Raw genomic sequence first — 57671 nt, 5'->3', positions numbered from 1 at the left:
GCGGTAAAGCCCTTCCAGCTCCAAGGCCGTTTCCAGCAGCGTCTTCACCGCCGGTTCGGCGTCGCGCGCCTCCTTAAGCCGAGGCTCCAGGTCGATGGCCTGGGCCAGGGTGACGGGATTGGCCGGATTGTTCGGCACCATCTTGCAGAGCCGGTCCACCTGGCCCAACGGCATCTGCAGCACCCGTCCGACGTCGCGCAGCACCGCCCGCGCCTGCAGGGTGCCGAAGGTGATGATCTGCGCCACCCGATCCTTGCCGTAACGGGCCTGGACATAGTCGATCACCTCTTCGCGCCGCTCCTGGCAGAAGTCGATGTCGAAGTCGGGCATGGAGACCCGCTCGGGGTTCAGGAACCGTTCGAACAGCAGACCGAACCGCAACGGGTCCAGATCGGTGATGGTGAGGGACCAGGCGACCAGCGAGCCGGCGCCGGACCCCCGCCCCGGCCCGACCGGTATGCCGTGCGTCTTGGCCCATTTGATGAAGTCCGACACGATCAGGAAGTACCCTGGGAAACCCATCTGCTGGATGATCCCGACCTCCCACTCCAGGCGGGTCCAGTATTCCTCTTCGGACACGGCCGGCGTGACCTGGGTCAACCGGACCTTCAGCCCCTCGCGCGCCTGGTGGGCCAGTTCGTCGGCCTCGGAGCGTCCGGCTCCGGTATCGAAGCGCGGCAGGATCGGCGCATGGGTCTGAACCAGGAAGGCGCAGCGCCGCGCGATGTCGATGGTGTTGTCGCAGGCCTCGGGCAGGTCGGCGAACAGTTCGCGCATCGCCCCGGCCGACTTGAACCAGTGTTCGCCGGTGATGCGGCGACGATCCTCCTGGCCGGTGAAGGCGCCGTCGGCGATGCACAGCAGGGCGTCATGCGACTTCGCCTGGGCCGCCTTGGCGTAATAGACGTCGTTGGTGGCGACCAGGGGAACGTCGTGGTCGTAGGCCCAGCGAACCAGACCCGGCTCAGCGCGCTTCTCATCGTCCAGCCCATGACGTTGCAGCTCCACATAGAAGCGGTCGCCGAAGGCGGCGTGCATGGCCTGGAGCGCCTGGGCGGCCTCCGCCGTCTTGCCCTGGGCGAACAGGGGATCGACCGGCCCGTCCGGTCCGCCGGACAGCAGGATCAACCCTTCGGAGCGCGCGACGACCTGATCCCAGGCCACGCCGGGCTCGGCCATCTCCCCGGCGTCCAGATAGGCCGAGGACGACAGGGCGCACAGGTTCAGCCAACCCGTCGCATTCTGGGCCAACAGCGCCACGGTAGGCGTCTTGGCCCATCGGGTGTTGATCTGGCCGCCGATGCCGATGACTGGAAGAGCGCAGGCGACAATGGGTTGAACGCCCGCATCCCTGGAGGTCTGGCTGAACTCCAGCGCGCCGAACAGATTGGCCCGGTCCGCGACGGCGACGGCGGGCATGCCGGCGTCCGCCGCCAGCTTGCCGACCTTACTGGCCTTTATCGCGCCTTCCAGCAGCGAATAGGCCGAGCGCACGCGCAAATGGACGAAACCCTGGCTGTTCATCGACTGGTTCACTGGATCTCCGCTTGCTGGACGCAAGGCCCGCGCCCCATCCTGCACCGACCGAACGTCGCGGGCCATATGCGAGGCGCGTTCGTCCCCAGCCGGGGACGATATCCAGAAGGAATCCAGAAGGAGCGCCTTCAGCTGAGAGGTCGCCCCGCCGTCAGGCGGAGGCGACGCTGAAGGCCAGGCTCCACACCATCCAGACGAAGCCGCCGCAGCAAGCCAGCGACAACATATCCCTCACCAAACGCGGCATGGCTTTTCCGACCTCGCAACTGTTCTCCGTCTGTTCTATGTTCTCTATGCGTTCTCGTCAAGCGTCGGTGGCGACGAAGCCCAGCCGCGTCAGGGCCGAGGCCAGGGCGGCGGAGTTGGGGGACTGGGTTTTGCGCAAAAGGCTGGCGCGAAAGAACTCCACCGTGCGGGGACTGAGCGCCAGGGCCTGGGCGATCTGTTTCGTGGTGCGACCGGCCACGATGAACTCCGCCACCTGACGCTCCCGACGGGTGAAGGTCATTTGATCCTGTCGCGGCGCGCGCGACAGCGCGTCCAACGCATGCGCCGCGGCCGTCAAGAGACGCTCGGGCGGGGCGGGCTTGGTTAGAACGTTGTCGACTCCAAGCCGCATGGCGTCCACGGTCGTCAGCACATCGACGTAGGCGCTGACCAAGATCACCGCATGACGGCCGAAGGCGCAGAAGGCGCTGACCAGGTCCAGTCCCTCGATCCCCGGCAGCTTCAGATCGACAACGATCAGCGTCGGATCGGCGTCGGACGCCCACATCAGGGCGTCCAGCGGATCGCTGAATCCCACAGCCGAATACCCGGCCTCGCGGAAAGTCAGCAGCGTCACCTCAAGGATCAGCGCGTCGTCGTCGATCACGACGATTTCGAAACGGGAGTCACCCTGGCTGTTTGGAGCGAAGGCCGGGTCGGCGTCCGTTTCGGGGCGCTTGTCTTTTGGCGCCATGGAATCCGTCATGGCGTTCGTCGTCGTTCGCATATCGCCAGAATACAGCGCCAATGCCGTCGAGGAACCTCGTAGTCACACGCAGTTGAACAGATTTTAGGCTCGGTTAAGCGATGACGGATGACGTCGCGATCCCACTGCCCCGCCTCTCCGGCCGCGAGCCAGGAAGCGGCCGTGATCGTGTTGCAGCATGACGCCGAAGCTCCGGCGTGGCCGGATATCCGCCGTTTCGTTTCCGCCAAGGCGCGCCGGGGCGGTCTATCCGGCGCCTTGATCTTCAGCGGCGGCGGCGGCCTTTGCGGCGTCGAAGGCGCGCCCGCCGCCGTCGCGCGGTTCCAGGACGTCATCACGGAGGCGCCGCACGTCCTGACCTCCCTTCTATGGAGGAAAGCATCGACCGAGCGCCGGCTGTTCTCGACGCCGGGGCTGGTTTCGCCTTTGCTCCGGCCCGCAGAAACGGCGTGGCTGGAGACGGCGATGCAACGCCAGCCATGCGATGGCGCGCGGCTGCTGGCCTTTTTGTCCTGGACCGCATTGCGCCAAGCCGAGGCCGACGCCGGCGTCATCGGTTCAGTTGCGGCCTTGGCCGAGACCTGGTCGCCGTTCGAAGAAAAGGCTGGAGGCGACGCAGACCCGACGCCTGAAATCGATCTGCTGTCGCCGACCTATTCCTGAGCCAGGACAGGACGCCACGCTGGGGACGACCGCTATCCGCAGATCAATAGGCGTGGCTTTGGGCCGCCCGCTCTTCCAGATGCCCGTCCTTCAGGGCGAAGACCCGGTCCATATGGCCGGCCAGTTCCATATTGTGGGTGGCGATCAGGGCCGCGACGCCCGTGGTCTTGGCCAGGTCGCGCAGGGATTCGAACACCGATTGGCTGGTGGCGGGGTCCAGGTTCCCGGTCGGTTCGTCGGCCAGCAGCAGGCGCGGGCCGTTGGCCAGGGCGCGGGCGATGGCCACGCGCTGCTGCTCGCCGCCCGACAGTTGCGCCGGCTGATGCGTCAGCCTCTCGCCCAGACCCAGGGCGGTCAGGGTGATGGCGGCGCGCTTGCGCGCCTCCTCCTGCCCTACCCCGGCGATCCGCATCGGCAGGGCGACATTGTCGCGGGCGTCGAACTCGGGCAGCAGATGGTGGAATTGGTAGACGAAGCCGATGCGGCCCAGACGCAGCCGGGTGCGCGCGCGTTCGTCCAGATCGCCGACCTGCTCGCCGTCGATGGCGACGGCGCCGCTGGTCGGCTTTTCCAACAGGCCGGCGGCGTGCAGCAGCGACGACTTGCCCGAACCTGACGGCCCGATCAGCCCGACCAATTCGCCCGGATAGACGTCCAGATCGACGCCTTTCAACACGGTCAGGCCGCCTTGAGCCGTCGGATAGGTGCGAGTCAGGCCGCGCACCGACAAAATAGGAGCCTTACTCATACCGGAGCGCCTCAACGGGATCGATCCGCGACGCGGTCCATGACGGCGGCAGACTGGCGATACAACTCATCAGCAGCGACCAGAAAGCCACCCAGGTCACGTCCATCGGGTCCACCAGCGCGGGAATGGCGTCCAGCATATAGACGTCGGAATCGAACAGCTTGGTCTGCAACGCCCATTCCAGGAAATGCTGGATCGAGCCGATGTTCCAGCAGAACAGCAGACCCAGCAGCAGGCCCGCCAGGGTGCCCGCGACCCCGATCATGGCGCCGGCCATGAAGAAGACGCGCAGGATGGCCGACGGGCTGGCGCCGATGGTCCGCAGGATGGCGATATCCCGCCCCTTGTTCTTCACAAGCATGACGATGCCGGAAATGATGTTCATGGCGGCGATGGCGACGACCAGACCCAGAATGATGCTCATGGCCACCCGCTCGACCTTCAGCGCGCCGTAGAAGGCGGCCAGGCGCTCGCGCCAGTCGCTGACGACCGAGCCGGGGCCGGCCGCGTCGCGGATGGCGGGGGTCAGGGCGCCGACCTGATCGGGATCGTCGACCTTGATCTCGATGGCGTCCCAGACGCCTTCCTTGCCGAAGAAGAGCTGCTGCTGCTCCAAGGGCATGAACATGAAGGCACGGTCGTAATCGGCCGCTCCCGAACGGAACAATCCGCCCACGAAATAGGTCTTTTCCAATCCGCCGAGGTTGCCGAAGGCGCTGTCGGCGCCGGTGGGCGAATAGACGGTGATGGCGTCGCCAACACGCAGCCCCAATGAGTTCGCCAAAGCGGCGCCGATCAACACCCGGTCGCCGCCATACGCACCCTGACCGAAGCTAGCGCGCTCCTGGGGCGACAGGCTGTCAAAAACGTACTGCGTTTTGGCCAGATCCTGTGGGCGGATACCCTTGACCATCACACCCGTCGTGAAGTTGCCTACGCGGATCAGGCTTTGAGCTTCGTTCAGGGGGTTGACGCTGTAGACGCCCGGTATCGCCTCGATCTTCTTCAGGACCGCGTCTCGGTCCGGCGATGTCAAAACCGGACCCTGCACATACATATGACCGTTGAAGGCCAGCATCCGGCTGAGCAGTTCCGAACGAAAACCGGACATGATGCTCATCACGCTGATCAGCACGGCGACGGCCAGCATGATGCCGATGAAGCTGATGACGGCGATGGTGGCGACGCCGCCCTCCTTGCGCTTGGCGCGCAGATAGCGAAGGGCCAGGCCGATCTCCCAGGCGGAGAAGGCGCCGGACGGACGGGACGGCAGGCTCAAGCGGTCAGCCTTTCGATAGCTTCTGCGAGCGGCACGGAAACCTTCTCGCCGGTAGCGCGACGCTTCAGCTCGACCACGCCGTCCGCCAGTCCCTTGGGACCGATGGTCAGTTGCCACGGCACGCCGATCAGATCGGCGGTGGCGAACTTGCCGCCCGGACGCTCGTCTGTGTCGTCGTACAGCACGTCCTTGCCGAGCTTCTCCAGCTGGGCGACGGCGTCCTCGCATGCGGCAGAGACGGCTTCGTCATTGGCGCGCAGATTGATCACGACCACGTCGAACGGAGCTACGGCGTCCGGCCAGATGATGCCGCCGTCGTCATGGCTGGCCTCGATGATGGCGCCCAGCAGGCGCGAGACGCCCACGCCATAGCTGCCCATATGGACCTCGGCGTCCTGGCCATCCGGCCCTGCGACCTTGGCCTTCATCGGGGCGGAGTATTTCGTGCCGAAATAGAAGATGTGCCCGACCTCGATGCCGCGCGCCGACAGGCGGTCGCCCTCCGCTGTCTCGGCCTCGAACCGGGCCGGGTCGTGCATCTCTTCGGTGGCGGCGTAGAGGGCGGTGCGTTCGTCGAAGACGGCCTGCACGGCTTCCGGGCTGAAATCGTCGCCGGGCGCGGGCATCTCGACGAGTTTGCGGTCGCAGAAGACCTCGCTCTCGCCGGTTTCGGCCAGGACGATGAACTCGTGGCTCAGGTCGCCGCCGATGGGGCCGGTGTCGGCGCGCATCGGCACGGCCTTCAAGCCGATGCGGGCGAAGGTGTTCAGATAGGCCGTAAACATCCGATTGTAGGCGACACGGGCCGAAGCCTCATCCAGGTCGAAGGAATAGGCGTCCTTCATCAGGAATTCGCGGCCGCGCATGACGCCGAAACGCGGGCGGCGCTCGTCGCGGAACTTCCACTGGATATGAAACAGGTTCAGCGGCAGGGATTTGTATGACTTCACATAGGCCCGGAAGATGTCGGTGATCATCTCCTCGTTGGTGGGGCCGTACAGCAGTTCGCGCTCGTGCCGGTCGGTAATGCGCAGCATTTCGGGGCCATAGGCGTCGTACCGTCCCGACTCCCGCCACAGATCGGCCAGTTGAAGGGTCGGCATCAGCAGTTCGACGGCGCCGGCCCGCATCTGCTCTTCACGTACGATCTGCTCGATCTTGCGCAGCACCTTCAGACCCAGCGGCAGCCAGGCGTAGATGCCGGCGGCCTCCTGCTTGATCATCCCGGCGCGCAGCATCAGCTGGTGCGACACGATCTGGGCGTCCGACGGGGCTTCCTTCAGCGTGGGCAGAAAATAGCGCGACAAGCGCATGGTCTTGAATCCTAGGCGTAGAGACGAACCAAGGCTTTAGCCGCTGGACCGGGGCGAAAGCTAGGCCGGTTGCGCGGTTTAGACCGCCGGGGCGCTGGAGAAGTCGGGCAGCGGCAGCCAGCCGGTGAAGATCAGCACCATGACGAAGGCCCAGACGATGGCGGCGACCCAGGTGGTGGTCAGGAACTTCTTTTTCAAATTGGGCGTCGCGGGCGCTCCCCATTGGGCGCCGTCGGTCGGCGGCTCGTGCGTTTCGTGCGCCGTGCCGAGCGGCAAAACCGCGAACAGCACCGTCCACCAGACGATGATGTAGATGCCGATCATGGTCAGGGGGCCGATAGGCATGACGGACCTCGCAAGATTGCCGACAGAAGACCGACAAGCCCTGGCCGTCGCGCCAGTCGGACGCAGCAGGCGGGTATGCAGCCACAGCCCCGCCTATAGCCGAACCGGCGACCTTGTCGCGACCGCTAATCGCATCGGGCGCCGAAGCCCGGCGCGCGCAGGGCCAGCAGGATGGACGACCGCGCCTGCTCGGTGATGGCGCCCGATCCCTGGAGCACGCAACCGACCGCCGTATTGGAGTTGGGCGCCAGCAGGCCATAGGTCAGGCCTTCCTTCTCCAGCCGCGCCTGCGCTCCTTTCAGCGCCCCGACCGCGCCGGCGACCCGCGCGGGATCGTCGGTGATGCGCGTCATTTCGTGCAGCGCCTCGCCCGAACTGGGAAAGTCGTAGGCTTCCGGCGTGAAGGGCGCGACTTCGGCGGACAGGCGGTCGGGATGGATGTCGATGCCGAACTTGGCGTTCTGGCTGGCCGAAAAGGCGATGGCCGGCCCCTGCTCGGGCACGACCAGAATATAGGCGTGGCGCGGAAACAGAAGATAGTGCGCTAGGAACTTCGTCACCGGCACGAAAGGCAGACCGTCGGGCCCCAGGGCGTGGGCGCCGACATAGACGCCGACCGGCAGGCTGCGGGCGTCGACCCGGCCGTTCAGCTTCAGGACCCGATCGACCATCACATGGTCCAGCAGGAAGACGCCGTCCTCGGCCTCGCGCTCCAGAAAGGCATGGATGGCGGCGGTGTCGGGCGCCGGCCCCAGATCGCGGCCATAGACGGTCGGAAAGGCGCCCGGCGGCATCGGCTGGCCGGGCGGCGGGCTGAACCACAGCACGCGCAATTCGTGCACCGTGCGGGTGAACGGGTCTTCGCCGCGAAAGGTCGACAGGCTGAGCGTCAGATTGACCAGGGCGAACAGCACGACGAATCCCGCCAGGCCCTGCCCCGCGATCACCGCCCAGCGCCGCCAGCCATGCAGCGGATGGCGGGCATGGCGAACCCGATCCAACACACGGTCCGCGCGGTTCGGCTTGTTCCACATCGGGCGCCCCAAGGGTTCGAGCGCAGACAATGCGCCCGAACGGTCAAGGTTGCATCAGACGCGCAGGACGACCGTCTCGACGATGGGGCGGCGATCCCAGACCTGCTGGCTGGCCTTTTTCAGCACGCGCGCAATGGCCTGTTCGATGACCATCTCGTCTTCCAGCGCTTCGCCCTTCAGGCCCTTGACCACCTGCTCGACCCGCTCGGCCAGGTCGTCCAGAACGTCGCCCAGCGGCTTTTGCAGGTCGCCGGGCAGGCCGACGCTGCGGATGTCGATGTCGCTGACGATGCGCCCGCGCTTGTCCAAAGCGAAGCTGACGATCAGCACGCCGTTGGTGGAGGCGTGGCGACGCTCCTTCAGCGCCTCGCCCTGCTCCGTGACCAGCATCCCGCCATCGACATAGAGGCGACCGTTGGGAACCTCGTCCACGATCTGGGCCGGTCCCGGCGCCAGGCGAACCATGTCGCCGTTGCGCGGCGTGACGGTCTCCTGGACCCCGACCTCCTTGGCCAGGTTGGCGTGTTCCAGCAGGAAGCGACGCACCCCGTGGGTCGGCACCGCGATCTGCGGCCGCGCCCATTCGTACATCTGCTTCAGTTCGTCCCGGCAGGGGTGGCCCGAAACGTGGATGCCGGGATGGTCCTTCTCGGTGTAAAGGCGCACGCCCCTGTCCGCGAGGCGGTCCTGCAGATTGCCGATGGCCAGTTCGTTGCCCGGAATCTGGCGCGACGAGAAGATGCAGTGATCGCCCAGGCCCAGCTTGACCGTCGGGTGCGTCCCGTCGGCGACGCGCGACAGCGCGGCCCTCGCCTCGCCCTGGCTGCCCGTGCACAGATACAGGATCTGGTCGGCGGGCCAGACGCGGGCCTCCTCATCGGACAGGAAGGGTTTGACGTCCTGCAACATGCCGACGTGCTTGGCTGCGGCCGTGATCCGGTGCATCGACCGCCCGGCCAGGGCCACGCGACGGCCGCAGGCCTCGGCCGCGCGGATGACGCTGTCCATGCGCGCGACGTTCGACGCGAAACAGCCAACGGCGACGCGGCCCTTCAGGGTCGAGATCAGCTTGGACAGGGCCACGGCGACATCGCCCTCGGACCCGGCGACGCCCGGCACGAAGACATTGGTGGAATCGCAGACCATGGCCAGCACGCCCTCGTCGCCCAGGGCGCGGATGGCGGGGGCGTCGGTCTGCCGGCCGATGACGGGCTGGTCGTCGATCTTCCAGTCGCCGGTGTGGAACACGAGGCCCAGCGGCGTGTCGATGGCCAGGCCGCTGGGCTCGGCGATCGAGTGGGTCATGTTGACGAAGGTGACGCCGAACGGTCCGATATCGACCGTGCCGCCCAGCGGAACCTCGATCAGTTCGACCTCGTCCAGGATGCCGCGCTCGCGCAGCTTGTCGCGGATCAGATAGGCGGTGAAAGGCGTCGCATAGACCGGGGCCTTTATGCGCGGCCACAGCCAGCCCAGCGCGCCGATGTGATCTTCATGCGCGTGGGTCAGGACGATGCCCTTGATCGTCTCGCCCTGCAGATAGGTGGGATCGGGCACGATGACGTCCACGCCCGGCGTCGACAGGTCGCCGAAGGTGACGCCGACATCGACGACCACCCACTCACGGTTCGCCTCCGGGCCAAAGCCATAGGCGTTCAGGTTCATACCGACCTCGTCCGAGCCGCCCAGCGGCAGGAAAACGAGTTCGTCTTGGTTTTGCTTTTTCATTCAGTCAGTCAGATGGGCGTTGCGACGCCAGATTGCGAGGAGGCCGCGGATAGTCAGGTCGGAATCGAAGTGGTCGATGCTGTCGGTCGCGCCTTCGAACAGGCTGGCGACGCCGCCGGTGCCGATGACCGTCATGGGCCTGCCCCATTCGGCCTTGATGCGCCCGACCAGGCCTTCGATCAGCGAAACATAGCCCCAGAAGACGCCGGATTCCATGGCCTCGACCGTGCCGCGTCCGATCACATGCTCGGGCCGCTGAATGGCGATGCGCGGCAGTTTGGCCGCCGCCTCGTGCAGGGCCTGGAGCGACAGATTGATGCCGGGCGCGATCAACCCGCCCTCGAAGGCGCCGTCGTCGGCGACGATGTCGAAGGTGGTCGCCGTGCCGCTGTCGATCACGATCAGGTCGCCGGGATAGACCAGCTTGGCGCCGATGGCGTTGACCAGCCGGTCGGCCCCCGCCTCGCTGGGCTTGGCGATGCGCACGTCGATGCCCAGCTCGACGTTCTCACCGATCACCAGGGGCTCGATGTTCAGATAGCGACGCGCGAGGTTGCGCAGGTTGAAGATCGACTGCGGCACCACGCTGGAGATGATGCATCCGGTCAGGTCCGCGACCCGCAAGCCCTTCATCACCATCAGCTGGTTCAGCCAGACGGCGTATTCATCGGCCGTGCGGCTGGCCTCCGTCGCGGCGCGCCATTGGGCGATCCAGTCGCGCCCGTCGTGAACGGCGAACAGCGTATTGGTATTGCCCTGCTCGATGGCCAGAAGCATCAGACGGTCTTCCCGAAGAAGACGTCGCCGGCGGAAATCAGCCGCACTGAACCGTCGGCCAGACGCAGACGCAGGGCGCCGTCCGGCTCCACCCCTTCGGCCAGGCCCTCGATCGTCTCATTGTCCAGGCGCGCCGTGCAGGGGCCGTTCAGACCGACCAGACGGCTGGTCCAGGCGTCCAGCACCGGCTCGAAGCCCAAGGTCTGCCAGCGGCCCCACCAGACGGCGAAGGTCTCGGCCAGGATCTCGGCGGCGGCCTCGATGGGGGGAACATAGGTCAGATCGGCGCGCAGGCGGTCGGCGACCGAGGTCGCGCCCCGTTCGGTGCCTTCCGGCGCATGGGCCAGGTTCACGCCGATTCCGATGGCCAGCCACAGGTCGCCGTTCCCATGCCGCCCGGACTCAACCAGTATGCCCGACGCCTTGACTCCGTCCAGCAGGACGTCGTTGGGCCATTTGATCGTCACCAGGGCGGGCGAGACGAAAACGTCCAGCAGATCGGCGACGGCCAGGGCCGCGACGAAGGTGGCCTGGGCGGCCTCCGCCGCCGAACGCGGCGTCGTGACCAGCAGGGTGGCGGCCAGGTTGCCCTGCTCCGTCTCCCATTTGCGGCCACGCCGCCCGCGACCGGCGGTCTGGCGGCGGGCCACGATCCAGCGCGGCCCGGCTTCCCCGGCCTCGGCCAGGCGGCGCGCCTCGGCGTTGGTCGAGTCGATCTCCTCGAGGATGACCAGGGGAGCGGGCGTCAACGCCCTACCCGTTTCCGAAGCCGGCGCTCGCGGCCTTGGTCAGGGGCTCCAGCCAGGTCAGACCGACGATCACCAACGGGAAGGCGAAGGCGGCGCAGGCCCAGCCGACCCACCGGGCCTCGGCCGGGGCCTTGTCGGTGGCGATGTCGTCGACCGGCGCATCGAACCACATCAGCTTGATGATCCGCAGATAGTAGAAGGCCGCGACGACCGAGGCGACAAGACCGGCGGCGGCGACCGGCCACAGGCCCGCATCGGCGGCGGCGCCGAACACATAGTATTTGCCCCAGAAGCCCGAGAATGGCGGCATTCCCAGCACCGACAGCGATAGCGCCGTCAGGGCGACAGCCGTCAGCGGACGGTCCTTCTTCAGACCGGCCAGATCGGCGATGCGCCGGATCGGCCGGCCCGATTTGGACAGGCTGAGCAGAATGGCGAAGAAGCCGAGCTGGTCGATGACGTAGAGCGTCATGAACATCAGCATGGCCTGCAGCCCCTCGGCCGTTCCCGCCGCAATGCCCAGCAGGGCATAACCGATGTTGGCGATCGACGAATAGGCCAGCAGACGCTGGATGTCCTTCTGCGCCAGGCCGCCGAAGGCGCCGACGACGAAGCTGATCACCGAAATGGCGATCAGGACCTGCGACCATTGGGCGTGGGCGTCGCCGAAACCGGCTTCCAGCGCGCGGGCGATCAGCACCATGGCCGCCACCTTGGGCGCCGTGGCGAACAGGGCCACGACCGGCGTCGGCGCGCCTTCGTAGACATCGGGCGTCCACATGTGGAACGGCGCGGCGGAAACCTTGAACGCCAGGCCGCAGATCAGGAAGACCAGGCCGAAGACCAGGCCCGGGCCGGGATTGTCGGCGGCGACGGCGGCGATGTCCTCGAACCGCATCGAACCGGCGAAGCCGTAGATCAGGCTGGCGCCGTACAGCAGCAGGCCCGACGACAGGGCGCCCAGGACGAAATACTTCAGACCCGCTTCGGACGCTTTGACGTCGTTGCGGTGGAAGGCGGCCAGGACATAGAGGGCCAACGAATGCAGCTCGATCCCGACATACATGGAGATCAGGTCGCCCGAGGACGCCATCATGCCCATGCCGGCCGAGGCCAGCACGATCAGGACCGGATATTCGAACTTGGCGATGCGCGTGCGCGCCATCCAACCGTCGCCCAGCACGACCGCGACGGCGGCCGACAGATAGATCAGGCTCTTGGCGTAGATGGCCAGCGGATCGGCGACATAGGCGCCGTTGAAGGCCACGCCCCACGGGCCGACGATGGCGACAACGGCGGCGGCGATCAGCAGCAGGACCGATAGGATGGACACCAGGCGAGCGCTCTTGTCGCCGACGAAGGCGCCGACCATCAGCAGGACCAGGGCGCCGACCGCGAGGGTGACTTCCGAGGCGGCGAGATGCAGGGCGGAGGACAGATCAGGCATCTTTAAGTCTCACCCGCCGATCGCGGCGCGATAGGCGCTGGTCAGGGCCTCGACGGCAGGCCCGGTGTAATCGAGGACGGAGGCCGGATGGACCCCCAGCCAGAGGGTCCCGACGATCAGCGGCACGAACAGCAGCAGTTCGCGCTTGTCGATGTCGGCTATGGTTTCCAGCTTCGGATTGGTGATCTCGCCGAACATGACCGCCCGATAGAGGGTCAGCGCATAGACCGCCGAGAAGATCACGCCCGACGCCGCCACCAGCGCCGCCCAGGTCGAGGCGTGATAGGCGCCGGTCATGGTCAGCACTTCGCCGATGAAGCCCGAGGTGCCCGGCAGACCGACGTTGGCCATGGTGAACATCAGGAAGATGGCGGCGTACCACGGCATCCTGGACGTCAGGCCGCCGTAGAAGGCGATCTCGCGGGTGTGCATCCGGTCGTAGACGACGCCGACGCACAGGAACAGCGCGCCCGAAATCAGGCCGTGACTGATCATCTGGAAGATGGCGCCCTGCATGCCGATGTCGTTGCCCGAGAAGATGCCCAGGGTGACGAAGCCCATGTGGGCCACGGACGAATAGGCGATCAGCTTCTTGATGTCCGTCTGACGCCAGGCGACCAGCGACGTATAGACGATGGCGATCACCGACAGGGTGAAGACCAGCGGGCGGAACATCTCCGACGCCTGCGGGAACATCGGCACGTTGAACAGGATGAAGCCGTAGCCGCCCAGTTTCAGCAGAATGCCGGCCAGGATGACGGAACCGGCCGTCGGCGCCTGGACGTGGGCATCGGGCAGCCAGGTGTGAACCGGCCACATCGGCATCTTGACCGCAAACGAGGCGAAGAAGGCCAGCCAGAGGATCGGCTGGACGGCCGGGTCGAAGGCGAAGCGCTTCAGTTCGGGAATGCTGGTGGTGCCGGCTTCGTGCGCCATCCACAGCATGGCCAGCAGCATCAGCACCGACCCCAGCAGGGTGTAGAGGAAGAATTTGTAGGCCGCGTAGATCCGGTTCTGACCGCCCCAGATGCCGATGATCAGGAACATCGGGACCAGGGTGCCTTCGAAGAAGATGTAGAACAGGAACAGGTCCAGCGCGGTGAACACCCCGATGACCAGCGTCTCCAGCACCAGGAAGGCGATCATATATTCGACGACGCGCGTCTCGACCGACTTCCAGCTGGCCAGGATGCAGATCGGCATCAGGAAGGCGGTCAGCAGCACGAACAGGACCGAAATCCCGTCGACGCCCAGGTGATAGCTGGCGCCCGCGAACCAGGGGACCAGTTCCACGAACTGATAGCCGGTGTTCGCCGGATCGAAGCCGGCGACCAGCACGACCGAGACCGCCAGCACGACCAGAGTGGTGATCAGCGCGATCCAGCGCGCGGCCGGCGCGGCGGCGTCCGCAGTCTTGGACGTCAGCCGGGCGAAGAAGATCGCCAGGGCCCCGACCAGGGGCAGGAATGTAACGAGGCTCAGAATGTAGGGCACGAGATCAGGCTCCCCACGCGAGGATGGCGAAGGTGAGCAGACCGGCGACCCCCAGCAGCATCACGAAGGCGTAGTGATAGACATAGCCGGACTGGATCTTGGCCAGTCGAGCGGCGGATTTCAGCGAGACCCAGGCGGCGCCGTTCGGCCCCAGCCCGTCGATGATCTTCACGTCGCAGATCTTCCAGAAGAAGTTCCCTATGGCGCGCAAGCCGCGCACGAACACGAAGTCGTACAACTCGTCGAAATACCACTTGTTGTAGAGGAAGCGGTAGATGACGCCGTCGCGCGCCGCCATCCGTGCGCCCATGCCTTCACGGGCGACATAGATCCAGTAGGCGAAGGCCGTGCCGATCAGCGTCAGGATCAGCGGCGACCACTTCACCCAGGTCGGGACCGAGTGGCTTTCGTGCAGGACGTGGTTGTGCTCGCCGGTGAAGATGGCCCCGCGCCAGAACTCGTGTTCGTGGTGGCCGATGAAGTGCGGCGCGAAGACGAAGCCTGCGGCGACCGCCCCGACCGACAGCAGGATCAGCGGGATCAGCATGACCGGCGGGCTTTCGTGCGGATGCAGCGGGCCATGATGGCCGTGATCGTCGTGGGCGTGATCGTCATGCGCGGCATGGGCGACCGCATGGCCGTGATCGTCGGCGTCGGGCAGCGGCTCGGAGTGGGTTTCCAACTGCGCGTCCGTGGCGTGATCGTCGGCGTGATGCGCCCCCTCTTCCTTCCACACCGGCTTGTTGTGGAAGGTCATGAAGACCAGACGCCACGAATAGTAGGCGGTCAGGCCGGCGGCGATGATGCCGACGAAGAAGGCGAACAGGCCCACTGCGCTGTGGCCGCCGGCGGCCGAGGCGTAGGCGCTCTCGATGATCGAATCCTTCGAATAGAAGCCGGCGAAGCCGCCGACGCCGGGGATGCCCAGACCGGTGATGGCGATGGTGCCGATGGTCATCACCGCATAGGTGACGGGCAGCAGCTTCCACAGGCCGCCCATCTTGCGCATGTCCTGCTCGTGATGCATCCCGTGAATCACCGAACCGGCGCCTAGGAACAACAGGGCCTTGAAGAAGGCGTGGGTGAACAGGTGGAACATGGCGGCCTGATAGGCGCCGACGCCCGCCGCAAAGAACATATAGCCCAGCTGCGAACAGGTCGAATAGGCGATCACCCGCTTGATGTCGTTCTGCGTCAGGCCGACCGTGGCGGCGAACAGGGCCGTGATCGCGCCGATGATGGCGATGATCTGCGAGGCGCCCGGCGCATACTCATAGATCGGCGACAACAGGCAGACCATATAGACGCCGGCCGTGACCATGGTCGCCGCGTGGATCAGCGCCGACACCGGCGTCGGACCTTCCATCGCGTCCGGCAGCCAGGTGTGCAGGAAGAACTGGGCCGACTTGCCCATTGCGCCGATGAACAGCAGGAATCCGGCCAAATCCAGCGCGGACCACTGGACGCCCAGGAACTCCCACGTTGTACCGGCCTTGGTCGCGATCAGCGGGAACAGCTCGGCGAAGTTGATGGTGCCGTACATCCAGAAGATCGTCATGATCCCCAGGATGAAGCCGAAGTCGCCTACACGGTTGACGACGAAGGCCTTGATGGCGGCGGCGCTGGCCGTCGGCTTCTTGAACCAGAAACCGATCAGCAGATAGGACGCCAGCCCCACCCCTTCCCAGCCGAAGAAGATCTGCATGAAGTCGGCGGCCGTCACCAGCGCCAGCATCATGAAGGTGAACAAGGACAGATAGGCGAAGAAGCGCGGCCGGCTGTCGTCCTCGGCCATGTAGCCCCAGGAATACAGGTGAACCAGCGACGACACGCTCGTCACCACGATCAGCATGGTCGCCGACAGGGCGTCGATGCGGATCGACCAGGCCGACTGGAAGTCGCCCACATTGATGAAGGGCGCCAGGCGGATGGTGAAGGGCTCCAGATGGCCCCAAGTCCATTGGCCGAACACCGTCCAGGCCACGGCGCACGAGAAGAACAGCAGGCCGGTGGTAATGGCCTGCGACGGGATATTGCCGATCCGGCGTCCGAAGAAGCCGGCGATGGCCGCGCCCAGCAGCGGGGCGAATATCCCCAGGATGATAAGGGTGTGGAAGTTCACGCTCAGCCCTTCATCACGGAGGCGTCGTCGACGGCGATGTCGCCGCGGTTGCGGAAGAAGGTCACCAGGATCGCCAGGCCGACGGCGGCCTCGGCGGCGGCGACGGTCAGGACGAACATCGCCATGATCTGTCCGCTGATCTCGTTCAGATAGGTCGAGAAGGCGACGAAGTTGATGTTCACGGCCAAGAGGATCAGCTCGATCGACATCAGGATGATGATGACGTTCTTGCGGTTCACGAAAATGCCGAACACCCCGATGGTGAACAGGATCGCGGCGACCGTCAGATAATGGGTCAGACCGATCATCACAGAAGCTCCTCGGCGCTGACGCCTTCGCCCGTGGCGGCGGGCTTGATCTCGACCGACTTGAGACGGTCGCGGTTCACCTGATCGCCCGGGTTCTGGCGCTTGATATGCGGCTTGTGGCGAAGCGTCAGGGTGATGGCGCCGATCATGGCGATCAGCAGCACGATCCCGGCCGCCTGGAAGAAATAGACGTAGTCGGTGTAGAGCACGCGACCGATGGCCTCGACATTGGTGACGCTGGCGTCCGGCGCGCCCGGCGCCGGCAGGCCCGCCGCCGCCCCGCCCTGCACCACGGCGACCGACACGATGATCATCTCGGCCAGCAGCACGGCGGCGATCACGGCCCCCAGCGGCAGATAGCGCGCATAGCCTTCGCGCAGCTTCACGAAGTCCACGTCCAGCATCATGACGACGAACAGGAACAGCACCGCGACCGCGCCCACATAGACGACGACCAGCAGCATCGCCAGGAACTCGGCCCCCAGCAGCACGAACAGGCCGGCCGAGGAGAAGAAGGCCAGGATCAGCCAGAGCACGCTGTGCACGGGGTTGCGCGCGGTCACGACCAGAAGGCCGGAAACCGTGGCGACCGCAGCCAGCAGATAGAAGGCTATGCCTTGCAGCATGTCGGGACGAAGCCCCTTTCGTCTCGGCCGCGACCCCTTTCGGAATCGGCGACCTGTTTTGCGAGATGCGCCTTAGCGGTAAGGCGCGTCGAGTTCCAGATTCTTGGCGATCTGCCGTTCCCAGCGGTCGCCGTTGTCGAGCAGGCGTTGCTTGTCGTAGAGCAGCTCCTCGCGCGTCTCGACGGCGAATTCGGAGTTCGGCCCCTCCACGATGGCGTCCACCGGGCAGGCCTCCTGGCACAGGCCGCAGTAGATGCATTTGACCATGTCGATGTCGTAGCGGGTCGTGCGGCGGCTGCCGTCGGCGCGCGGTTCGGCCTCGATGGTGATGGCCTGGGCCGGGCAGATGGCTTCGCACAGCTTGCAGGCGATGCAGCGTTCCTCGCCGTTCGCATAGCGGCGCAGCGCGTGCTCGCCCCGGAAGCGCGGCGACTGCGGATTGCGCTCGAACGGATAGTTCACGGTCATCTTGGGCCGCGCCATATATTTCAGCGACAGGCCGATGGCGCCGATGACGTCCAGCATCATCGCGCCCTTGGTCGCCTGGACGATACGGGTGAACATCAGCACTTATCCTTGAGAGCAGGCGTCTTCGGCGCGACCATCACGACCCCACCACGAACACGCGCCAGGCCGAGACGATGACGACCGCGACCAGCGACGTCGGCAGGAAGATCTTCCACCCCAGACGCATCAGCTGGTCATAGCGATAGCGCGGCACGAAGGCCTTCACCATCGAGATCATGACGAACCAGAAGACCGTCTTGGCCATGAAGGTCAGCAGATAGACCGTATAGGCGATCCAGGCCGGCAGCCCATCCATCCAGGCCTGCGGCACGCCGGGATTCCAGCCCCCGAAGAACAGCAGGCTGATCATCGCCGACATGAAGACGATGTTGACGTATTCGCCCATCATGAACAGCAGATACGGCGTCGAGCTGTATTCGACCTGATAGCCGGCGACCAGTTCGGACTCGGCCTCGGGCAGGTCGAACGGCGGGCGGTTGGTCTCGGCCAGGGCCGAGATGAAGAAGATGATCGACATCGGGAACAGGATCACGACCAGCGGCCAGGTGTCGGCGCCGCCGCCGAACCCGTACCAGTTCCAGAACATCCCCTTCTGACTGTCGACGATGGCCGACAGGTTCATGGTGCCGGCCAGCAGGATCACATTGATGATGATCAGGCCCAGCGAGACTTCATACGACACCATCTGCGCCGCCGAACGCAGCGATCCCAGGAACGGATACTTCGAGTTCGAAGCCCAGCCGCCCATGATGATGCCGTAAACGCCGAGCGACGACACCGCGAAGATATACAGGATGCCGACGTTCAGGTCCGACACCACCCAGCCGGGGGCGAACGGAATGACCGCCCACGCCATGAAGGCCAGGATGACGGTGATGATCGGGGCGATGATGAAGACCGCCTTGTCCGCACCGGCCGGGATCACGACCTCCTTCAGCACGAACTTGATCATGTCCGCAAAGGACTGAAGCAGGCCGAAGGGACCGACAACGTTCGGCCCCTTGCGCATCTGCACGCCGGCCCAGACCTTGCGGTCGGCCAGCAGCAGGAAGGCGACGGCGATCAGCACGCCGACCGTGATCAGCAGGACCTGACCGACCGTGATCAGCGTCCAGCCCAGCGGCGTGGCCCAGAAGGAAACGGGGTCCATGGCTTACTCCGCCGCCATTGCGACCGGCTGGGTCCGCAGGGCGGACAGCTCGGCCATCGTCGCGCTGGCGCGCGCGATCGGGTTGGAAAGATAGGGGTCGGCCACGACCGAGACGAAGGCGCGGTCGCCCAGGTCGCCCTCGACGCCCAGCGACGCCACATCGAACATCGTCGGCGCCGGCAGATAGTCGATCCGGCCGAACGTCGGATGGTCGCCCATCAGCTTGGCGCGCAGCTGCTCCAGGGTGTCGTAAGGCAGCGTCCGATCGACCCGGGCCGACAGGGCCCGGATGACGGCCCAGTCTTCCTTGGCCTCGCCCTTGGGGAAGACGACCCGTTCGGCCATCTGCACACGGCCTTCGGTGTTGACGTAAAGCCCCGACTTCTCGGTGTAGGCCGCGCCCGGCAGGATGACGTCGGCGCCGTGCGCGCCGCGGTCGCCATGGCTGCCCAGATAGACGCGGAAGGCGTTCGAACCGGTCGGATCGACTTCGTCCGCGCCCAGCAGGAACAGAACGTCCAGCGCATCGGGCTTCAGCATCTCAGAGACCGTGAGGCCGCCGTCCGCCGGCACGAAGCCCATGTCCAGACCGCCCACGCGAGCCGCGGCGTGATGCAGGACGTTGAAGCCGTTCCAGCCGTCGGTCACGACGCCGACCTTCCTGGCCAGGGCGCCCAGGGCGTTCAGGACGGCCGAGCCGCCCTCACCGCCCAGCGCGCCGGCGCCGACGACGATCGCCGGACGCTCGGCCTTGGTCAGGAAGTCCAACGCCGACTTGGGCAGCTTGGCCAGGGTCTGCGAACCGGCGCCCAGATAGACGTAGTCGAACGTCAGATCGGCCTGTTCGCCGATGACGCCGATTTCCATCCCGCCCTTCAGCCAGGCCTTGCGCAGACGGGCGTTCAGCAATGGCGCCTCGGTGCGCGGATTGGCGCCGACGATCAGGACGGCGTCAGCCTTCTCAATGCCTTCGAGGCCGGAGTTGAACAGCCAGCCCTCGCGCGGGCCGTAACCCAAGGCGGCGCCGTCCTGGCGGCAATCGGTGTTGTTCGAGCCCAGGGCGCGGAACAGGTCCAGCGCCGCCTTCATCGACTCGGCGTCCTGCAGGTCGCCCGCGATCGCGCCGATACGGTCGGCCGGCGCAGCCTTGATCTTGGCGGCGACGGCGTCCAGCGCCTCGTTCCAGGTTGCGGCGCGCAGGCGGCCGTTCTCGCGGATCCACGGCCGGTCCAGGCGGCGCGCGGTCAGGCCGTCGACGACATAGCGGCTCTTGTCCGACAGCCACTCCTCGTTGATCCCCTCGTTCACGCGCGGCAGCACGCGCATGACTTCGGACCCGCGATAGTCGGCGCGGATGTTCGAGCCCAGGGCGTCCATGACGTCGATGGTCTCGGTCTTCTTCAGTTCCCACGGACGATAGTGGTACTGCCACGGACGGTGCGTCAGGGCGCCGACCGGGCACAGGTCGTTGACGTTGCCCGACAGTTCCGAGTCGATGTTCTTTTCCAGATAGGTCGTGATCTCGGCGTCCTCGCCGCGCGAGATCATGCCGATGTCCGGCACGCCGGCGACCTCGGTGATGAACCGGACGCAGCGCGTGCATTGGATGCAGCGGGTCATGAAGGTCTTGACCGTCGGACCCATGTTCTTTTCTTCGACCGCGCGCTTGTTCTCCGAATAGCGCGAACCGTCGCGGCCGTAGCCGACCGACTGGTCCTGCAGGTCGCACTCGCCGCCCTGGTCGCAGATCGGGCAGTCCAGCGGGTGGTTGATGAGCAGGAATTCCATCACCCCTTCGCGGGCCTTCCTGACCATCGGCGTGTCGGTGAAGATTTCCTGGCCGTCGGCGGCCGGCAGGGCGCACGAGGCCTGGGGCTTTGGCGGTCCAGGCTTCACTTCGACCAGGCACATGCGGCAGTTGCCGGCGATGGACAGGCGTTCGTGGTAGCAGAAACGCGGGATTTCCTGCCCCGCGCGTTCGGCGACCTGGAGCACGGTCATGCCGGGCTCGAACTCGGTTTCGACGCCGTTGACCTTGGCGACTGGCATCAGCGGGCCTCTTCTTCAGCGGGAACGGCCAGATCGGCGCGGTCCGTCGTCCCGTCAGGGAGCGTCTGTGTGATGGTGATCGTGTCGCCGTCCAGGACGTAGCGGATCACCGGGTCGCCCGACTGGTTCATCCAGCGAACGAGCGTTTCATCGGGCAGATCGAGCGGCTTCCATACGATCAGATCGTTGTCCACGCGGCAGTCGGCGCGCATCCGCCCGCCGTCGACCGGCGCGCGCCAGGACGCACGAACCACGCCGTTCTGAACGCTCTCGACCGTTATGGCCCCCGGCTCCTGGCCATGAATCCGGGCCAGACCGGCCTGGCACACGCGGCGCAGTTCGCCGGCGGCCAGAACCTCGGGCGCCGCCTGAACCGCGTTCGACGTCGCGACCTCGGCCGAACCCTTTTCCGCGGGCGTGGGCGCAGTTTCACGCTCGCCGCAGGCGGCGAGAGCGAAGGCTCCGATCACGATGGCGGGCGAAAGGCGCATCCCTACTCCGCGGCGATGGCGTGGCCGGCGAAGTTCGCGCGGCGGCTGCGATAGTTGGCGATCCGGTCTTCGATCTCGTGACGGAAGTGACGGATCAGGCCCTGAACGGGCCAGGCGGCGGCGTCGCCCAGGGCGCAGATGGTGTGGCCCTCGACCTGGCCGGCGACGTCCAGCAGCAGATCGATTTCCGATGGATCGGCCTCGCCCACGGCCATCCGCTCCAGCACGCGCCACATCCAGCCGGTGCCTTCGCGGCACGGCGTGCACTGGCCGCAGCTCTCGTGCTTGAAGAAGTAGCTGATGCGGGCGATCGCCTTCACGATGTCGGTGGATTCGTCCATGACGGTCACGCCGGCCGTGCCCAGCGACGAGCGGACCTCGCGCATGGAGTCGAAGTCCATCAGGACCGTCTCGGCCTGTTCGCGCGTGATGACCGGGCAGGACGCGCCGCCGGGAATGATGGCCTTCAGATTGCCCCAGCCGCCGCGTACGCCGCCGCCGTGATCTTCGATCAGCTGACGCAGGGGGATCGACATGGTCTCCTCCACCACGCAGGGCGTGTTCACGTGCCCCGACAGGGACATCAGCTTGGTGCCGGTGTTGTTCGGACGGCCGAAGCTGGCGAACCAGTCGGCGCCGCGACGCAGGATCGTGCCCACGACCGCGATCGACTCGACGTTGTTCACCGTGGTCGGGCAGCCGTACAGGCCCGCGCCGGCCGGGAACGGCGGCTTCAGGCGCGGCTGGCCCTTCTTGCCTTCCAGGGACTCCAGAAGCGCCGTCTCTTCACCGCAGATATAGGCGCCGCCGCCGTGGTGGATATAGACGTCGAAGTCCCAGCCGTGGACGTTGTCCTTGCCGATCAGCCGGGCCTCGTAGGCCTGCTTGACGGCGGCTTCCATCCGCTCGCGCTCCAGCACGTATTCGCCGCGCAGATAGATGTAGCAGGCATGGGCCTGCATCGCGAAGCTGGCGATCAGGCAGCCCTCGATCAGCAGATGCGGATCGTGGCGCATGATCTCCCGGTCTTTGCAGGTCGCGGGTTCGGATTCGTCGGCGTTGACGACCAGGTAGTGAGGGCGATCCTTCACCTCCTTGGGCATGAACGACCACTTCAGGCCGGTCGAGAAGCCGGCGCCGCCCCGGCCGCGCAGACCCGAGGCCTTGACGTTGTTGATGATCCAGTCGCGGCCAAGGTCCAGCATGTCCTTGGTGGCGTTCCAGGCGCCGCGGTTCCTCGCCCCGTCCAGCGTCCAGTCGTGGAAGCCGTACAGGTTGGTGAAGATCCGGTCCTTGTCTTCGAGAATGCCGACCATGGCCCTCAGAGTCCTTCCGCCAGACGGCGCTTGTGGTGGCGGGTGCGCATCCAGATGGCGGCGATGACCATCGCCCAGCCGGCCGCGAGCATGAAGTAGGAGACGTTGACCGCCCAGGCGCCCACCGTGCCCTGACGCGAGATCAGGATCAGCACGGCCGCGCCGACCACCATCGCCAGCCCGCCTGCCCGCAACGGGCGCCCGACGCCGCGCAGTTCCTTGCGATAGGCCGCGCGCCCCGCCTCGGTGTTCAGATCGGGCGCGGGCATCAGGCGGGCGCCTTCTCGGCCGGGGCCGGATCGCTGTTGGGAAGCTTGGCTATCGGCGCGGCGGCCGAACCGTCGTACAGTTTCGGGTCCAGCAGGGTCTTGGCCCCGCCTGCCGGCGCCGCATTGGTGCGCCCGGCGTAGGAGCCCCGCTCTGGCGACTTGCCGGCGGCGAAGTCGTCGATGATCCGGCCGATGCTCTCGGGCGTCAGGTCCTCGAAATAGTAGTCGTTGATCTGGGCCATCGGGGCGTTCGAACAAGCGCCCAGGCACTCGACTTCCTGCCAGGTGAAGCGGCCGTCGGCGGAAAGATGATCCTTGGGACCGATCTTCTCCTTGCAGACGCGCATCAGCTCGTTGGCGCCGCGCAGCATGCAGGGCGTGGTGCCGCACACCTGGATCAGCGCGGTCTTGCCGACCGGCTCCAGCATGAACATGGTGTAGAAGGTCGCGACTTCCAGCACCCGGATGTAGGCCATGCCCAACAGGTCGCCGACGGCGCGGATGGCGGGCTCCGACACCCAACCTTCCTGCTTCTGCACCAGCCACAGGATCGGGATCACCGCCGACTGACGGCGGCTTTCCGGGTATTTCTTGATCCACCATTCGGCCTTGGCCATCGTGTCCGCCGAAAAGGCGAACGAGTCAGGCTGATCCTTGGCGAGACGACGAACGCTCATCGGTCCACTTCTCCGAAAACGATGTCGAGCGAGCCGAGGATGGCGGACACGTCCGCCAACTGGTGGCCGCGGTTCATCCAGTCCATCGCCTGCAGCGAGCGGAAGCCCGGCGCCGAAATCTTCACGCGATAGGGTTTGTTGGTCCCGTCCGACACCAGATAGACGCCGAACTCGCCCTTGGGCGCCTCGACCGAGGCATAGACTTCGCCCTCGGGCGTCGAGAAGCCTTCGGTGTAGAGTTTGAAGTGATGGATCAGCGATTCCATCGACCGCTTCATCTCGCCACGGCGCGGCGGAACGATCTTGTTGTTCTCGACCAGGACCGGCTCGCCAGGGCAGTTGCGCAGCTTGTGGATGCACTGCTCCATGATCCGCGTCGACTGCTTCATCTCTTCGATGCGGACCAGATAGCGGTCCCAGCAATCGCCGTTCTTGCCGACGACCACGTCGAAGTCCAGGTCGGCGTAACATTCGTAAGGCTGCGACTTGCGCAGGTCCCAGGCGATGTCCGAGCCGCGTAGCATGACGCCGGTGAAGCCCCAGGCCAGGGCGTTCTCCTTCGACACCACGCCGATATCGACGTTGCGCTGCTTGAAGATGCGGTTTTCCGTGACCAGGCTTTCGATGTCCTTCAGCGCCGGCGGGAACTCCTGGCACCAGCGGCCGATGTCGTCGATCAGGTCCATCGGCAGGTCCTGGTGGACGCCGCCCGGACGGAAGTAGTTGGCGTGCAGACGGGCGCCGCAGGCGCGCTCGTAGAACACCATCAGCTTTTCGCGTTCCTCGAAGCCCCAGAGCGGCGGCGTCAGGGCGCCGACGTCCATGGCCTGGGTCGTCACGTTCAGCATGTGCGACAGGATGCGGCCGATTTCCGAATAGAGGACGCGGATCAGCTGCGCCCGGTACGGAACCTCGACGCCCAGCAGCTTCTCGACGGCCAGGCAGAAGGCGTGCTCCTGGTTCATCGGCGAGACATAGTCCAGACGATCAAGGTACGGTACGTTCTGAAGGTAGGTGCGGGCCTCCATCAGCTTTTCGGTGCCGCGGTGCAGCAGGCCGATGTGCGGATCGACGCGCTCGACGATCTCGCCGTCCAACTCCAGCACCAGGCGCAACACGCCGTGCGCCGCCGGGTGCTGCGGGCCGAAGTTGATGGTGAACTTGCGGTCTTCCATCTCGCGCGCATGGGCGGTGCGGGTGTCCAGGTCGTCCTCGAACACATCGACGCCGAGCGGCGGCAGGGTATGGGTCGTATCGGCCATCACGCCTGGCCTCCCGCCTTTTCGTCGCCCGGCAGGACCGGCGCGGGATAGTCGGCGCCTTCCCACGGCGACAGGAAGTCGAACGTGCGGAACTCCTGCGTCAGCTTGACCGGCTCATAGACCACGCGGCGCTGTTCCTCGTCGTAGCGGACCTCGACATAGCCCGTCATGGGGAAGTCCTTGCGGAGCGGATGCCCCTCGAAACCATAGTCCGTCAGCAGGCGGCGCAGGTCGGGGTGTCCCGAGAACAGCATGCCGAACATGTCGTAGGCTTCGCGTTCGAACCAGTTTGCGGCCGGATAGACGGCGATGATCGACGGCACGGGCTGAACCTCGTCGGTCGACACCTTGACGCGCAGGCGCGCGTTCCGGGTCAGCGACAGCAGATGATAGACCACCTCGAACCGCTCCTTGCGATCCGGGTAGTCGGCCCCGCAGAGGTCCAGCAACTGCTGGAAGCCGAATTGGTCGCGCAGGGCGGTCATCACCTCGACGATCCGCTCGCGCGGCGCGACCAGGGTCAGTTCGCCATAGGCCACCTGGGCCTCGACGCCCCAGCCTTCGCCCGAAAGCGCGCCGACCATCTCGGCGCCCAGCGGCGTCAGAAAGGCCTCCTGTCGGGCCTGGACAGCAAGGGAGGTCATCGGTCGATCGTCCCCGTGCGACGGATCTTCTTCTGAAGCTGCAGCAGGCCGTACAGCAGCGCCTCGGCCGTCGGCGGGCAGCCGGGCACATAGACGTCCACCGGCACGACCCGGTCGCAGCCGCGCACGACGCTGTAACTATAGTGATAGTAGCCGCCGCCGTTGGCGCAGCTGCCCATCGACACGACGTAGCGCGGATCGGGCATCTGGTCGTAGACCTTGCGGATGGCGGGGGCCATCTTGTTGGTCAGGGTGCCGGCGACGATCATCAGGTCCGACTGGCGCGGGCTGGCGCGCGGCGCCATGCCGAAGCGTTCGACGTCGAAACGCGGCATCGACATCTGGATCATCTCGACGGCGCAGCAGGCCAGGCCGAAGGTCATCCACATCAGGGAGCCGGTGCGGGCCCAGTTAATGACGTCGTCGGCGGCGGCGACCAGATAGCCCCGCTCGCCCAACTCCATGTTCACGGCCTCGAAGAATTTGTCGTGGACCTTGGGGTCGTAGCCCTCGACGGTCGAACGCGCGCCGGCGCCAGCCGCAACCAGCGGCGCGCCCGAGGCGGAGACCAGGCCCGCAGGCTTGGAAGCGGCGACTACTCCCATTCCAGGGCTCCCTTCTTCCATTCGTAGATGAAGCCGATGGTCAGCACGCCCAAAAAGACCATCATCGACCAGAAGGCGAACACCATTCCAGCGTGCGACAGATCGAACATCGACACCGCCCAAGGGAACAGGAAGGCCACTTCCAGGTCGAAGATGATGAACAGGATCGACACCAGATAGAAGCGGATGTCGAACTTCATCCGCGCATCGTCGAAGGCGTTGAAGCCGCACTCATAGGCCGAGAGCTTTTCGGAATCGGGGTTCTTCGGCGCCAGCAACAGCGGCAGGACGATGAAGAGAATGCCGACCACGGCCGCGACGCCGGCGAACACCAGCACGGGCAGATATTCTAGAAGAAATGCGTTCATTCGAAGAACCTCGTCCGCCGGGGAGAGGCGGGATTCGGCGCTTCTTAGACCCAACAACGTCGCCGTTCAAACCCCTGCGCGCATTGGGTTTTCATTGAGAATGGATCGCAACTTCGTGCGCCATATGTCGCAGGCCCGATGCTTGCGCCTCATGCGCCGCCGAAGCCCTATGGCGGCTTCTCCCGCGTAACCGAAAGTCATCCGAATGAGCGTCGCCAGCCGCGCCTTGAACGCCGTGGAACGGATCGGCAATCGCCTGCCCGATCCGGTCTTCCTGTTTCTCTGGCTGATCGGCGGGTTGATCGTGCTCAGCATGGTTGGGGCGGGCCTGGGCTGGTCGGCCGTCAATCCCGTGACGGGCGACCGTCTGGCGGCGCAAAGCCTGCTGTCGGGCGAGAATCTTGAGCGGCTGATCATCGGCATGCCGCGCACCCTGGCCGACTTTCCGCCGCTGGGGATCGTCATCACCATCATCTACGGCGCCTCAGTCGCCGAGCGCACCGGCCTGTTCGCCACCGCCATCCGCGGCGCCCTGCTGAATGCGCCGCGCGCCATACTGACGCCGATCGTGGTGATCACCGGGATGGTGTCGCATCACGCATCGGACGCCTCCTATGTCGTGGTCATTCCGCTGGCGGCGGTGATCTTCGCCGCGGCCGGGCGTCATCCGCTGGCCGGCCTGGCGGCCGGCTTCGCCGCCGTTTCCGGCGGATATGCCGGCAATCTGTTTCCGGGGGCCAGCGACGCCCTGATCCTGGGCATCACCGAGCCCGCGGCCCGCCTTATCGACCCGTCCTATTCGGTCAACATCGCCGGCAACTGGTTCTTCATCGTCGGCGTCGTCTTCGTCTTCACCCCCATCGTCTGGTTTCTGACCGACCGGGTCATCGAGCCGCGCCTGGGCGTCTGGAAGCCTGCAGAGGGCGTGGCCGCGCCCGCCGCCAGCGAGAGACAGCCCCTGACATCGGCCGAGAAGCGCGGCCTGGGCTTCGCCGCCCTGGCGGTGCTGGGCATGCTCGCGCTCTGGACCCTGATCACCTTCCTGCCCGGCTCTCCGTTCGTGGACCCCGAGGCCGACCCGGAGCAGCGCTTCAATCCGCTTTATCGCTCATTGGTCGCCTTCTTCGCCGTCACCTTCTTCGTTGCGGGCGGGGCCTATGGGGCGGGGTCGGGCGCGATCAAGTCGCACCGCGATCTGGTGGCCATGATGCGCGACGGCGTCGCCCAGCTGGCGCCCTATATCGTGCTGGCCTTCTTCGCCGCCCATTTCGTGGCCATGTTCAACTGGTCGGGCCTGGGACCGATCCTGGCGGTGAACGCGGCGGCGGGACTGAAGAGCATCGCCCTCCCCGCCCCGCTGCTCCTGATCTGCGTGGTCTTCGTCTCCTGCTTCTTCGATCTGTTCATCGGCTCGGCCTCGGCCAAATGGTCGGCCCTGGCGCCGATCGTGGTGCCGATGTTCATGCTGCTGGGGATTTCGCCCGAGATGACGACCGCCGCCTATCGGATGGGCGATTCCGTCACCAACATCGCCACGCCGCTGATGAGCTATTTCCCGCTGATCCTGACCTTCGCCCAGCGGTGGGACCCGCGATTCGGCCTGGGATCGCTGATGGCGACCATGCTGCCCTATGCCGGGGCGTTCCTGGTCGCCGGCCTGGCGATGGTGGCCGCCTGGGTCGCCTTCGACCTGCCGTTGGGACCGGGCGTGGGGGTTCACTACGATCCGCCCGCCCCCGCCGTCGCCGCGCAGGAGCCTGCCGCAGGCGGCGTCGCCGGGCCGCACAGCCCGCCCCAGGCGGCGATCGTCGGCCCGTCCACAGCGCCGTCGCGTTGAGCGGCGCGTTTCTCCGAAAAGGTCGCTTGACGCGCTGGGTCGGGCCGCCTAAACGACGCCCCTCGCCGGGGCGCACAGCTGCTTCGGCCGGGAAACGCGGGTGTAGCTCAGTTGGTTAGAGTGCCGGCCTGTCACGCCGGAGGTCGCGGGTTCGAGCCCCGTCACTCGCGCCACTCTCTCTAGGAATAGAAAGAGTGGCGCACGCCGCCTTCCCACAAGGCTTTCGAAACAGCTCAAAAGTTTCGTCGCAGGTACGCGGGTGTAGCTCAGTTGGTTAGAGTGCCGGCCTGTCACGCCGGAGGTCGCGGGTTCGAGCCCCGTCACTCGCGCCACTTCTTTTCCAGACATCGCTAGAAGAAGTGGCGCGCCCGCCGGCTCGGGCGGCGCATGCCTGGCCGCCCGCGCTCAGTGCAGATGCAGTTCCGCGTCGGCGCTCATGAAGGCGGCCTCGCCCGTCAATTCGCCATAGACATTGCACAGATCCTCGAACACCCGGGTCCAGGCGAACTGGCTGACGGCCTTCTCGCGCGCCGCCCGGCCGATGGCTTCGATGTCGCGCGCGAACAGGGCCTGGACCGCCTCGGCGTAGTCCGCCGCCTCGGCCCGCGCCGCCAGCTGGCCGACCGTCTCGTCCACCGTCTCCGCCACGCCGCCGGCGTTGACGCCCACGACCGGCCGGCCGCAGGCCATGGCCTCCAGTACGATCAGGCCGAACGGCTCCTTGTCGTTGGCGTGGACGAAGGCGTCGCAGCTGGCGATGATCTTGGCCACGGCGCGGGGATCGGTCTCGTAAGGCAGGGAGATCACCCGGTCCTCGTCCGGCATGCCCGACCCGGCGCCGACCAGCACCAGGTGATAGGGCGCACCCAGCTTCTGGACCGCCTCGATCAGCACGTCGACGTTCTTCTCCTTGGCCGGGCGCCCGGCGAAACACAACAGGCGCGCGTCCTGGTCCAGACCCAGCCGGTCCAGCAGCCATTGTCGGTCGCGGCGCTCGGGCCGGAAGGTGTCGATCTCCACGCCCAGGGGCCGGATCACGATATTGTCGACGCCCGCCTCTTCCAGCCGCCGCGCGATGAAGCGGCTGGGCGACACGACGCGGTCGAATTGCGAAAACAGGCGCGCCCAGCGTTTCTCGACCGGCTTCTTGGCCCATTCGCCGAAGTGCAGGGCGGCCAGGCCCGCCGGGTCCGAATGGCAGAAGCCGACGACGGGGCATCCCACCCTCTGGCCGGCCTCCAAGGCGCCCTGCCCCGGCGTATAGGGGTCGCCGGCCTCGATGATCGACGGCTTCATGGCCGCGACCCAGGCGCTCCAGCGCTTGACGGAGGTGGGCCAGCGATAACCGTCGCCGAACGGCAGCTTGGTCGCGCGCAATCGCACGACGCCGTCGGCCCCGGCCTTGTGCCGCGCGCCGGGCACGATCAGCGAATGGCTGACGCCCGGCCGGTTGGCCTCGATCCAGGCCTTCTTGGAGAGGAGATACCGTTTCACCCCGCCCGAACGGGGCGCGAACAGCATGGTGGTGTCCACCAGGCGCGGCCGCTCGTCCATCGCCGCGGCTTTCAGCGCCCGCAGCGTATCGGCGACTTCCACGTCCAGCCCCGGAATCAGTCGGAGTTCGCTTTCCTGGACGTCGAGGTCGGTCATGCTCATGGGGCGTTCTCGTCTGGTCTGGGCTGTCGAACGCCGGAGGGGTTCGTTGGATGCGTCGTTGTGGACGCGGCGCAAGACCGTGCGACGCCCGTAAACCCGGTCGTGGCAAAGCTCAAGAGCGGCCGGGCCAAATCCCTCCGTATTCGCCGTAAAGCTTGCGTTTCGCAGAACGCCAGTCGCGTCATAGACGGGCCCGTCGGCTCCCGCGGCCTTGCATTCGCCTCAAATTCGATAAACTTGAGGAAGGCTGGCGCGGACCCTGCTAAGGGGTCGCCTGTACCGTTGTGCGTGACCACCAGGGGTTTCTACCGAATGCGTATTCTGCTCGCGACCGCCGTGGCGATCGCCCCTCTGATGGTCGCCACCGGGTCTCAGGCCGAGATCGTCGTCTCAACCGCCCGCACGACCCCGATCCAGACGTCGAACGCGACCGGCACGGGCCCGGACAACATCCGCATCGCCAGCGGCGGCAGCGTCGCCGTGGCCTCGGGCGCCGCCGTGACGCTGGACTCCAACCACACGGTGGATCTGGACAGCGGCGGTTCGATCACGATGGACAAGTCGGCCGACGGCTCGACCGGCCTGCTGGTCAACGGCGGCAATACGGGATCGGTCATCGTCGGCGGCTCGATCACCGTCAACGACGCCCAGGAAACGGCCGACGTCAAGGATACCGACGGCGACGGCGACCTGGACGGTCCGTTCGCGACCGGCACGGGGCGGTACGGCGTACGCGTCGCGGGCCCCTCGCCCTTCACCGGCGACGTCCTGGTCGAAAGCACCGGCGCGATCACGGTCGAGGGCGCCAACTCCTACGGCCTGGCGGTCGAGACGGGCCTGAACGGCAAGTTGCAGAGCCTGGGCACGATCCGCGCCACCGGCGACAACGCTGCGGCCATTCGCACGACGGGTCCGATCACCGGAAACGTCGATCTGGCCGGCACCATCTCGGCCCTGGGCGCCAATGCGAGCGGCGTCTCCATCGAAGGCGACGTGGGCGGCGCGCTGAAAATCCATTCGTCGGTGGTCGCCACCGGTTATCGCTACACCACCCCGCCGCCGGCGCGCCCCGCCACGGGCTCCTACGACAACGCCACGACCCTGTTCCTGGACGAGTTGGACGCCGACGACGACCTGCTTCAGGGCGGACCGGCGGTCCGCGTGGGCGCCAATGTGGCGGGCGGCGTCCTGTTCGATAAAGCCCTGGCCTATTCGGCCGCCGGCATCGACGGCGACGACGACGGCGATGGCGTCAAGAACGGCGACGAGGACGACGACGGCGACGGCGTCAAGAACCGCGACGACTCCGACCGGGACGGCGACGGCATCCCCGACGCCAGCGAGACGGCCGCCTCGATCACCTCGCTGGGCGGCGCGCCGGCCCTGCTGGTCGGATCGACCACCCAGGCCGTGACCCTGGGCGCCGTGGGCTCGGGCGATGCGGCCTATGGCCTGATCAACCGCGGCTCGATCACGGCGTCAGGCCTCTATTCCGGCGTCGAATCCCGTGCGGTTCAACTCGGCGTCGCAGGCGGCCAGGCCGTCAACGTCGTCGGCGGCGTGCGCAACGAGGGCGGCGTGTCCTCCACCGCCGTTGACGCCAACGCCACCGGCCTTTGGATCGGATCGGGCGTCACCGCCCCCGCCATCGTCAACTCGGGGGCCATCCAGGCCGTGGCCTCGGGCGGCCAGACCCAGAGCGCGACCGGCATCCTGATCGGCGCCGGAGCCAATGTCGGCTCCCTGACCAACACCGGCAATCTGGTGGCGTCCTTCGGCGGCGACCACGGCTCGGCCGTCGTCATCCGCGATCAGTCGGGGACGTTGAACCAGCTGAACAACGCCGGGTCCATTGTCGGCTCCCTGACGCCCACCAGCACCGACGCGACGGCCGTGGACGGCACGGTCACGGCCATCGACCTGTCGGCCAACACCTCAGGCGTGACCCTGCGTCAGTACGGCATACCGGCGGCCTCGGACAGCACGGCGACCGACACCGACAAGGACGGCGTTCCAGACGCAAGCGAGCCGGCCATCGTCGGCGCCGTCAAGCTGGGCTCGGGCGCCGATACGCTCGACATCGAGAACGGCGTCGTGAATGGCGACATCGATTTCGGCGCCGGGGCGGACAAGCTGAACATCAGCGGCGGAGCGGTCGTCACCGGCGCTATCAAGAACGCCGACGGCCTGCTGGACATCAACATCGGCAAGGGCACGCTGAACGCGACCCAGACCGGCGTGGTCGGCGTCACCAGCCTGAACGTGGGGGCAGAAGGCACGCTGCTGGTCACTCTTGACCCGGCCACCAGCGCCTCGGGCGGATTCAACGTCAGCGGCGCGGCCACCCTGGCGACCGGCTCGACCCTGGGCGTGCGCTTCGCCTCGCTGCTGGAGGGGCCCGAGCGGTTCGACATCATCACCGCCGGTTCGCTGAATGTCGGCCAGATCGACCAGAGCCTGCTCAGCGGCAGCTCCCCCTATCTCTATGTGGTCGAAGGCGGCGTCGATCAGGCGGCCAACACCGTCTATATCGACGCGCGCCGCCGCTCGGCCGCCGAAGCCGATCTGATCCCCGTCGAAGCCTCGGCCTACGACGCCGTCTACGCCGCCCTGGGCGACAATGAGACGGTGCGCAACCTGTTCCTGTCGCAGACGACGCGCGACGGCTTCATCGACGCCTACGAGCAGATGCTGCCCGACCATTCGGGGGGACCGCTGATGTCGCTGGCGGCCGGCGTCGACGCCGTGACCCGCGCCCTGACCGGCCGCAACGCCGTCGCCGCCCCAGGCGAGACCAGCGCCTGGGTGCAGGAGATCAACTTCTACGCCGACAAGGACAAGACCGATTCCTACGGCTTCCGCTCGGAAGGCTTCGGCGTCGCGGGCGGCGTGGAAAAGGGCACGGGCCTGGGCGCTATCGGCATTTCGGCCGCCTTCACCTCGTCCGACATCAAGGACCCGGAGGCCGAGGCCGAAGAGGTCCTGTCCGCCAACCTTTTGGAACTGGGCCTCTACTGGCGGGCCCAGGGGCAGTACTGGACAACCTGGGCCCGCGCGGCGGGCGGCTACGCCAGCTTCAACGCCGACCGCTCCCTGGTCGCCAGCGGCGTCTATCTGAACAACAAGTCCGACTGGCACGGCTGGACCGCCGCGGTGGCGGGCGGCGCCTCGTACGAGCGCAACTTCGGCCGGCTCAACATTCGCCCCGAACTGTACGGCGAATACTTCCATCTGTCGGAAGGTTCGCGCAGCGAGAGCGGCGGCGGCGACGGCTTCGATCTGGACATCGATTCGCGCGACAGCCACATCTTCTCGGCTGTGGCGGCGATGAACATCGGCTACGGCTTCGGCCGCAACGGCTGGATCCGACCCGAACTGCGCGTCGGCTATCGCCAGAACATCTCGGTGGACGCGGGCGAGACCATCGCCCGTTTCGCCAGCGGCGGCCCGGACTTCATCCTGTCGCCGGACGCCATCGAAGGGGGCGGGCCGATCCTGGGCTTCCGCCTGAACTTCGGCAACGAGTTGGGGATGCTGTCTCTGACCGGCGACGCCGAATTGCTTGAGGATTATGTCCGCTACTCGCTGCTGCTGCGGGCCAGCTTCCGCTTCTGACCGGCGACCAGAGCGCCAAAAACGAAGGCCGCCGGAGCGATCCGGCGGCCTTTTTGTTTGGTAGGCGGCGACGGGCCGCCTACACGCCAATTTCTGGCGTTGTTTTTATTGAATTATTTGGCTGCCCGCGTGTCAAATGTGTGCAGTTTGTATGTAGCCTATTTTTCCGTCTCTTTCGACGATGTTTCAGCTACCTCACCCTTCTCCGCTGCCTTCTCCGCTGCCTTCTCCGCAGCATAGTCCGTAGCTAGGATCAGCAGAGCCTGGACCTCTTCAATCGACCGTCCCTCTGCTTCCAAATCACCAATCTTCAGGCGAACCTTCCGACCCAACCGTCCGCCGACCCACGTGCCAGCCACCCCCGCCACAGCGGCGATCGCGGGGGCGCCTAAGGTCTTCAAAAGCACCGTGAACTCTGGCAGCGAATGACCCAAGCCATCGGCTGCGTCGAACGTCATCATCGTCTGCGAATACGAGACCCCGTTAGCCCCCAACGTATCCGCCATGGGGGAAAGCTCCGCTTGGAACTGCGGGTCACTCGGCGCGCCGTCATCGTCCGATCCGACGAGTTCGATTAAAACCTCTCCTCGTTCGGCGAGCCTCTGTCGCTGAAGGGCGTCGAGACGTTTTTGTTGCTCGACGTATTTGGCGAAGGCTTCTTCCTGCCAGTCATTGGTCATCGATTGCGTCCACGTTTTGGAGCCAAAATCCACCGCCTATGTTCGTGCCTACACCTGCAATAGCGATACGGTTCACTCGGCTAGGCCTGGGCAAGCCCTTCGAGAACAGCGGCGCTTTCTTCAACTCGATCGCGCCACCGGTAGATGGCTTCGTCAACGTCGTAGTCATATTGATCGGTCCCTCGTGTCACTTCGCTGACGATCTTCTCCCAATGCTTAAGATGCTTGGCATCTCGGCGTAGTCGCTCCATCGCAAGCACACCGTCGGCCGATACCAACTCGCTGGGTTCAAATCGTTCGAGCGCTGCATCGATCAGCAACAAATCGGCCCAACTGAGACCTTCGTAGGTTGCATACTCAGGGTTGGTGACAAGGGTTTCCGCATGATCAGCGATGATGTTGGCCATCCTACGGGCCAGTCCGGCGACTGCCTTTCGAAGTTCGCGCCGATCTTCCAACCTGTCGCGCCGTTCGCGACCGGCCTGCCACTGAGCGATCCAGATCGCCGCTAGGATTGCAGCAATCGAGCCCACAGCCTGGACCCAGGCAGGCATGTCTTTGACCTCAGGGCGAAACCAAAGCCCGAGCGGCAAGGCGACGAGGGCCACAGTGTATGCGACGACGAAAAGCTGCTGACGAAACGAAACCATCCGCCATCTAAGGCATAGGTTCACGCCCTGTCGATCCATCGCACACCGCGTCACGACTGCGCCTTACGCAACCGCCCGTTTTGTGGTCTGTCACCGCGCCGGCGTTAGGTCCGGTGAAGGAAACGCCACATGAAACTAACGCTCGCTGAACGCCTCGCTCTCCGCAACCAGCTCCAGATCATGAAGGAACTGGAGGTGGGCGATCTCACTGCCGAACAATACGACGAGAAAATTCAGATCGTCGAAGGCGGATACGAAGTCTATTATCCCGACCTCATAAATGGGATCAACGAAGAGGGCATTGACCCAGAAGTCACTGCCGAAGTCCTCGACGTTCTGTCGCTCTACCGTGCCCTCCACCACGCCGAGCAGAGCGGCATCACCTTGCCATCCAAGGGCTACGCGAAGTTCGCCGGCTTCGACGGCAACCACGAGCCGCATTATGGCTTCTCGGTCTTCGTCTTGGATGTCCAAGGCAACTTCTCTGAGTCCGCCCCTTCCAAGAACTCCCATGGGAGTGGTGCCCTTTCACGCTATCGTCGAATGCTTGAAGCTTGGGACCAAATGGGTAGACCGTTCGATCTCGACCAAGCCGCCGTGGACGCGATCTTCGCCTAACCACCGCGCTGACGGCCGGGTTTCAAAGAGTTCTGGGGCTCGGCCGCCATGTCGCATTTCCTGACAATTCAATGGTTTTTCGATAGGTCTAGGGCTTCCCTCACAACCTAATCGCCCTCTCGATCTGGCCGCCGAAATGCGCTCCATGTCGAGCCGCCGCGCGTCATACGCTGGCGCTGCGGCGTGGAGAATCCACCGTGAACAGCACCAACTGGTTCGTCGTTCAAACGACGCCCCGAGGCGAACTCGCCGCCCTCGCCGACATTCAAGCGATGGACGGGCTCGAAGCCTACCTTCCACAAGAGACCCGCCTTCGGCGGACCAGGAAAGGCAAAGTCGTCGTTCAGCATCCCCTACTGCCCGGCTTCCTGTTCGTCGGCACCCAAACCCGATCGATCTTCGACACGCTGCGTTCGAAGTCCGTGCGCGGGATCATCCGCTCGCCAGGCGGTGCAGCGCATCCGATCCGGTCCAAGACAGTCAATGGCACGGCATGGAACTTCGTCGATGAACTCAGGTCACGTGAGAACGCCGGCGAGTTCTACTTCACGCCGAAGAACCGACCGCTGGTGGAGGGCGCCGAGGTCCGCGTGATCAGCGGCGCCTTCAAGGACCAAATCGGCCGTCTGCTGTCCGCCGCCACCGCCGAGGGCCGCGCTGAAATCATGATGAGCGGTCTGTTCGCCGGCCGGATGACGGTAGACGCGCGTGCTCTCGAAGCGGCCTAAGCCGCGAGAACATATATTGACGCGGCCATAGCACTGCTGTCCTTTCGACGCCCCACGGGAGAGACCTCTTAGATGCTTCGACTAATCGCCACTGCGGCTTTGGCACTTACAATGTCGGCGGGTGCGTCCAATGCACAAACGTCCACTTGGTCTTTTCGCTCGGCGGTCGATCCAATAACTGATGCACGTCGCGGTGCCGCATCGATTGAAAGCCGGGAGGAAATCACCCGAAGTATCAGCGGTGAAGAGGCCTTAAACTCCGGCCGATTGCACGGCAACTCGCGCTACATGCTGATGGTGAAATGCGACTATGCCACTCGCGAAGTGTATGTTTCCCTTGCCACGCCTCGCGGCATGACCCGCAGCAAAACTACGGTCATCCAACGCTTCGATAGCGCTGAGCCCACCACGCCGCATTGGGTAACCACATCATCGGTCGTAGGGCTTTTCCATCCTGATGAAGTCGCCGCCTTTGTAGCTCAAGCCAGGCGCGCCAACCGGATAGCCCTGCGCATCGCCGGGGTCGATGGAGCAGCACCTGTTGATACGGTCACGTTTTCTGGCGTAGGTGCCGCGCGCGCCATAGCAAGCGTTTACCAGGCCTGCGGGCAGCAGTTACCCGCAATCTGACCCACGTCAAAGCCGGACGAGCGGCCCCTGTGCATAACGGGGGTCGTTTGCATGTCCGCTTGCCATGTTCTCTTTTTGTGCTCATCGCTGGACGGATGGGCGTGAGGGCATATCAGGGCGACGACACCACCGGCTTCCAGTCGCCGGCGGAGGATCATGTCGAGGCCGTGCCGGACCTGGCCGACCTGCTGGAACTGCGCCGACCTCAACGTTACGCCGTCCGCGTCAAGGGTAACGGACTGAAGTCGCGCGGCATCCATTCGGGCGACATTCTGGTCGTGAACACCGCCGGCGAGCCCCGAACCGGAAAGGTCTGCGTCGCCTTCCTTCACGGCGATGTCGTCCTGGCCGTCCTGACCGAGAAAGACGGCACCTGGTGGCTGGAGCCGGCGAACCAGCCCGCCCAGCCGATGACCGAAGAGACCGAGGTTTGGGCCATGATCGCCGCCCTAGTCAGGACCGACGTGTGATGTTCGGTTTGATCGACGGCAACAACTTCTACGTCTCGTGCGAGCGGGCCTTCGACCCGACCCTGGTCGGCAAGCCGGTGATCGTGCTGTCGAACAACGACGGGTGCGCCATCGCCAGATCGCCGGAGGCCAAAGCGCTGGGGATCAAGATGGGCGAGGTCTGGCACCTGTCGAAGCGCCGGCCTGAGTTCCGCAGCGTCATCGCAAAATCGAGCAACTATGCCCTCTACGGCGACATGAGCCGCCGGGTGTTCGAGGTGCTGAGCGCCCACTTCCGGCGCGTGGAGCCCTATTCGATCGACGAGATGTTCCTGGACCTCACGGCCTTCGGCCGCGTCGATTACTGCCGCCGGGTGCGAGATCAGGTCCGGCAGATCACCAAGATCCCGACGTGCATCGGCATCGGTCCGACAAAGACTCTGGCGAAGCTGGGCAACAAATACGCCAAAACCACCACCGCCTTGGGCGGCGTGGCTGACTTCTCCGACGACGCCCTGCGGCGCAAGGCCTTCGACGACATGCCGATCGACGAGATTTGGGGCGTCGGCGGCGCCAGCCAAACCAAACTGAACAACCTCGGCATTCATACCGTTGCCCAGTTCGCCGCCCTGCCCTCCGCCTCGGTGCGCAAGCTGATGACCGTCACAGGCCAGCGCACCCATGCCGAACTGAACGGCGTGTCGTGCATGCCCCTCACCCTGGCGCCCGGCCAACGAAAGACAATCAGCGTGACCCGGATGTTCGGGCGTCCCGTCGAGACCTGGGACGACATGCGAGAGGCGCTGACCGCGTATTCCAGCCGAGCCGCCGAGAAGGCCCGCCAGCACGGGCTGGAGGCAACTGCGCTTCAGGTCTTCTTCCACACCAGCCCGCATGCGCCCGAGCCATTCTACAACGCCCAGCGATCCTTCGAAATCGAGCCCACGGCCGACAGCCGCGCCCTGATCCGCCACACGATCAACGCCGGCCGATCGATGTGGCGGCCTGGGCTGCGCTACGCAAAAGCCGGCGTGATCCTGCCCGACCTGGTGCTGGCATCCGAGGCGCCTCGCGATCTTCTGCCGACCGTTGATCCGGTGAAGTCCGAGAAGCTGATGACCGCGCTGGACACGCTGAACGCGCGGTTCGGACGCGGGACGGTTCGCCCAGGCGGCCTGCCGAAGGTCACCGCATGGAGCACGCGGGCCAACAACCGATCGCCGCGCTACACCACCCGGCTGAGCGATCTGATGGAAGTTCGAGCCTAGCAGTAGCGGTTACTGATCTTGCCACTTCTGATGAAGCCGAACTACCTTCCTGTAGGACGTGCCCGTGTTGAAATCGTTGGGGTGCGCCCGAACGATGTTCTGGATGTAGTCCCGGTAGTCTTGCCTCATCTCCTTCTCAGGAAACTGGCCGTTCAAAATTGACGATGCCAATCGATCGACAGAGTTGAAATAGGCTTCTTTCGCTGCATCATAGATTGCCTGAGTGCCGGCTGGCGCGCTTCCGCCGGCAAGTTGCTGAGCGATGACCGTAAACGCCTGAGCGCGATCGTGCATGCTTTGTTCAAACGACAAGAGCGCGAGCCATCGCGCACTTTTCAACTGTTCCCAAAGCAGCAACCCAGCACCGATAGAAACAAGCAACGCCAACACAGCGGTGCCGCTCGAAACGACAGAGGCTGCCGCAGACCTGTCTGCTGCGTCTGCTGCCGCCTTAGCGATCGACATCGGATCGAGCATGACGGTTAGCCCTCCGATGCGCGATCGGCCAACGCGGCTTCGATCTGACGCATCAGCGCCATGAGCGCACTGTTTTCTTGCTTCTCAACGAGCCGTTGACCGGTGTTAAACTCGCGCCGGACGGACATCCAGTAGCCAGCCTTCACCGAAGCGCTCACACCTGCGGCTTCGATCGCGGCGTCTGCCCGGCGGATAATCTCATGCACGCGGGCGCTGTCCTTGCTGTTGTAAGCTACCCGCAGGTCCGAACCCACTTTCGCAGCATCGATCGCCATAGTCATTTAGCCCTCACATCGCAGCCATCAATCTAGAGGCGAACTTTTGGCTAGTGATTGTTGTTTTCTGTCAATGGTCAGAGCCGCTTAACCGAGCCAAATCTGTTGGCCAAATAATTTTCCACACCCCCAATGACATATGTCGCGTTTCTTGAGGGCCGCCGATCTGTCAGGCATGGTCCGGCTTCACTCGCTAGGCCCCAGATGGTCAGCGATCACCCCCTCCCTCTTCGGCTACCGATGACCGTCTGCTCAACAGCTTGTCGGCCCGGTCTCGTCTCCCTTTCCGGGGCTGGTGGGATTTTTAAGAAAATCGCCTGAAGCTCAGCCAGCCCCTTCCGCCCTTCGGGCGAGAACGCGGTGAGAGATGGACAGCCCGCCGAGTTGGGGAACGCGGCCGGCGCCGGTCGGCATTCCGGTTTCATGCACAGGACCGCTCGCATGTTGGCAGGCACAGCCGTTACGCAAGCTTAGCTAGATGATCGATCGAAAATGGACGCAACGGCTGAATTTGATCAAGGGCGCCGTTGTAGTGAAGCTCGGTCCAACCGCGCTCGCCCTGATAGGTCCAGCGGACGTTTCGATATTCCTGATGCGACGCCACGATCTTCTCGCGGTTGGCGTCCGAGTGAAGCCGGCCCGTTACGCCGTCATCCTTGGTCTCGATGAGCGCAATGGCGTCTTGGCTCCGCCGGCCCACCACGCCGACCGCGAAGTCGGGGAAGAACCGTTTGCCGCTCGGCAGCATCAGCGTCACGGCCCAGTTCGAGTTCTCTTGGAGCCGAAGCCACCACTTCACCTGGCCGCTTTCATCACTATCGAGCAGTTCGGCGAACCGGCGCTCGTTCTCATTCATGTTCGTCGGGAAGACCTCGTAGGCACCTAACCGCGACCGGCGAGCCTCGACGCCACCGGAGATGACCAGCGGTGGAATTTCGTCCGCCAGTTCTACGACCGGCGAGATGGCCTGTTTTAGCGCATCCGGCAGCGCATTCGGCCGGCTGAGTGCGAACAGGTCGAGCGCTCGGCGCAAGGGAACGACGTCGGTCGCATCCACTCCTTCGTCATTACAGACCCGGATAAATTCCGACATCAACGCCTGTTTCAGCGCACGCGCGCTGATCGCCTCGTTGAACTCGAAACTGCGCTGGGCCGCCTCGCTGATACGAGTTTCCGACATGCGCACGTTGACGACGCTTTCGGACCCCTCCTCCTCGATGAACAGGTCACGCAAGCTGACATTAGCCTTGCCCAGTGTCTTGCGCAGATAGTCGAGGGGCGTCTCGTGCATGGCAAAGACGGCCCTGGCGGCTGCGCGCACAATTTCGCCGTCCAACTGCTCCGGCGCCGGTATTCGCTCACGTAGAAGACGGGCGGGCACACCCCGCTCGGCGAGGACCCGATAGACCTTCGCTCGAGGCGGAACGGTCGGGTTGGTTTCGCCGCCATGAGGCTGCTCGGGCAGATCGTCGCCAAAGAGCGGGGTCGAGCCTAGCGAGCGGGTCCACTCGGCCTGGACCACGATCTTGTCTTGAACATCTGGCGCCGCCCCCTTTACCGAGTGATCGACAAATCCCCCGGCGATCAGGTTGTCGAGGCGCATCTGCCGGTCGGCTTCGTCGCGGGGCATCGCAGGAGCGTGGGGAAGCGCCGCGCGCCGCGCTTCGAGAGCCGCTGTTCCCGCGCTGGTAAATTCGAGAACCTGGAGTTCGCTGGCGACGGTCGCAATCGAGCTGCGGACCGCCTTCAGCTCGTTCGCGGCGGCGTCGAGCCCAGCTTGTAATTCCGGGTCGGTCAAAAAGACCCATCCGCGATCCAGCAAGGTATCCGAGCCGTGGATGGGTCGCACTTGCGGATGCACGCGCATGATCCGGCCGACGATTTGAAGGCCGAAGGAAGACCCCCGTGTCGGGCGAACGGACACCAGCGTCCACGCCCGTGGCGCGTCGAATCCGGTGGCGACCGCTACCTTAAAAACGAGAACTTCGCGGGACGGATCGTAGGCGAGGGTATGAAAGTCCGGGTCCGGTTCGCCGCTAGTGTGCGTGGCGATTACCGATTCCGGTATACCTATATCCTTCAGCTTGTCGCGCACGCGGGTCACTGGATCGGCCTTTCCGTCGCCCTGATCCTCGACTTGGACCAGCATCAACGGCGTGACGGCGATGCCCTTTTCGACAAGACGCGCTTTGATCTCTTGGTGCTTACGCCACGCTACCGTCAGCGCGGCCTGCTCGGTGTCGATGAGGGCTGCGTCCTGACCTTCAAGCCGAACGACACCGAGCGTGAGCCCGACCTTGTTGAGGCCGGCTTTCACGACTTGGTCACGCGAAACGATGATCCGGTTCTCCACCGTCACGCCCGCGCGCGTCTCGAACTCGATCAGCTTCTCGTCGTTGGGCGTGGCTGAGGCCAACAGGGTGAAGTCGGGGCGCATGACATCGAGATAGAAGGATGCCGCTGCCTTGGCCGAGGCACCGAAGTTGAGGTGAGCCTCGTCTATCACCACGCCGATACGAACGCCGCGATCACGCAGGTCCGCCAGCATGTCGTCCAGGGCCGGCGCATCTTCGCCCCGCGTGCGAACTTTGCGGGCGTCCTTGCGGGTGGTGGCAACCAGAGCCCAGGTCTGAACGAAGACGTCGCCATCGCGCGCCATAAGAGCGCTTCGATCCTTAGAGATGTCCCGCAGCCGCAGAGATGGGCATTGGTCAGCCAAGGCAGACCGAGTTTGGGCCACGAGGCCACTGAATGGCGCGAACCAGAACCAGACGCATGGCGCCCCCGTCTTGCCGCGAACGGCTTCCAACCCCCGGCCGAGCATGAGGGTCTTGCCGGAACCTGTGGGCGCCTGAAGCAACGTGGCGCCGACGCTCCGCGCTACTTCCTGCCGCAGGCCGGGATTGACGTGCTGATAGGTCGATGCGGCCACGATGGAATCGCGGATCGCGGCAACCGCATCGCGTTGATAGTCGGCCAAAGCAACAAGACCGTGGACCACGTCGGTCATGGGCGGAAGCGCCCTACCAATGTATCCCGCACTGCCCGAACCTCGATGTCATTGTCCCCCATCGCGGCCGTGATCTGGCCGGGTGCCCAGGCATAGACGAAGGCATTTGCACGACGCGAGGCTAGGTCACGCAGCGTGACCTTCAAAGCGTCATCCACCCGGTCCACCAAGATGAGCACGACCTCTTCGCCTTCGTGGATGAACCACGAAGCGCCGTCTCTGAACGGCGTCAACGGTAGGTCGTGCAAGGCTTCGAGCGCCGTCCATGCCTGAGCGGGCGATAGATCGTAGTCGATGTCCTCGAACGCCATGGTCGCCATTCGGACATAAGCGAAAGGCGCGTTGAGGTTCGCAAAGGCGACATCATTGGAAGCGTTCAGTTTCCTAACCCGCTCAGCTGTGACTTGCCGCGCCACGTTCTTTTCTGGTTCGTCCTCGGTGCTCTCAGTCGAAGAGGCCATAATGAAGCGCCGATCCCCGCCATCTTCCGCATTGAGCGTCATGACAGCTTGCGCGGTGGTCGCGCTTCCGGCGAAGAAATCCAGCACGATATCGCCAGAAGATGTAGCCTGCTCGAGCAACCCTTGGATCAAAGAGGGGGGTTTGGCGTAGTTGAAGGCTTTCTCCCCGAAGATCGCTTTGATCGCCTTGGCAGCCTCATCGTTAGTGCCGGCGACGACACTGTTGTCTTCGGCAGCTTTCGTTTTGATTTCGTTCTTGGGCGTGACCCAGGACGAAAGGGGCTGAGTAGGCCTCTTTAACTCAGAAAGCAGGCGCTTAAACCGGGGCGTTCCGAACCCGACGCGCTTGCCCACCCAGAAATTAATGTCCGGCAGGTCAGCGCGCAACAAGGGCGATCGGCCGCTTTTGGGAACGTCGCCGGACTCAAGCGCTTTGGCGAGCGCGTCGGGCGTTTCGTAGATACGAACGACTTGATCCCGAGGGAAAGCGATCCGCTTGTCAGCAATCCAGTCTTCCATAAAGCGCGTTTTGATCCGGGCACTGTCGCCCGAGGCTGCCCGCGAGGCGTATCGCCAAACCGCATCTGGGTTGCAGGGGTAGTAGGTATCCGTCGCCGGATCATAGAGTGGGTAATAGCCCTTACCGGCGCGCTTGTCGGTGTAGGAGACGTTCACCGTTAGATCGCCGCTGGTCCAATCGCCTCGGGGATCTTGGTCGGGATTTCCATACATGCTGAGCGATTTCACCGTGCCGCCGAACCGAAATCCCGGCTTGGCGTAAACGAGAATATGCTCGTGGTTATCCGAGAAGAAGGCTTCTCTGCCCTCGTTGGCGCCTGATCTAGTGCGCCAAGCCAGGCTGCCGATCCGCATTCCCGGCAGCACTTCGTCTAACATCAGTTCGAGACGTGCCCGGTTCTCGTCGTTGATCGACACAAGGATGACGCCGTCCTCGGTCAGCAGATCGCGAGCGAGCGAGAAGCGCCGATAGAGAAACTCAAGCCAGGTCGAATGGCGCCACCGGTCGTCCTTGCTGATGTAGTGGTCGTTATAGACCCAGTCGCGCGCGCCGGTGTTGTAGGGCGGGTCAACGTAGATGCACTTGATGCGGCCGCTCATCGTCATCCGCAGCCAGCGTAGGGTGTCGAAGTTATCGCCCTCAATGACCATGTTCGCCCAGCCGACACGACCGTCGGCAGGGTCGGAAAGGTCTGTGATCAAATCCCCGGCCACGAACTCGGCTTCAAGCGCGCGATCCGATTCGATCTCGTCGCGCTCCCAAACCAACCCTAGCTTCTTGTTCCGGTCCCGCTTTTCAAGCAGCGACACAAGCTGGGCATGGGAGAGATCAGAATATCGCCCGCTGTCGCCGTCGTTCGCCATCTATAACCACCAGTAGATTGTTCCATCAGGAATAGCGGCTGCGAACGCTCCCGCATAGACGAGCAGTTGGCCGTCATGTTCGCCAGCTTGACATCCGACCCGGCGGCATCCGTGTCGCGGCTCGGTGAAGCACGCGGGCGAACAATCGATCGGCTAGATACACGACACGGCTGTCCGATCTGATGATCGTGAACGCCTAGATCGGTAGGCCCAGCCTGATTCTGGACAGCCACCCATAGCGGGCGACTCACAGTTTTTAAGAAAGGTCAACCCTTTTTCTTGACATGGCTGCCTTTCGCAAGCATACAGGACCCATACTCGAGTTAATCCAGTGATGCCGGCGGGGCCGGTGTCGCCAATCTCGACCGATCAGGATGTCTCGTCGTTCTGACACTTCCCACTCCCATACAAATCGATCCTTGGAGCCAACAGGATGAGCGCACCCGCGCCCGCAATCTTTTACGCCGTCATGGCCGCCCTGGCGGTCGCCGCCAGCGGGGCCGGCCTCCGCATCGAGGCACTGACCGATGCCACCAACCGTGCCCTGCCTTACTTCCGCTTCACCAAAGCCGGTGAAGTCGAAACGCTGTCAGGTGAGGAGGTTGGAGACTGGCTGGATCGGCTGCGCACCGACCGGCCCTACTATTTCCACGCACCCACCAAAGAATTGGACGCCAAACCCGCGCGTCTCATCCACGGGAAGGTCGGGGATGGACAAGCCGCGACCCGTCTCGCCGCTTCGAACGGAGGCTCGGCATGATCGACTTGGTGCCCTTCGAGAAGTTCTCCTGGCGTCTGAACGGCCTGACGCGCCGCACAGTGGAGCGGATGTCCGCGAAAGGAAAGTTTCCAGCCTATCTGCGCTGGAGCGCTTATTCGGAACCGCTGTGGTCCCTGGCGGCGGTCGAGAACTGGATCGCTGAAAAACTGGCCCCGTTGGAAGCCTGATGACCCAGAAGGCTGCTCAATACGCCGCGCTTAGCGAAAACTTCCGAACTGCTGCTCTCCTTATGGCCGATGAGCGATGCTTCGACCATCCGCTCGGCGACTGGCCTGTGCATACGGCCATCGCTTCGCCGAGAAGATTTCAAGCCTTTGTCGATGGGATCGCCGAAGCAGCCCGTGAAACGAACCCGCAATGGTTCATCACCCGTGACGAAGGCAAAAACCGGATCACCACCGCGATCCTGGTTATGAAAGAAGCTCCTCCGACCGTCGCGATCCCCGTGCGCTTCACCCGTAAGGCCGTGAAGATCGACGGCACCATAATTCCCCTAACAGTGCCGCACGCCGGCGCGCTCATCCTTGACCTCGTCATCGACAAGGTCACGAACGCTCTGCTGAGCCTCTAGCCCACTACCCCTACAACCATCGTCTACAACATTATCGGCACTGAGACAGCGGTGTCGGAAAAGGCTCCCCCATGTCCAAAATCACGGTGCTGAACGGCTTCGACGAAGCCGATCCTCGGCTCAACATGCCCATCACCATCACCCGCGCCAACGGCGTCAACAGCACCCGCTGGAAGCCGATCGATACGACGCTGGGCGCCGCCATCCGTATGTTCACCGACCACAAGGAGATGGCCCACAAGAACGGGCACGCCGTTGTTTTGGGCGACTGTGTGGAAGGTCCGCGTCGCGCAACTGCCGTCAAATCGCTCAGTTTCCTCGCCCTAGACATCGACTCGGGAGTGGGTCGGGACGCCCTCGTGGAGCGCGTGATCGCATCCGGCCACATGGCGGTGATCCACACCACTCACAGTCACGGCTCCACCAGCCGGAAAGTGCTCTGCGATGCTCTGGTTCAATGGGCAATCGCGAACGGCCGCTCCGAAGAGATCACTGATGGCCTCGTCCAGGCCTACCTCGCGCGCTCAATGGTCGAGGAAGTGGCGACGACCGCACAGATCACCGCCAAGGCCGACGAAACCGCTGGCCCAACCCTGATCGTGAGCCACTCGCCGGTGTCGAAGTTCCGCGTGCTGTTCCCGTTCAAGGAGCGCTTCGTCCTTGCTGAACAGGGGGCGCTGCAACGTGACGGCATCAATGCATATCCGGCGCTTCCCCGCGCGATGTCAGAGATCTTGGCGGTGATGCACGATCGAGCGGCTGAAGACGTCGCTCGCGGCTTTTACCTGCCCTCCCACGCGCCGGGTGCGGCGTTCGAGTCCATCGTCGTCGGTGGCGATCTTCTCGACTGGCGCACGCTGCTGCCCTCCGGCCCGAACGGTGGCCTGCGCGCGACAAACAGCCCGACGACCACCGCTGGGAAGGTTCTGTCGTCCTGGGCGAAGGCCAAGGCTGAGGGCTTTCAAATGGCCGACGTGATCGAAGAGTTCGCCCCCGAACGGGTTCGCGATCGCATAGGCTTGGGGCTCGTCATCGAGTGCCCTCACGACCACCGCCATAGCAACCCCGGCGACGCTAACGATATGGCCTGTCTGGCCATGAATGCTGGGGACGGCTCCAAAACGTCGAGGTTCGCCATCCGCTGCCAGCATCATTCTTGCGCTGATCTCACCAGCCTCGACCACCTGGGGGCGATGATAGACGCGCAGTGGTTCCCCGCCGCCGTGCTGATGGATGACGACTTCAACGCCCTGATCGAGACCTCCGCACCGATGCCGCCTATCCCGCTGACCAGAGAGGCCTCCACCGAGATGGTGGAGACCGCGATCCGCAACATCCTGTGCACAGACCTCGGGGAACTGGAGAAGGCTCGTGCGCTGAAGGAGGCGCGGCAGCAGGCTCAGGTCGCCGCCGCCGACTTCAAGCTGATCGAGAAACGCGTCCGGAGGGAAATGACGCCCTCCGCCGAACCCGCCACGGCGCCGATCTCGGCAACCGAAGCGACCCGCTTGCAGGGGCAGTTTCCCCTCCCCTCGCCCTCGCACGGCGACTTCAGCATGAGGCAGTTCGATGGACGCCCGTGGGTCTACCTGGACCGGGGCGACGGCCCAGTGCGCTTGTGGACGCCGTGGACGATCGTGGCCGGCACCCAGCATGTGGATCAGGCTGGCAAGCGAGGCCTGAGGATCGCCGCGCTGGACGAGGATGGAAACACCTCGCAGTTCGACGTGTCGGCGAGGGACATCTTCAGCGCCTTCGGCGGCGAATTCCGCATGCGGCTCCGGGAAGCCGGCGTCGGGATGACGGAGGCCGGCGAAGCACAGTGCGTCCGGCTGGCCCGTGAGATCGCGCCGAGCAGCCCAATCGCCATCTTCGACCACGGCGGGTGGCGTGACGAAGGACTGTTCCTGAGCCCCTGGGGATCGACGCCGAAGGGCGTGAACCGTCCGGTCGAAATGGCCCATGAGTCCATGCCTTCCGGCGAGGAGCAGTGCGGCACCCTCGACGGCTGGACGGCCGCAACGGCGGCCGCTTGGGGAACCGACGTCCTTCAGTTTCGCGTCGCGCCTCTGATCAGCTTCGCCAGCGTTTTGGTGGACATGTGCGGTCAGGACAGCTTCTTCGTGGCGTGGAGCTCCCGGACGAGCCGTGGCAAGTCCACCTCGGCGAAACTGCAAGCTGCGGTCTGGGGAAGCACCAAGGCGCGTGCGGGCCTCTATGGCCCTCTGAACGGAACCGACAACGCCGTGGAGGCCAGGTTCGCCATGGGCACCGGCGCCGGCTACGCGTTCGACGAGACGAACCTCGTGGACGGTGGAAAGCTCCAACTCATGATCTACAAAGGCTCCGGCAACGCCGGCAACGACCGTCTGACGCGCTCCGCATCCTTGCGCAAAGCGAGGACATGGCGCGGGATGTATACGTTGACCGGCGAGCACGAGATCATGGGCAAAATCCGCTCGGCCGGGGTCGCCGCCACCACTGGTCTGGGCGCCCGCGTTGTCGAGATCGACTGCGAGGCGACGAGCCCGCTTCCCCGCGAGACGATGGACGGAATCGAGGCCGCCTTCCAAAACACCGGGCACGCCGGGCTCGCATTCGTGTCCAGCGTCATTGCGCAGGGCCTGAACAGGGAGCGGGATGAGTTCTGGCAGGATGTGGAGCACAAGGCCGTCGAGATCGCCGGTGACGGCGCGCCGCCCGCAGTGGTTCGGGCAGCCCGGATCGCCGCCCTTCTCTGGTTCGCCGGTAAGATCGCACAGACCGCCGGACTGATCCCCTCGGACAATGACCTCGGTCTCGGCCAGTCTCTGGACGAGACGATTGCCGAGTTCTGGCGTCGTGCGCAGGAGTCGTCGCTGACGCCAGCCAACTCCGAAGACGTCACCATCCAAACGCTGTTCGAGACCCTTCTGCGGGGCCGAGGTGGACGCGTCCCGGACGATGTCTCCGGTGGCTTCGGGAAGGCCGACGCATGGCGTCTGGATGCGCACCTGACCAAGTTCGGTGAGGATGCCTACGTCGTGCCTATGTCGTCGCTAAAAGAGCTCTCCGGCGGCGCGTTGAACCCCAAGGCGTTGGCGGGACAACTGCGTGCCCGTGGCCATCTCATCACCTACAGGCGGGCGGACGGCGAGGAGCGCACGGCGTTCGACTACGTGCCCGGCTTGGGCAAGGTCTCGTCGGTGGTGATCCGCGCCAGCGCGGTCGAGGGCGACGACGTGATGCTGCCGCTGGCGGCCTAATCTGCGTTTCTGCGTTTCTGCGAGTGAGAGTTAGGTCGAGAGTCTTAGGGCATTTTCTGAACTTTCAGATCCTCCTGAAAATCTTCTCTCGGCCGAAAATCTACCCCTGAACCCGCGCAGAAACGCAGAACGCAGAACCAGAGCTGGTTTAGGTCGCATTGCCGCGCCGGCTCAGGCTGCCGACTCCAACTGGCGTCCGGCGCGGAAAGGCCAGAGGCCCCCACGAGGGTCACCCAATCCGCTAGACTGCGATATTTAAGGTGGCGCTCGGGGCGACATTCAAAATGTCGCGTGCTCACGCAACGCATCCTCCGTGCGGAGGGGCAACTCGGGTATCGAGGCTGCGTCCTCACGCATCAACACCGATCCCAATCGATCGGTTAGACGAGACTAAAGACAGGCATCGGCACCAACGCGGCACGCCCCCCGCCCAAAACCTGACATGTCGAAGCTCAGCAATGGGTGGTTGGCGGACATCCGTGGCGGCGGACAAAACTCCACTGAGCGCACTTGAGTGACGCTAGCCAAGCCGAGGGTAACAGCGATACGCTACCGCCATGAGTGACGACGCGGAATACTTGGCAAACTACACCCCCGATCAACTGTATGTTCACCCCGGAGCCAAGGGTTCCTACGCGACGATCTGCGGGGAAAGCGAAGAGCCCATCGGCGAGATCGACGTAACGTCCCGCTGTAAATTGGCGGTCAAAGCGTTTTGGGTGAAGGACAAGTCCGACTTCGGCACCTTTGCGCTCATCAAGCTCACTCACCACAAAACCTATGGTTGGCGGGAGGATAGCCGGGTCCAAGTCACCCACTTCCAACTGGCGCAAATCCGCGATTTCTTGGGCATCATCGCCACCCTCGATTTCGGCGATGCGCGGAAGACAAAGGTGTCGCTGGAGAACGTGAGTCTCGCGGCGCTCACAAGTCTCCTGACCTCCAACAAGGCGGGAGAGGTAATCGCTCAGCTAGCGGAGTCACCTGACCTCCACCAGGACATCTACGCGGTGGCGGCAAAACGCGCGGCGCTGGACGAATTTGAGCGGCGAATGGGACAGGGGCAAACTGAGCTCGACTGGCAGGCGTTCTTCGAAGCCAATCCGTGGATTTTTGGGCACGGGCTCCACTACGTGGCGTTGGGCAAAGTGTCCGACACGCTGATGGCAAAGACCACAGGGAACGAGTTTGATCGCGCGGGGAAAACTGCCGATGCGCTGATGAGGACGCGAGCGCAAGTCAGCCAGTTCGTGTTTGTTGAGATCAAGAAGGACAGCACCGCCCTCCTTCGGCAGACAGCGGACCCCTACCGTCCCGGTTGCTATGGGGTAAGCAGCGAGGTGTCGAACGCTGTCACGCAAGTGCAGAAGACCACTTTCGACTTCGCCCGCCGCCGCTTTCGAGAAGTGCTAAAAGACACGGCGGGCAACGACACGGCGGACCTTGCTTACTCAGTGGAGCCCCGCAGTTTTCTAGTCGTTGGAAATTCCTCAGAGATGGCGGGTAATGACGATAAGATCGCCTGCTTCGAGCTCTATCGGCGCAACGTGCGCTCGCCAGAAATCCTCACGTTCGACGAACTGCTCTGTCGGGCACGGTTCATCGTCACAAACCTCAGTGGGCAAGCTGAATGACCACAGCGCAGATTATCCAGCTCGCTGTGCAAGCGATCCTCACGCTGGGTGGCGCTTGGCTTGCAGCGTCTCTGACGATGCGCCTCACGCTCAAGAGGTTCTTCCGCGAGCGCTCATGGGAGAAGAAAGCCGCCGCCTACACCGTAGTGTTCGAAGGTTTGCACGACATGCTGGATTGGCATGGCGAACACTTTGAAGCGGAAATCAGCGGACACGAATTGCCGGATGACCGCCAGGCGGTCTTAAAGGAGCGCTATCGGAAGGCGCGCGATGACGTGAGACGCAGCATTGCAGGTCAAGCATGGCTGCTTGATCCCCATGTCACAGATGAAATCGACGCGCTATGGCGAGAGCTGCACAAGCGCCGGAACAGCATGTTCGAGGAGTTGGACGAAGGCTATGGTGCCATCGCCAGCAGCCAGCAAAAGATCGTCGCCATCGCTAAACAGGATTTGGCGAGATAGCGATGTGGGACAAGCTCACGCACAAAGCCAATGAGATCAAGCCGCACCTTCCGGACGACTTCTCGCGCCTCGCTCTCGACCAGGCACTGGCTTCAGCGCAGACCCAAGGCCCCCTTCGCGGCAACTTCTTCGCCGTAGCTATGAGGGAGGTCACCTACATGACGCTCCACGCGTTTGCCCCAGACGAGCCTGTCATGGCGACGCCTGGCTTTGAGCTGGTGGATGGTCAAAACCGCCCCACTCAAGCGCAGAGGCTAGCTTACTGGGCTAGAGCAGGTTTGGACCCAACCTTTGTGGCTGAGCGGCTTCAAGTCGAGCTCGATCAGCCTGTTAAGACAGCGAAAGCAGCGCTGACTGAGCTCAGCAAGCGTGTGCACTTTCGAGAAACCACTCAGGTGGGCGAGGAGGCGGAAGTGGTGGCGCTTGTGGGCTCATCGTTCGACGCTTTCGCTGCGATGATTGACGCAGCCGAAGCCACCCGGAGCGAAGTGATCGAAGCGCTCGCAGAGGAGGTCAACGACGAAGCTCTGAACACCTTCATTTTTGATACCATCGACGCCATTGCCGAGATCGCCAGCCACTACTCCATCGAAAGCGTTTGGGTGGACCATGTGGCAGTTCACCAACAAGCGCCCGACCGTCTCCGCTTTGTGGTCGAGGGCTCTGTGTCGGTAGGTTTGCAGTGGGGATCAAACTCCGACGTGCGACGCGGTGACGGCCACCAGCAGGATGAGAACTTCAAGTTCGAGCTCCAGTTCACCGCGAACACCCTCACGCCAACGGACTTTGAAGACGTCATCCACCGGCTCGACCTTGGACTATGGGAACAAGACTACCTAGAGCCAGAACCAGAGCGGTGGTGATTTTAGGAAACATGGCAACCCGCTCGCGAAACCAAAACTCAAAGCGATGGGGTTGCGATCGACGGCTTTCCTCCGCCAGCGGGCATGCCACGCTGCGTATCGAAATCGGAGGATTCCGATACGGTCCTCAAGCCTGTATTGAAAATATGACTTGATATAAATTCGATACACCCCATATTTCGATGCGCGTCATCGATACAGGAGCGATCATGTCATCGCGCACATACGCCTACTGTCGTTGCAGTAAAGCGGACCAGAACACCGAAAACCAAGTCCTTGAGATCCGAAACGCGGGCTTCTCGATCGAGCCTCAGCGCGTGGTCCAGGAGACCGTGTCAGGCTCGGTCCCCGCCATTCAACGAAAGGGTTTCGTCAAGCTAATGGACAAGCTTGAGACTGGTGACGTGGTCGTGGTCACCAAGCTGGATCGCCTCGGCCGGAACGCAATGGACGTCCGGTCAACCGTCGAAACCTTCACTGCGATGAATGTCCGGGTGATCTGCCTCGCCCTTGGACAAGCTGATCTGACAAGCGCGGCCGGCAAGATGACGATGGGGGTCATCGCCGCTGTGGCAGAGTTTGAGCGTGACCTTCTCATTGAGAGAACGAGCGCGGGACTGAGCAGAGCAAAGGCAGAGGGGAAGACCCTAGGCCGCAAGCCCTCCCTCACAGAGGACCAGAAGGCCGAGATCCTGAATCAGCGTAAAGCGAACGTGTCCCTCGGCATCTTGGCGAAGCAATACGGCGTCAGCCGGTCAGCGATCCAACGGGTGGAGGCAGCCTCCCACTGACGCTGAAAAAATTTCGGGGGGGGGGACCCAAGCCCCCCGCCCCCATCCCTCGAAATCTCCGACTCCAGGCGCCTCGGTGAATCACTGAACTCTGCAAAATGTCTAAGCTCATCGCCCTAACGCGGCATCATTCAGTATCCCCCAGCCCGCAGGCGGCTCAGATAGATAGATGCTTGAGCTAGGTAGGCGCGAGCCCGGAACGGCGCCATCCGCGCGTCGGCATCCGCCACGATCTGGCCGAGCCGGACTTGTGTGAACTCCTGACCGGAAGCTTGAAAGCATAGGCCAAACAATTTGGTTTTGTCGTTCATCTGCGCTGGCGTGAAGCCGTCAAGCGCTGACGTGTTGCCTAGTATCATTGCCTCATACGCCAGCGCTCGCCCCGCCATGCAGTCCGGTTCATTGGCCTGCGCGATGGGGAAGACTATAGGTCTGTAAGCGTTGCTTTCGATGCGTTCTCGCGCTGGATCGAGCCACACACCACCGAGCGGATCGTTTGGAAGAAGAGCGCCGGTGATCGCTCGATAGCCGGGGCGGGCGCAGCCAACATCGCGCATCGCAGCCTCCCCCATGTTGAAAACTGCCGTGTCCCGGTCCACGCCATTCATGACGATCGTGAAGCCCGTCGTGCGATAGGCTGCATCAGACCGGAACCCGCAGTAGAGGATCGCGGAGTCGCCGAGGGCATAACCCCAGAGCCCGGAGATCGATGAACGTTCTCCACCTGTCTGGATATTGATGACCTGCTCGACCATCTGCCTCTGCGCCTCAGACGGGCGGGTAGCCAAAACTTCTCGGAGATTCGCTTGGGCGGAGGCTGGCGATGCAAGGGCGATGAAGGCGCCGATCGTCAGAATTGATGCCGATTTCGAGTGAGCCACCAAGCGCCTCCTGGATTTAATCTGTAGGCTATACCCCGTGGTTTAACGGAGGTTGAATCTGGCGCTTATTGCTCATGAATGGGCGCGCGCTGGTCGCATGGAATTTAAGGCGGCTTAGGACCGAGCGCGGCGTTTCGCAGGAACGTCTAGCTGCGGATGCAGGCGTTGATCGCGCATACGTCAGCGAACTTGAGCGTGAATTGGGTAACGCCAGCGTCGATATGCTCGACAAACTCGCTTCCGTGCTTGGGGTTGCGACCGGTGATTTCCTGACAGTTCCACCCGAGGGTCACGGCGCTATCAAGCCTCTGGCTGCCGGCAGAAAGCCCCGTCAAAGCTGACCGATACGCTGCGGCTGATAGGATAGCCCTTTGACGGCGCGACGGGTTGCAAACCTGATAGCGTCCAGCCGTCATCGGAGCTTTTGAACACTGAAAATGCTCGCCACCATTGGGTTCGCATTGGCCCGGCACTTCGGACACGCGCTGGATACGGCCAAGTCGGATCACTGATGTGCGGGTCAGATGGTAGGGCCGGCGAAGCCGGTGTGGAACAGAAGTTCTAGAGCCTAGCGACCTTACTTCTCCTGCGGCATTCCCGGTAACCTAAAGGCCCCGAAGCCGATCCGCTCCATCTCCCGAGCTAATTCGGGCACGCGTTCGCGATCACCGTAGCGGGCCGCCTCGCCCTTCGCCGCCCAGCCGCCGAGAGCGTCAACGAAGGAGTCAGCGATCCCCGCACGCCGCGCCGCATTTCTAAACCCGTGTCGGAACCCGTGCGCTGTCTTTGAAGGATCAACCAGCCCAATGCTGTCCAGGAACGCACCCCACCATTTTGAGGTGTAGTGTGAAGCGCTGCGCCCCTTCGTGATCCTGACGTCGAACAATAGGCCGTCCGCCGGCCTTGTCGCGACGTAGTCCAAAAACCCGGCGGCGATCAGGTCGCTATGAATCGGCAAATTCCGCTGACTGGGCGCGGTCTTCAACTTCTTGCCGTTGATCCGCCGGCCTGTCTCGTCGAACTCGGTGAGCACCAGATAGTGGACGTCTCCAATCTGGCGGTGGTCCCTCACCCGCGCCTGGCAGAGTTCACCCAACCGCGCGCCCGAATATGTCGCCAGGGCCGGCAGCCAGAACTTCCAGCCGTGCCGCTCCCGCTCGGGCTCTAGAGCACTGAAGATCAGGGTCAGTTCTTCGGCCGAGAAGTCCTCGCGCTTAACCGAGTCCTCTTTCGCTGGAATCAGCCCCTTGATCGGGTTCTCAGCGATGTATTTCTCATCGACCGACCAGTTCAGCACGGCGCTCAAGTTCACCAGGTAGGACCGGACCGTGTTTGGGGCCAAGCGCTTGACGACCTTGTCGGCTGCCTTGGCGTCGATCTCGTCGGCCTTCGCCGTCGCTTCCGCCAGCGTCAGCGCCGGCCACTTTTTACGCGCGCTCGCCGGCACCCGCTCCAGAAAGTTACGCACATCCCGGCAGTCGTCCCGCGTAACGGCTCGGATGGGCTTCGCCCCGCCCAGCGTTTCCTTCAGCGCCTGGAAGATGTGAGCGTAACGCCGGTCAACGGCCTCGCCACCGATTTCGCGCCTCTTTTCAATCTGGAACTTCTCAATGACCTCGGCGACCGTTCGGTCACCCTCACGCGGTTGATAAGCCTCAGGGGACGCTGCGACGGTCACCGACGACGGTAGGGCAGCCTGGGCATCCAATGCCTCCAGGAACGCCACAGCGCGGCTTCTAGCGGCCTCGTGGTGCTGCACGACCTCTAGCCAGGCCTGGACAAACTTGGGGCGAGCCACGGCGACTACCACCGCCGGCATCACCGAGATGAGACCACCGGCTCGTGCAGCCGCTTCCAGGGCGTCGTCAAAGCCGTCGATGTCGCGCCATCCCTCGAGGTCTCGCGCAGCCGGCTGGAGGCGTCCTAACAAGATCGCGGTGGCGTGCGGCGTAGCTCGCTCCCGCGACAGATCAGGCCGGTCTTCAAAGTAACGCCTCGCCCAGGCTTCAACGCCATGGCCGATCACAGGCGCTGTCTCCTGGATCATGGACATGTCAAGCGCGACGGACTGGCCAGGACCACCGACCAGGGCAGCCCAGCCGCCCCGCGTCATTGTTACCGGCGCGGATGGATTCGGCTGAAGGAGCCCGGCTGCTTCACTGCATTCTCGGCGGCGCCAGTTCTCAATGGCGGTGGTCACGTCTTCGATAGAGGCGTGCGGCCCTGCTCCCAGCGACCGTGCGTCTTCAAACTCCCGCCCCCACCGCTCCCAGATGCCCGCACCGACACGCTTAGCACTCGCGAAATCCGAGGTTCCCGTCGTCGATTGGAAGAACTTTCGGCCGAATCTATCGACCAAATCGAGAGGCACACGGCGCCTGATGTAAAAGACGTTGCCGCCCTTTTGTCTGAACAGCCCCTTGCCGATCGTCATCCCACTGCGCACCGATGTGTGTAGTCTGTGTGCAGCCCGCGTATCGAGAAAACCCCCGCGTTGCAAGGGTTTCCCGGTTTCAATGGATTGTAGAGGAAGGTGGTAGGCGGCGACGGGTTCGAACCGCCGACCCTCTCGGTGTAAACGAGATGCTCTGACCAGCTGAGCTAGCCGCCCTCAAAGCGAGACGGGCTTATGCCCTCCCCGTCTCAGCCGTTCAAGGCGCTTTTCAAGCCTTCGCCGGGGCGAAAGCGCGCGGTGCGCGAAGCAGGCCGCGCCACGGCGGCGCCGGTCTGCGGATTGCGGGCGACGCCCGCCTTGCGATCCACGGCGACGAAGCTGCCGAAGCCGATCAGCTTGACGTCGCGCCCCTGCGTCAGGGCTTCGGCGACCCCGTCGGTAAAGGCCTCCAGCGCGGATTTGGCCTGGTCGCGACTGATGTTCGCCGCCGCGGCCATGCGGCCGATCAGTTCTGCCTTGGTCATCCGTCCCCTCCAGACGAATCAGTAAAGGGCAGATCGGCGGTTGCGTCAAAAACCAAAACGCCGCCGGCTGCTCGCCGGCGGCGTGGTGGGTCAGGCGACGGTCAGTGGCTGACCGTGGCGGCCGGCCCGTCCAGGGGCGGAACGGGCGTCGGCAGCGGCTCGGCCGCCTCGTCCCACTCCACCGGAGTCAGGGTTCCGACAAGCGCCCATTTCAGCGCCTCGTCCGCCGTGGAGATCGGCACGATCTCCAGCGCCGACTTCACATTGTCGGGCACATCGGCCAGATCTTTCTCGTTCTCCTGCGGGATCAGCACGGTCTTGACGCCGGAGCGCAAGGCCGCGAGCAGTTTCTCCTTCAGGCCGCCGATGGCGGTGACGCGACCGCGCAGGGTGATCTCGCCGGTCATGGCGATGTCTTTCCTGATCGGAACGCCTGTCAGGACCGAGACCATGGCCACCGTCATGGCGACGCCGGCGGACGGGCCGTCCTTGGGCGTGGCGCCGTCCGGCACGTGGACGTGGATGTCGGTCTTCTCGAACACCGGCGGCTTGACGCCGAAGGCCAGGGCCCGCGACCGCACATAGGACGCCGCCGCCGAGATCGACTCCTTCATCACGTCCTTAAGATTGCCGGTCACGGTCATGCGGCCGCGACCGGGCATCTTGATCGCCTCGATGGTCAGGATGTCGCCGCCGAACTCGGTCCAGGCCAGGCCGGTGACGATCCCGACCTGATCCTCCTCGTCGGTCTCGCCATAGCGGAACTTCTTGACGCCCGCATAGTCGGCCAGCTTGGCTTCATCGACCGTGATAGTCTTGACGCCCGTCTTGGCCATCTCGCGCACGGCCTTGCGAGCCAGTCCGCCCAGGGCGCGCTCCAGCGACCGCACCCCGGCCTCGCGGGTGTAGTAGCGGATCAGGTCGCGGATCGTGTCGTCCGGCACGATCAGTTCGCCGTCCTTCAGACCATGGTCCTTGAGCTGCTTGGGAAGGACGTGGCGCTTGGCGATCTCGACCTTCTCGTCCTCGGTGTAGCCGGACACGCGGATGATCTCCATCCGGTCCATCAGCGGCTGCGGCATGTTCAGGCTGTTCGCGGTCGTCACGAACATGACCTGCGACAGGTCGTAGTCCACCTCCAGATAGTGGTCGCCGAAGGTCGAGTTCTGAGCCGGGTCCAGCACCTCCAGCAGGGCCGAGGACGGGTCGCCGCGCCAGTCGGCGCCCAGCTTGTCGATCTCGTCCAGCAGGACGAAGGCGTTGGTGGTCTTGGCCTTCTTCATC

The 57671-nt window shown here is 64.3% G+C and carries 54 protein-coding genes, 3 tRNA genes and 1 pseudogene (1 of these 58 running past the window's edge); 20 read left to right on the top strand and 38 right to left on the bottom strand.

From position 1 onward, the window contains the following. Both dnaE and DI624_RS04835 read right to left on the bottom strand, forming a co-directional pair. On the bottom strand, window positions 1-1524 hold the start of the coding sequence (gene dnaE / locus DI624_RS04840) for a DNA polymerase III subunit alpha (RefSeq protein ID WP_291536383.1). Its footprint begins 1929 nt before the window's first position; 1524 of the gene's 3453 nt are visible here — the first part of the coding sequence; it begins with the start codon at window positions 1522-1524; the stop codon falls past the left edge of the window. 316 nt (window positions 1525-1840) lie between these two features. Next, window positions 1841-2497: a response regulator gene (locus DI624_RS04835; RefSeq protein WP_291536355.1), complete on the bottom strand. Its 657-nt coding sequence runs from the start codon at window positions 2495-2497 to the stop codon at window positions 1841-1843. Between the two features lie 120 nt (window positions 2498-2617). Here DI624_RS04835 and DI624_RS04830 point away from each other — a divergent pair, with 120 nt between their 5' ends. Next, on the top strand, window positions 2618-3172 hold the full coding sequence (locus tag DI624_RS04830) for a hypothetical protein (protein WP_291536353.1): 555 nt from the start codon (window positions 2618-2620) through the stop codon (window positions 3170-3172). Window positions 3173-3215: 43 nt separating this feature from the next. On the opposite strand, the gene DI624_RS04825 is transcribed toward DI624_RS04830, so the two are convergent. The 24 genes from DI624_RS04825 to DI624_RS04710 all read right to left on the bottom strand — a co-directional run bounded on the left by DI624_RS04825 (window position 3216) and on the right by DI624_RS04710 (window position 26501). Then, window positions 3216-3920, bottom strand: coding sequence for an ABC transporter ATP-binding protein (locus DI624_RS04825; protein WP_291536352.1), 705 nt, complete (start codon window positions 3918-3920; stop codon window positions 3216-3218). Continuing rightward, window positions 3913-5193, bottom strand: coding sequence for a lipoprotein-releasing ABC transporter permease subunit (locus DI624_RS04820; RefSeq protein ID WP_291536382.1), 1281 nt, complete (start codon window positions 5191-5193; stop codon window positions 3913-3915). The genes DI624_RS04825 and DI624_RS04820 overlap by 8 nt, the downstream gene beginning before the upstream one ends. Window positions 5194-5195: 2 nt before the next feature. Beyond that, window positions 5196-6512, bottom strand: a complete 1317-nt coding sequence (gene proS / locus DI624_RS04815; RefSeq protein WP_291536350.1) for a proline--tRNA ligase — start codon at window positions 6510-6512, stop codon at window positions 5196-5198. 78 nt (window positions 6513-6590) lie between these two features. Continuing rightward, window positions 6591-6857: a DUF1467 family protein gene (locus tag DI624_RS04810; protein WP_291536349.1), complete on the bottom strand. Its 267-nt coding sequence runs from the start codon at window positions 6855-6857 to the stop codon at window positions 6591-6593. A 125-nt stretch (window positions 6858-6982) separates the two neighbouring features. Then, window positions 6983-7861 carry a hypothetical protein gene (locus DI624_RS04805; RefSeq protein ID WP_291536381.1) on the bottom strand — a complete coding sequence of 293 codons (879 nt, stop codon included), beginning with the start codon at window positions 7859-7861 and terminating at the stop codon, window positions 6983-6985. Between the two features lie 84 nt (window positions 7862-7945). Further along, the gene (locus DI624_RS04800) at window positions 7946-9619 is read right to left on the bottom strand and encodes a ribonuclease J (RefSeq protein ID WP_291536348.1); all 1674 of its coding nucleotides are present in this window, start codon (window positions 9617-9619) and stop codon (window positions 7946-7948) included. Further along, the gene (locus tag DI624_RS04795; protein WP_291536380.1) at window positions 9620-10399 is read right to left on the bottom strand and encodes a type III pantothenate kinase; all 780 of its coding nucleotides are present in this window, start codon (window positions 10397-10399) and stop codon (window positions 9620-9622) included. Beyond that, the gene (locus DI624_RS04790; RefSeq protein WP_291536347.1) at window positions 10396-11145 is read right to left on the bottom strand and encodes a biotin--[acetyl-CoA-carboxylase] ligase; all 750 of its coding nucleotides are present in this window, start codon (window positions 11143-11145) and stop codon (window positions 10396-10398) included. The genes DI624_RS04795 and DI624_RS04790 overlap by 4 nt, the downstream gene beginning before the upstream one ends. Window positions 11146-11149: 4 nt before the next feature. Continuing rightward, window positions 11150-12592: an NADH-quinone oxidoreductase subunit NuoN gene (nuoN, locus tag DI624_RS04785; RefSeq protein ID WP_291536346.1), complete on the bottom strand. Its 1443-nt coding sequence runs from the start codon at window positions 12590-12592 to the stop codon at window positions 11150-11152. A 9-nt stretch (window positions 12593-12601) separates the two neighbouring features. Continuing rightward, window positions 12602-14086, bottom strand: coding sequence for an NADH-quinone oxidoreductase subunit M (locus DI624_RS04780; protein ID WP_291536345.1), 1485 nt, complete (start codon window positions 14084-14086; stop codon window positions 12602-12604). 4 nt (window positions 14087-14090) lie between these two features. Further along, the gene (gene nuoL / locus DI624_RS04775) at window positions 14091-16208 is read right to left on the bottom strand and encodes an NADH-quinone oxidoreductase subunit L (RefSeq protein WP_291536343.1); all 2118 of its coding nucleotides are present in this window, start codon (window positions 16206-16208) and stop codon (window positions 14091-14093) included. Between the two features lie 2 nt (window positions 16209-16210). Then, window positions 16211-16516: an NADH-quinone oxidoreductase subunit NuoK gene (gene nuoK, locus DI624_RS04770; protein ID WP_017503985.1), complete on the bottom strand. Its 306-nt coding sequence runs from the start codon at window positions 16514-16516 to the stop codon at window positions 16211-16213. Next, complete coding sequence (locus DI624_RS04765) at window positions 16516-17142, bottom strand: NADH-quinone oxidoreductase subunit J (protein ID WP_291536342.1); 627 nt, start codon at window positions 17140-17142, stop codon at window positions 16516-16518. The genes nuoK and DI624_RS04765 overlap by 1 nt, the downstream gene beginning before the upstream one ends. A 72-nt stretch (window positions 17143-17214) precedes the next feature. Then, on the bottom strand, window positions 17215-17706 hold the full coding sequence (nuoI, locus tag DI624_RS04760) for an NADH-quinone oxidoreductase subunit NuoI (RefSeq protein ID WP_017503987.1): 492 nt from the start codon (window positions 17704-17706) through the stop codon (window positions 17215-17217). A gap of 40 nt (window positions 17707-17746) precedes the next feature. Continuing rightward, on the bottom strand, window positions 17747-18820 hold the full coding sequence (nuoH, locus tag DI624_RS04755; RefSeq protein ID WP_291536335.1) for an NADH-quinone oxidoreductase subunit NuoH: 1074 nt from the start codon (window positions 18818-18820) through the stop codon (window positions 17747-17749). Window positions 18821-18823: 3 nt separating this feature from the next. Then, window positions 18824-20869 (bottom strand): NADH-quinone oxidoreductase subunit NuoG, encoded by a 2046-nt coding sequence (gene nuoG, locus DI624_RS04750; protein ID WP_291536334.1) that lies wholly within the window; start codon window positions 20867-20869, stop codon window positions 18824-18826. Beyond that, on the bottom strand, window positions 20869-21360 hold the full coding sequence (locus tag DI624_RS04745) for a hypothetical protein (protein ID WP_291536332.1): 492 nt from the start codon (window positions 21358-21360) through the stop codon (window positions 20869-20871). The genes nuoG and DI624_RS04745 overlap by 1 nt, the downstream gene beginning before the upstream one ends. A 2-nt stretch (window positions 21361-21362) precedes the next feature. Then, window positions 21363-22676 carry an NADH-quinone oxidoreductase subunit NuoF gene (gene nuoF / locus DI624_RS04740; RefSeq protein WP_150823952.1) on the bottom strand — a complete coding sequence of 438 codons (1314 nt, stop codon included), beginning with the start codon at window positions 22674-22676 and terminating at the stop codon, window positions 21363-21365. Window positions 22677-22681: 5 nt separating this feature from the next. Continuing rightward, window positions 22682-22945, bottom strand: coding sequence for a hypothetical protein (locus tag DI624_RS04735; RefSeq protein ID WP_150823953.1), 264 nt, complete (start codon window positions 22943-22945; stop codon window positions 22682-22684). Beyond that, complete coding sequence (nuoE, locus tag DI624_RS04730) at window positions 22945-23622, bottom strand: NADH-quinone oxidoreductase subunit NuoE (RefSeq protein ID WP_291536329.1); 678 nt, start codon at window positions 23620-23622, stop codon at window positions 22945-22947. The genes DI624_RS04735 and nuoE overlap by 1 nt, the downstream gene beginning before the upstream one ends. Beyond that, window positions 23619-24797 (bottom strand): NADH-quinone oxidoreductase subunit D, encoded by a 1179-nt coding sequence (locus tag DI624_RS04725; RefSeq protein ID WP_291536379.1) that lies wholly within the window; start codon window positions 24795-24797, stop codon window positions 23619-23621. The genes nuoE and DI624_RS04725 overlap by 4 nt, the downstream gene beginning before the upstream one ends. A gap of 86 nt (window positions 24798-24883) precedes the next feature. Next, window positions 24884-25468 carry an NADH-quinone oxidoreductase subunit C gene (locus tag DI624_RS04720; protein WP_291536377.1) on the bottom strand — a complete coding sequence of 195 codons (585 nt, stop codon included), beginning with the start codon at window positions 25466-25468 and terminating at the stop codon, window positions 24884-24886. A gap of 56 nt (window positions 25469-25524) precedes the next feature. After that, a complete protein-coding gene (locus tag DI624_RS04715; protein ID WP_150823956.1) occupies window positions 25525-26154 on the bottom strand; it encodes an NADH-quinone oxidoreductase subunit B family protein in 630 nt (209 codons plus the stop codon). Then, on the bottom strand, window positions 26124-26501 hold the full coding sequence (locus DI624_RS04710) for an NADH-quinone oxidoreductase subunit A (RefSeq protein WP_291536328.1): 378 nt from the start codon (window positions 26499-26501) through the stop codon (window positions 26124-26126). Before DI624_RS04710 ends, DI624_RS04715 begins: the two co-directional genes overlap by 31 nt. Window positions 26502-26706: 205 nt before the next feature. Here DI624_RS04710 and DI624_RS04705 point away from each other — a divergent pair, with 205 nt between their 5' ends. From DI624_RS04705 to DI624_RS04695, 3 genes are all read left to right on the top strand, one after another. Continuing rightward, a complete protein-coding gene (locus tag DI624_RS04705) occupies window positions 26707-28338 on the top strand; it encodes an AbgT family transporter (RefSeq protein ID WP_291536326.1) in 1632 nt (543 codons plus the stop codon). A 96-nt stretch (window positions 28339-28434) separates the two neighbouring features. Then, window positions 28435-28511, top strand: a tRNA-Asp gene (locus DI624_RS04700). Window positions 28512-28593: 82 nt separating this feature from the next. Then, window positions 28594-28670: transfer RNA gene (locus tag DI624_RS04695), tRNA-Asp, on the top strand. Between the two features lie 73 nt (window positions 28671-28743). On the opposite strand, the gene DI624_RS04690 is transcribed toward DI624_RS04695, so the two are convergent. Then, on the bottom strand, window positions 28744-29994 hold the full coding sequence (locus DI624_RS04690; protein ID WP_291536325.1) for a glycosyltransferase: 1251 nt from the start codon (window positions 29992-29994) through the stop codon (window positions 28744-28746). Window positions 29995-30306: 312 nt separating this feature from the next. On the opposite strand from DI624_RS04690, the gene DI624_RS04685 reads away from it, so the two are divergent. Beyond that, the gene (locus DI624_RS04685) at window positions 30307-33609 is read left to right on the top strand and encodes an autotransporter outer membrane beta-barrel domain-containing protein (protein ID WP_291536324.1); all 3303 of its coding nucleotides are present in this window, start codon (window positions 30307-30309) and stop codon (window positions 33607-33609) included. A gap of 158 nt (window positions 33610-33767) precedes the next feature. Here DI624_RS04685 and DI624_RS04680 read toward each other — a convergent pair whose 3' ends face one another. Together DI624_RS04680 and DI624_RS04675 are read right to left on the bottom strand one after the other, a co-directional pair. Further along, entirely contained in the window at window positions 33768-34289 is a 522-nt protein-coding gene (locus DI624_RS04680; protein WP_291536323.1) for a hypothetical protein, read from the bottom strand. A gap of 80 nt (window positions 34290-34369) precedes the next feature. Beyond that, complete coding sequence (locus DI624_RS04675; RefSeq protein ID WP_291536322.1) at window positions 34370-34939, bottom strand: hypothetical protein; 570 nt, start codon at window positions 34937-34939, stop codon at window positions 34370-34372. Between the two features lie 129 nt (window positions 34940-35068). Between DI624_RS04675 and DI624_RS04670 the strand changes: the two genes are divergently transcribed. The 5 genes from DI624_RS04670 (at window position 35069) to DI624_RS04650 (ending at window position 38632) form a co-directional block, all read left to right on the top strand. Continuing rightward, the gene (locus tag DI624_RS04670) at window positions 35069-35557 is read left to right on the top strand and encodes a YfbU family protein (protein ID WP_291536321.1); all 489 of its coding nucleotides are present in this window, start codon (window positions 35069-35071) and stop codon (window positions 35555-35557) included. Window positions 35558-35754: 197 nt separating this feature from the next. Next, on the top strand, window positions 35755-36285 hold the full coding sequence (locus tag DI624_RS04665) for a transcription termination/antitermination NusG family protein (protein WP_291536320.1): 531 nt from the start codon (window positions 35755-35757) through the stop codon (window positions 36283-36285). 72 nt (window positions 36286-36357) lie between these two features. Continuing rightward, the gene (locus DI624_RS04660; RefSeq protein WP_291536319.1) at window positions 36358-36915 is read left to right on the top strand and encodes a hypothetical protein; all 558 of its coding nucleotides are present in this window, start codon (window positions 36358-36360) and stop codon (window positions 36913-36915) included. A gap of 101 nt (window positions 36916-37016) precedes the next feature. Beyond that, window positions 37017-37385: a LexA family transcriptional regulator gene (locus tag DI624_RS04655; RefSeq protein WP_291536318.1), complete on the top strand. Its 369-nt coding sequence runs from the start codon at window positions 37017-37019 to the stop codon at window positions 37383-37385. Next, window positions 37385-38632, top strand: coding sequence for a Y-family DNA polymerase (locus DI624_RS04650; RefSeq protein WP_291536317.1), 1248 nt, complete (start codon window positions 37385-37387; stop codon window positions 38630-38632). Before DI624_RS04655 ends, DI624_RS04650 begins: the two co-directional genes overlap by 1 nt. 9 nt (window positions 38633-38641) lie before the next feature. On the opposite strand, the gene DI624_RS04645 is transcribed toward DI624_RS04650, so the two are convergent. The 4 genes from DI624_RS04645 to DI624_RS04630 form a co-directional block, all read right to left on the bottom strand. Beyond that, window positions 38642-39109, bottom strand: coding sequence for a hypothetical protein (locus tag DI624_RS04645; protein WP_291536316.1), 468 nt, complete (start codon window positions 39107-39109; stop codon window positions 38642-38644). Between the two features lie 5 nt (window positions 39110-39114). After that, entirely contained in the window at window positions 39115-39390 is a 276-nt protein-coding gene (locus tag DI624_RS04640; RefSeq protein ID WP_291536315.1) for a hypothetical protein, read from the bottom strand. A gap of 454 nt (window positions 39391-39844) precedes the next feature. Further along, a complete protein-coding gene (locus tag DI624_RS04635) occupies window positions 39845-42394 on the bottom strand; it encodes a DEAD/DEAH box helicase (protein WP_291536313.1) in 2550 nt (849 codons plus the stop codon). Continuing rightward, window positions 42391-44238, bottom strand: coding sequence for a site-specific DNA-methyltransferase (locus DI624_RS04630; RefSeq protein WP_291536312.1), 1848 nt, complete (start codon window positions 44236-44238; stop codon window positions 42391-42393). The genes DI624_RS04635 and DI624_RS04630 overlap by 4 nt, the downstream gene beginning before the upstream one ends. Before the next feature lie 134 nt (window positions 44239-44372). Here DI624_RS04630 and DI624_RS16090 point away from each other — a divergent pair. The 9 genes and pseudogenes from DI624_RS16090 to DI624_RS04590 all read left to right on the top strand — a co-directional run. Continuing rightward, a pseudogene (locus DI624_RS16090) lies at window positions 44373-44438 on the top strand (hypothetical protein); the annotation flags it as partial. 233 nt (window positions 44439-44671) lie between these two features. Then, a complete protein-coding gene (locus tag DI624_RS04625; protein ID WP_291536311.1) occupies window positions 44672-44998 on the top strand; it encodes a hypothetical protein in 327 nt (108 codons plus the stop codon). After that, a complete protein-coding gene (locus DI624_RS04620) occupies window positions 44995-45186 on the top strand; it encodes a hypothetical protein (protein WP_291536310.1) in 192 nt (63 codons plus the stop codon). The genes DI624_RS04625 and DI624_RS04620 overlap by 4 nt, the downstream gene beginning before the upstream one ends. Then, on the top strand, window positions 45186-45590 hold the full coding sequence (locus tag DI624_RS04615; protein WP_291536309.1) for a hypothetical protein: 405 nt from the start codon (window positions 45186-45188) through the stop codon (window positions 45588-45590). The genes DI624_RS04620 and DI624_RS04615 overlap by 1 nt, the downstream gene beginning before the upstream one ends. A gap of 71 nt (window positions 45591-45661) precedes the next feature. After that, window positions 45662-48835: a DUF927 domain-containing protein gene (locus tag DI624_RS04610; protein ID WP_291536308.1), complete on the top strand. Its 3174-nt coding sequence runs from the start codon at window positions 45662-45664 to the stop codon at window positions 48833-48835. A gap of 557 nt (window positions 48836-49392) precedes the next feature. Continuing rightward, a complete protein-coding gene (locus DI624_RS04605) occupies window positions 49393-50469 on the top strand; it encodes a Shedu immune nuclease family protein (protein WP_291536307.1) in 1077 nt (358 codons plus the stop codon). After that, window positions 50466-50933, top strand: coding sequence for a hypothetical protein (locus DI624_RS04600; RefSeq protein WP_291536306.1), 468 nt, complete (start codon window positions 50466-50468; stop codon window positions 50931-50933). The genes DI624_RS04605 and DI624_RS04600 overlap by 4 nt, the downstream gene beginning before the upstream one ends. A gap of 2 nt (window positions 50934-50935) precedes the next feature. Then, complete coding sequence (locus DI624_RS04595; protein ID WP_291536305.1) at window positions 50936-51796, top strand: hypothetical protein; 861 nt, start codon at window positions 50936-50938, stop codon at window positions 51794-51796. Between the two features lie 209 nt (window positions 51797-52005). Next, entirely contained in the window at window positions 52006-52587 is a 582-nt protein-coding gene (locus DI624_RS04590) for a recombinase family protein (RefSeq protein WP_291536304.1), read from the top strand. Window positions 52588-52718: 131 nt separating this feature from the next. Here the strand turns inward: DI624_RS04590 and DI624_RS04585 are convergent, their stop codons facing one another. Then, complete coding sequence (locus DI624_RS04585) at window positions 52719-53468, bottom strand: hypothetical protein (RefSeq protein ID WP_291536303.1); 750 nt, start codon at window positions 53466-53468, stop codon at window positions 52719-52721. Between the two features lie 74 nt (window positions 53469-53542). On the opposite strand from DI624_RS04585, the gene DI624_RS04580 reads away from it, so the two are divergent. Continuing rightward, window positions 53543-53809 (top strand): helix-turn-helix transcriptional regulator, encoded by a 267-nt coding sequence (locus DI624_RS04580; protein ID WP_291536302.1) that lies wholly within the window; start codon window positions 53543-53545, stop codon window positions 53807-53809. A 236-nt stretch (window positions 53810-54045) separates the two neighbouring features. On the opposite strand, the gene DI624_RS04575 is transcribed toward DI624_RS04580, so the two are convergent. The 4 genes from DI624_RS04575 to DI624_RS04560 all read right to left on the bottom strand — a co-directional run. Continuing rightward, window positions 54046-55902: a site-specific integrase gene (locus DI624_RS04575; protein ID WP_291536301.1), complete on the bottom strand. Its 1857-nt coding sequence runs from the start codon at window positions 55900-55902 to the stop codon at window positions 54046-54048. Between the two features lie 100 nt (window positions 55903-56002). After that, a tRNA-Val gene (locus tag DI624_RS04570) sits at window positions 56003-56079 on the bottom strand. Between the two features lie 32 nt (window positions 56080-56111). Next, entirely contained in the window at window positions 56112-56387 is a 276-nt protein-coding gene (locus DI624_RS04565; protein WP_150823961.1) for an HU family DNA-binding protein, read from the bottom strand. 101 nt (window positions 56388-56488) lie between these two features. Further along, window positions 56489-57671: S16 family serine protease (locus DI624_RS04560; RefSeq protein ID WP_291536300.1), on the bottom strand; the 1183-nt coding region annotated here is incomplete at its 5' end.

It is taken from the genome of Brevundimonas sp., assembly GCF_003248455.1.
Taxonomy (GTDB): domain Bacteria; phylum Pseudomonadota; class Alphaproteobacteria; order Caulobacterales; family Caulobacteraceae; genus Brevundimonas.
This window is presented reverse-complemented; position numbering and strand designations above follow the sequence as displayed.

Coding starts and splice junctions, on each gene's coding strand:
- DI624_RS04685 (WP_291536324.1), top strand. CDS start 30,307: ATGCGTATTCTGCTCGCGACCGCCGTGGCGATCGCCCCTCTGATGGTC.
- DI624_RS04610 (WP_291536308.1), top strand. CDS start 45,662: ATGTCCAAAATCACGGTGCTGAACGGCTTCGACGAAGCCGATCCTCGG.
- DI624_RS04595 (WP_291536305.1), top strand. CDS start 50,936: ATGTGGGACAAGCTCACGCACAAAGCCAATGAGATCAAGCCGCACCTT.
- DI624_RS04835 (WP_291536355.1), bottom strand. CDS start 2,497: ATGGCGCCAAAAGACAAGCGCCCCGAAACGGACGCCGACCCGGCCTTC.
- DI624_RS04710 (WP_291536328.1), bottom strand. CDS start 26,501: ATGAACGCATTTCTTCTAGAATATCTGCCCGTGCTGGTGTTCGCCGGC.
- DI624_RS04575 (WP_291536301.1), bottom strand. CDS start 55,902: ATGACGATCGGCAAGGGGCTGTTCAGACAAAAGGGCGGCAACGTCTTT.
- DI624_RS04615 (WP_291536309.1), top strand. CDS start 45,186: ATGACCCAGAAGGCTGCTCAATACGCCGCGCTTAGCGAAAACTTCCGA.
- DI624_RS04810 (WP_291536349.1), bottom strand. CDS start 6,857: ATGCCTATCGGCCCCCTGACCATGATCGGCATCTACATCATCGTCTGG.
- DI624_RS04800 (WP_291536348.1), bottom strand. CDS start 9,619: ATGAAAAAGCAAAACCAAGACGAACTCGTTTTCCTGCCGCTGGGCGGC.
- DI624_RS04640 (WP_291536315.1), bottom strand. CDS start 39,390: ATGACTATGGCGATCGATGCTGCGAAAGTGGGTTCGGACCTGCGGGTA.
- proS (WP_291536350.1), bottom strand. CDS start 6,512: ATGCGCTTGTCGCGCTATTTTCTGCCCACGCTGAAGGAAGCCCCGTCG.
- DI624_RS04580 (WP_291536302.1), top strand. CDS start 53,543: ATGAATGGGCGCGCGCTGGTCGCATGGAATTTAAGGCGGCTTAGGACC.
- DI624_RS04600 (WP_291536306.1), top strand. CDS start 50,466: ATGACCACAGCGCAGATTATCCAGCTCGCTGTGCAAGCGATCCTCACG.
- DI624_RS04605 (WP_291536307.1), top strand. CDS start 49,393: ATGAGTGACGACGCGGAATACTTGGCAAACTACACCCCCGATCAACTG.
- DI624_RS04720 (WP_291536377.1), bottom strand. CDS start 25,468: ATGGTCGGCGCGCTTTCGGGCGAAGGCTGGGGCGTCGAGGCCCAGGTG.
- DI624_RS04725 (WP_291536379.1), bottom strand. CDS start 24,797: ATGGAAGACCGCAAGTTCACCATCAACTTCGGCCCGCAGCACCCGGCG.
- DI624_RS04670 (WP_291536321.1), top strand. CDS start 35,069: ATGAAACTAACGCTCGCTGAACGCCTCGCTCTCCGCAACCAGCTCCAG.
- DI624_RS04565 (WP_150823961.1), bottom strand. CDS start 56,387: ATGACCAAGGCAGAACTGATCGGCCGCATGGCCGCGGCGGCGAACATC.
- nuoG (WP_291536334.1), bottom strand. CDS start 20,869: ATGCCAGTCGCCAAGGTCAACGGCGTCGAAACCGAGTTCGAGCCCGGC.
- DI624_RS04590 (WP_291536304.1), top strand. CDS start 52,006: ATGTCATCGCGCACATACGCCTACTGTCGTTGCAGTAAAGCGGACCAG.
- DI624_RS04620 (WP_291536310.1), top strand. CDS start 44,995: ATGATCGACTTGGTGCCCTTCGAGAAGTTCTCCTGGCGTCTGAACGGC.
- DI624_RS04825 (WP_291536352.1), bottom strand. CDS start 3,920: ATGAGTAAGGCTCCTATTTTGTCGGTGCGCGGCCTGACTCGCACCTAT.
- DI624_RS04625 (WP_291536311.1), top strand. CDS start 44,672: ATGAGCGCACCCGCGCCCGCAATCTTTTACGCCGTCATGGCCGCCCTG.
- DI624_RS04690 (WP_291536325.1), bottom strand. CDS start 29,994: ATGAGCATGACCGACCTCGACGTCCAGGAAAGCGAACTCCGACTGATT.
- DI624_RS04830 (WP_291536353.1), top strand. CDS start 2,618: ATGACGTCGCGATCCCACTGCCCCGCCTCTCCGGCCGCGAGCCAGGAA.
- nuoH (WP_291536335.1), bottom strand. CDS start 18,820: ATGGACCCCGTTTCCTTCTGGGCCACGCCGCTGGGCTGGACGCTGATC.
- DI624_RS04630 (WP_291536312.1), bottom strand. CDS start 44,238: ATGGCGAACGACGGCGACAGCGGGCGATATTCTGATCTCTCCCATGCC.
- DI624_RS04650 (WP_291536317.1), top strand. CDS start 37,385: ATGTTCGGTTTGATCGACGGCAACAACTTCTACGTCTCGTGCGAGCGG.
- DI624_RS04645 (WP_291536316.1), bottom strand. CDS start 39,109: ATGCTCGATCCGATGTCGATCGCTAAGGCGGCAGCAGACGCAGCAGAC.
- nuoI (WP_017503987.1), bottom strand. CDS start 17,706: ATGTTCACCCGTATCGTCCAGGCGACCAAGGGCGCGATGATGCTGGAC.
- nuoN (WP_291536346.1), bottom strand. CDS start 12,592: ATGCCTGATCTGTCCTCCGCCCTGCATCTCGCCGCCTCGGAAGTCACC.
- DI624_RS04680 (WP_291536323.1), bottom strand. CDS start 34,289: ATGACCAATGACTGGCAGGAAGAAGCCTTCGCCAAATACGTCGAGCAA.
- nuoE (WP_291536329.1), bottom strand. CDS start 23,622: ATGAGCGTTCGTCGTCTCGCCAAGGATCAGCCTGACTCGTTCGCCTTT.
- DI624_RS04765 (WP_291536342.1), bottom strand. CDS start 17,142: ATGCTGCAAGGCATAGCCTTCTATCTGCTGGCTGCGGTCGCCACGGTT.
- DI624_RS04715 (WP_150823956.1), bottom strand. CDS start 26,154: ATGGAAGAAGGGAGCCCTGGAATGGGAGTAGTCGCCGCTTCCAAGCCT.
- DI624_RS04745 (WP_291536332.1), bottom strand. CDS start 21,360: ATGCGCCTTTCGCCCGCCATCGTGATCGGAGCCTTCGCTCTCGCCGCC.
- DI624_RS04675 (WP_291536322.1), bottom strand. CDS start 34,939: ATGGTTTCGTTTCGTCAGCAGCTTTTCGTCGTCGCATACACTGTGGCC.
- DI624_RS04660 (WP_291536319.1), top strand. CDS start 36,358: ATGCTTCGACTAATCGCCACTGCGGCTTTGGCACTTACAATGTCGGCG.
- DI624_RS04635 (WP_291536313.1), bottom strand. CDS start 42,394: ATGACCGACGTGGTCCACGGTCTTGTTGCTTTGGCCGACTATCAACGC.
- DI624_RS04705 (WP_291536326.1), top strand. CDS start 26,707: ATGAGCGTCGCCAGCCGCGCCTTGAACGCCGTGGAACGGATCGGCAAT.
- DI624_RS04735 (WP_150823953.1), bottom strand. CDS start 22,945: ATGCCCGCGCCCGATCTGAACACCGAGGCGGGGCGCGCGGCCTATCGC.
- nuoK (WP_017503985.1), bottom strand. CDS start 16,516: ATGATCGGTCTGACCCATTATCTGACGGTCGCCGCGATCCTGTTCACC.
- nuoF (WP_150823952.1), bottom strand. CDS start 22,676: ATGGTCGGCATTCTCGAAGACAAGGACCGGATCTTCACCAACCTGTAC.